The following is a 57,671-nucleotide window of genomic DNA, read 5'->3' as shown; positions in this document are numbered from 1 at the left end:
TCTTTGAAAAGTTGCTCTCTTAACTCAGGATTCATAATCCGAATCTTATTGAACTTTTCACGGAAAACATCCAATTCGTCAAGCGTCATATTCCGTGGTTTAAGGTGGTACTGCTGCTCACTTTGAACAGGATCCAACTCCACATCACCACGCCACAGATTGGTGGCATCAAAATGGCTCAAGAGAAGATTTTCTTCAAGGGCCTGATCAAAGACACGCGAACCCGGCATGGGAATCAAATTAAAGACATAATTCAGATCGGCATTGAGTTCAAGCAAGAGATCGTAGGTTTCCTGCAGCGTTTCAGGTGTGTCTTCGGGAAAACCCATAATCGACATCGTGCTGACGCGAATGCCATTGTCCTTGAGCACTTTTTTAGCATAGAAAATATTCTCGCGCGGAAGTTTCTTGCCAATAATCTTGGTGCGCATATAGTCACTGCCTGACTCAATCGGCAGACGGGCAAAGGTACAGCCCGCACGCGCCATGGCCACAGCAATGTCTTCGTCTACTCGGGCCAGGTACAAGCCGCAGGTGGGTTCAAATTGAATATCCATCTTGCGGGCAAGAATCTCATCACAGATTCCAATTAAATGCTCTTTGTTCAGATTGACAATATCGTCAATAAAACCAAAATAGTTCATACCAAATTCTTTGTAGAGATATTCCATTTCATCGACCACCTTCTTGGGGGAACGACGCCGGAACATTCTGCCCATGGTGGCATGGCAGGCACAGAAATTACAGGAAAAGGGGCAGGAACGGGAAGTTGGGATGGGGATTGAAACTTTGATCTCAAGATTTTTGGGGTTGTGCCAACCCGTATGATCCGCATAATAGTCTTCGAGATTGATTAAATCCCAAGCAGCCTGGGGAATCGAATCCAAATCGGAGATATAGTTCACACGCGGATTTTTGACCACCTGCCCATCCACACGGTAGGCCAAAGCCTGAATGCCTGAGAAGCGGGTCGTATCATCCGCAGCCAGAGCCTGGGCCATCGCCACGATTTGCTCTTCGGCTTCTCCAATCGCCACGGAATCAATGCTGGGGCAATTTTGAATAATTTCAGAGGGGAACAAGGAGGGGTGAGATCCCCCAGTGGTAATATGCACCTTGCTATTATAGGATTTGATATGGTCAGAGGCTTTCATAATAAAAGGGAAATGCTGGCTGACAAAACAATTAAAGCCCACCATGAGGGGGTCTGTCTCATGAATATACTTCTGCAGAACCTGAAAATCGGATTCGTCAATGCTCATGCCCTCTTGCACAGGATGAAGGTTTAAGTCCACAATAATCGGATTAAAACCAGCAGCACGTAAAGAACCGGCAAGATAAAGCGAGGCCAAGGGGATTGTACCCTTCGAATCCTGCATCCAGTCTAGTTTTTTACAGCTTACCAAAAGTATATTCATTTTCATTTCCCTTCTTAGCTAAAAGCGTCGAACATATCAGGATCATGTAAAACAGAAGTCAGGGGCGGGGCCCCTATAAGATGGAATTGTAGCATATTCTCGCCAAAAACAGACAAGCTAGTCTGAATTTAAATCAGATCTATTTATCTGATTTATCCAAAATTCCCCAGGAGGCCCTTTCGGGCCCGCCTGGAAGCAAAAAAGAACTAACGGGATTCAGCACGTCCCCTCAATAGAGCCTGCTGCTCCAAATGTAAAACATGGTTGGGATTGGGCAACATTTGCGGCAGTTCTGGCCCTAAAAAGTCGAAGGAAGTGCCGATCAGATTGGAAATATCGATCACCTTGGTAACATGGCGATAATTGGTCTCAATCTGAGATTCAATATAGCCGATATGATTGGGTGCCGAAATAATCACCGTCTGAATATCTTCCTGCGCAATAATATGGGGTGCATGAATCTGTTTGCCGAAGAAATTATCGTGCTGCTTGCTGCTGCAGATATCAATCGGGTAAATCTCTTGAGCCTTCAAAACATCCGAGGTTGAAAAGACATCAATGGCATGAATGGTCATGCCCCAAACCCCCACCTTGCCGTATCTATCAATAATTTTCTGAACATTTCGATCAATATTCTGTCGAATATCCGCATTAAGAGGGGGAAAAAACTGCTGTCCACATTGGTGGCAGGAAACAAAGGTAATCTTAAACAGGCGCACCTTTTCCCATTGATTTTCATGCCCACATTTACTGCAGGTGCCGTTCAGATCAATACAGCCACTTTCATCATCAATCTTCGACATTTCAAAGGATGAAAGAGGAAGAATCCCCTCTACCGCCGCTTCCATAATTTGCCGGGTAAAATCCTGAAACTCTTTATCTGTCATTTTCGAAATATTAATTTGCGGACAGCCATCGCGCAGATATTGCACCTTGTCCTTGATTAAGCCCGTATTACAGGCATAGTGATAGATCATCGCACCAGGATAGGGGGTGATCAAACGTACCGGCAGACAGTACTCAGGATGCTCTTTCCACCATTGAAAAGAGACATTGGCAGTTTCAAGCGTTTCTTCAATATCGCCAATGATCAGACCCGCAGAAATTGAAATGCCTGAATCATAAACCATCTTCAGACTTTCTTCCGCCTGCTCAATCGTAATGCCTTTTTTCATGCTTTTGAGAATACGGTTGTCGGCACTTTCAAGGCCAAAGCCCATAATCGCACAATTGCTTTCTTTCAGCAAAGCCAACATTTCTGGGTTGACCTGGTTCAGACGAAAAGCGCCTAACCAGCTGATATTATAATCCTTGATGCGCTCACAGAACTCTTTCAGACGTTCAAACTGAATCCCAAAAAGGTCATCAGACAGAGCCAAACTGTTGATCTTGTATTTTGAAACATAGTAATCCAATTCCTTGAAAAAATCATCCAAAGAACGGGTACGGTGTTTTCTACCTACGGTATGAAAACAGAAGGTACAGCCAAATGGGCAGGAACGGCAGGTGACCATCGAGAGGGTATTTGTACCATTAAAACCAAAGGTGCCCAGCGTAGCCGCCAGGTATTTTTCCATTTCGAAACCTTCATAATCGGGCCAGGGAATTGAATCCAAATCATCAATCACTTTGCGATCTTTGGTTCTGACAAATTTCGACTCGGCGAAAAGAGGCTTTAATTCAGTACTGCTGGGAAAAGAACCTGATTTATAAATCAAACCATCGACGCTGCCAAAGTCCCCCCAATTTTCGAGGGTGCGCCCCAATTCAACGCTGGTCAATTCCCCCTCTCCAATCACGCCAAAATCAGCGTATTCAAGGGCTTCCATCGCAGTTTCAGGATCACTGGTGATGATCCCGCCCCCAACCACCGTATAAATTTTGGGGTTGATATGCTTTGCACTCTCAATCACCGTACGAATCATACAGTATTCAGCGGAAAGCCCCCCTGTCAAAACCACATCAATCTGATCCGCTTCAATTTTTTCTTTCAGCAGATCATACACTTTGCCATCGCTTTGATTCAGATTCAATGTACTGACATTGAGTCCGGCTTTTTTCATGCTGGCAGAAACATAGGCAATGCCCAAGGGAAAACCATAACTGTCCTTTACACTTCTTACCAAACGCGGCATTACCAACAGATAATTCAAGGTTTTTGTAGAGGGTTTATCGGGGGTTTGAACAGTCATAGATCAACATCCTTCTCTGTTTTGGATTCATTGCGAATCTGCTTATTATAACATGTAAAAATGATTAATCTTTCGCCCATAATTTTAGATATATTCAAAAGAACAGCTCAAGACATAAGTCATTTCAATTTTTAAATTCAAATCCAAAAATAAAGCACCGTTTCAGCCAAATTAGGGGAATGATGGCGCAGTGCCACTTGGTATTCAGGCACCCAGGTCTTTATTTTTTCAGTAATCGCAAACAGATCCCCAATCCGATGGTAGGTGCTCAAAGCCAATTTGGGTTTGTATTTCAAAATCGTTTGCTTGGCACCATCCAAAAGCATCAGCTCCATTCCTTCGGTATCTGTTTTAATAAAACTGACAGGTGAAGCCGGCGGATGCTGTTCAAAATAGGAGTCCAAGCTGTAAATCTGCACATTGTCGAGGGTTTCAGAATCTAACATCTGGTGCGAGCTAAAAGTAGACGCAGCGGGTTTGATCTGATGAGAAGAAAAAGAGGCCCAACCATCGGCGTTCGAAAGACCCGCCTTGACCATCGAAATTTTATGGGGTTCAAGGGCCCATTCAGCGACCAATCGCTTCATTCGCGTTTCCAGAGCCTGAAACTGTTTCGGCCCTGGCTCAAACAAATACAAATGGCGGAACATGCCCGTATTGTGCCAGATATACTTTTCAGCGGTATCGCCGACAAAGGCGCCGGCATCCACAAAGGTATCGTCTGTATTGAGAAAATGGGGCAAACAGAAATACTGATTATAATCCATAATTTCCGCGCAATATTGCGTGGAATTACTGAGCATGGCCATCATCAGACCTGCCAGGGTGACCTGAGACCCCTGATCTTGAAAGACCTGATCGCGCAAGCGCGTATAACGCGCAAAATTATCCATGACATAAAAGGCATTAAAGGTCATAAAATGACGTTCTTGTTTTTCCAATTGCAGGCGCACTTCTTGAGGCAGGGTCTTGGTCGTGATCAGAATAAAAGCCGCTGAAGCAGCCTCCGGGTCCTGCAAGGCCACCACAGGCACTCCCTGGATCTCAGTGCCCTGCTTTTCAGGGGCATTGTCAATAAAACACTGCACTGGAATTTTGCGTGAAAGCAAATAATTGACAGCATCATGCCCCACGGAGCCTGCGCCAAAAAGCGCCAGACCCCCAGACGCTAAATTGGCTATCTGCTGATAATCCGTTTGCAGGGAGTCTACCCAGGCTTGAATTTCGGGCCAGTAAGAAGTTTCGTTTTTATTCATGTTTCAGCCTACTTCAAAAGTTCTCCAGCAATGGATTTGGAAAGAAAAATAGAATTTGCAGCCCAGAGCTGATCGCGCCCGGTATAGAGAAAAGGCGCAATATCCCAAAGTTCATAGCCTTCACCAACCTGAGACAAATACACCAATAAATCCGTAAACAGGGTTTGATTTTCATAACAGTCTGCAAATGTAGTCTCTAAATAAATCATCGAGACAGCTCCAGCTGAAAGCAAGCCCTGCGCGCCTTTAAGTACTGAGAGTTCAGCGCCCTGCACATCTATTTTAAGCAGGTCAATCCGGGAAATATGCTGGGTTTCACAGTAATGGTCCAAGGTTTCTGAGGGAACGGTAATTTCTTCATAATCATATTTATGCTCAACGCTCAGATTCTGCATGCGCTGGGTGGGTGATAAAAGCGAAGAGACTTCAGCCACCCGTGTCGCGAAGAAAGAAAGTTCACCGATACGCTCAGACAAAGCAACGGGGTTAAAATACAGATCTTTTTCAGCGGCGTATTGGGTGTGCAGGTATTGAAAAACAGAAGGGTTTGCTTCAAAACAATGAATCGAAGCATCAGGCCACGCGCCTCTGAATTTATCAATGCTTTGCCCGATATTGGCCCCCACGTCAAAGATCAGGGGATGAGAAAGATTGAGCCTCCCAATCAGACGCACCAAACGCTCGAAGCATTTCTCTTCAACCTCTGGCAAATTCAACGTTTTCACAAAATTTATTCCTTTGTCTTCAATCTATTTAAGCACACACGTCAAAATCCATCCGGGCATTTTCCCAAAAGCCCACTCAAACCTCAAGCACTTCCCCCGCAAAGGAATAGTCCTGTTTCAAAATCCGCTTCATCTGTTGCTGACTGAGGGAAAAAGGCAAAACAAGCAAAGTCTCTGCGGGTAAAGCAGCAATCCGCTCCGGCGGCTCGATTTCAAGGCCCCGAATACGCCTGCCCTGCTTGGCTGGGGAACTGTCAAACAAACGGCTGACAGCACTTAGGCCGGGACAACTGCCCAAAAGCAAGAGAGCATACTGCGAAAGCCCCCACAAAACGACAGGACGCCCCGCCGAAAGCTCAGGCTCTGGCACCTGAAGTATTTCAGCAGGCCAATTCAGATGTTTCACAATTTCAATCGTTTCCGATTCAAGCCTGTTCGGCTCAAGCGCTTGAGCAACCAAATAAGCGCATTGCGATTCAGCCTGAATTTCAGAAAAGGGCACGATTCCTTCTGTCTGAACTTGCAAACCAGCACGTTGGGCCAACAAGGCCAAGTGAAAGGGAGAAAAATGGGCAATATGTTCAAAATACAATTCATTCCAACGCATGGTTTCACGGCTCAGATAGGCTGTGGCATCAGGCACTTCCAGATAAAATCGGGCCTGAGTCGCCCATTGGGACAATTGCTGCAATTGCTCAAGGGGATGCAATAAATGCTCAAGCACATGCGACATGACCACCGCGCCAATGGCAGCCCCTGAATAGGCCTTTTGAATATCTTCAAGCGAGGCAAAAATTTGCAGTTCAGAGGTCTGCCCGACCTGGCGGCTGCTCAAAGAAGGCTCCAGCCCAATCGCATGATAGCCCTGTGCCTGGCAATAGCGGACAAAACCGCCTTGACCACAGCCGAAATCAAGAATCGCGCCCTGAGAAAGAGGTTCAAGCGCGGTTAAAATCCGTTGGTAACGGGCCTGATTGGCGTCACTGTAGCCCCCTGCACCGCCTTGAACGGCAAGCGCATAGTGCTCATTTTGCGCATAGTAATGGGCCAACTGACGCTCTGTCAGCTCCAAATCATCAAAAATCATGCCACAGTTTAAACAGCCGCTGGCACTTTTCCTAATCGGCAAATCCAAATCATCAAAAAGGGCATAATTCAAATGCCCCAAAAGCTGGGTTTGATGTTGTTCACAGACGGGACAAGCTCGGTAGGAAAGACGTGTTGCCAGCATAGGTTTTACTCAGGCATTTCCGGTGAAGAGACGGAGCGTCGGCGTAAATACCCCCCACGGCAGACACTGACGAGTATTTGCGCATCAATCGCCTGATCGATCTCAAAAGAAAGCGGCGCCTGATCCACGCCCCGTGCATCAGAAGCATTTAAAGCCTGCAAATAGGTCTGAATCGCGCTGTCAGGGCTATTCCCCTTATTCCAGGGACGATCTTGATAATAGCCCGAGGGCATCATTTCAATAATCGTATCAAAGACCACGCAATAGGAGCCAGGGCTGACAAAGGGCGCATAGAGTTCGAGCTCTTTGAGGACATGTTCATGGGTGTGGTTGGAATCCAGACAGACCATAATTTTTTGGGCGTTTCCGACCAAACCGCGTACCTGCTCAAGTGTTTCCGCATCAATACTGGAACCCTCGACCATCTGAATCCGACGCGCCAGAGGATGTTCTAAAATGCGTTTTTTATTGTGCTCTCGAATATCAATATCGATGCCAATGACCTTGCCCTTTTGCCCCAAGAGTTCAAGCATGGAGGCATAAAAAACCAAAGACCCGCCTCGGGCGACACCTGTTTCAATAATACAGTCGGGGCGTATCCGCCAAATCAGCTCCTGAAGAACCACCAAATCCTGGGGATACTGAATAATCGGCAAGCCCAACCAATCAAAATTATAGGAATAGGAAGCATCGATGCTCTCTACCAAAAACGTATCGGCTGCAGTCAAAAGCTTTTGATTCTGGGCATAATCTGCGATGCGCTGACGGCGTGCCGCAAGAAAATCAGGATGGTCATCCATGAAGGGGATCTCCGAGCTGTGATGTTTTACGAAATCAGTCTTCATCATATCAGATTCAGGATCTCGCACCAAACGAAGCCAATTCGGGCCTCGACACAAAGCGATCGCGCATTCTTTCCAGCACAGGATCTGCCCCCAGCAGGTTTAAATAATGCACAGGTGAGCCACGGGTTAAATAGACAAAAGATGGAGGCCAAACTTTTTCAGGCTCATCCTTTTCAGCCAAAAAATCCAAAGCCGCAGAACGCTCAGGCGAGTCTCCACAAGCGGTTAAATAGAGATGAAACGGGCTGCCCCTTTCAACGCCATTAAACTCAGGCAAGGCCAATTTTCGAGACTGTTTCGACAAGCCCAGCAAGGTTTCAAAAAGCTGATGAAACTGGCTCTGCGTTTTTTCAATCGGGCAATTTTCAAGCACAAAGCGATGCCCCGCCAAAGCCATGCGTTCGCGCTCGGCGGGATGCTCAGCCAAGAAACGCAGGGCCTCTGAAAACGCCTCAGGACTCTCCGCCAAAATGCCGGTTTCCATGTTCTGAATCAAAGCTTTTTCAGGTGGATGGGCCAAAACCAAGGGCACAGCCCCATAGGCCATGGCTTCGATCAAGACCTGTTCTCCTGTACCATAATGCTCGGGCACAAGCGGATAGGTCAAAACATGCAAACCTTGAAAAAAAGCATAGGGATCAGACAAAGGCCCCAAAATCTTAAATTGCTGCGCCAGCCCACTTTGCTCGGCTTTGGCCTGTAAAGCCTGATGTGCAGGCCCGCCTGCCACCAGACAGGGCAAAGCCAATTGGGCGCGGGCGCACATGCTCAGAAATTCAGGATGCATTTTAGCCGGTTCAACCGTACCAATATAACCGGCCTGAAAGGGACTGGTTTTATGACAAAATTTATCAGCTCCGGGGGGCACCCCAGAATTGCTGACAATCACGGCCAATTGAGAGGCCTGGGCAGGCGTCAAGGCTTTGACCACGGGGGCCTCAAACGAAGCCGGTGTCGCAAAGACAAAGCGATCGGGGAAATCAAAGAGTTCAGGGAAAAAGGCTTGGGGCGTATGAAAGCCATTGACGTGAGACCAAATCGCCAAACGACAGGCAGGCAGACCTTGAGACAATATCCGCATCCATTGCGGGTGGTTCCACCAGTGCAAAACCACAAGCTCGGCGGCTTCGATTCCCGCTGCAATTGCGGCATCATCAGCCGTTTCCAGCCAAGCCATATTCAATTGTTTAAAACAGGTTTTGCTGGCCTCATTGATGGTTTCAAAGGTAATAACCGAATGCGTATAACGCCCCGTCTCCATTTCGGCTTTAAAAAAAGCCCTGAGAACCGTCCCCACCCCTCCCCCGGTATGGGGCAGCAGATGCAAAACCCTGGGCAAGGAAGTTTTCAATAGCGTATCCGCTCACTCAATTTGGCGTAGGTTGCACAATAGCGGTGCATGCCCTGTTTTTTACAGCGCTCACAAAAAAGAACTTTTTCGCGCTCTTCAATAATTTCAGGCAGGGAATGTTCAAGGTAATTGTCGGTAATCGTATTGTTTTCCGCATTGTAAAACATCATGCAGGCTGACATCGAAAGGTCGGCATTGACCTGAATCACGCGCAAGGAATCACATTCCAGGTCGGCCTCCTGACGGGCATAGGCCAACCCCTCATCCAGATCAATCACCAGATGTTTCCGGGCCTCTTGAGCACTGGGGGGCAAAGGTGTCCCCTCACAATAGGCCAAAACATCGTCAAGCGAAATAATATAAGCGGGCACAGGGTGAAACTCAAAATCCAGGCGTTTGCACAAATCAGCAATAAACTGCTGCTGCTGCTCACCCAGGCTGTGCTTATAGCGGTGGTAATAGAGCTCTACTTTCATCTCAGGATGAATTTCACGGCGCAACCAGCCAATAGTCTCGACATTGGCAAGGAAATTTTTCCATTTGCCACCGGTATGTGTAATTTCATAATTGGCTTCAGTACCTGACGCAGACAAACGCAGGCATTCTGGTCGGGCTTCAATCAGTGCTTTAAAATCAGCCACATAATTGAGATTGCTCGAAAGCGAGCAAAGAATGCCGTTTTCACGCGCATGACAAATCATCTCAGGCAGCTGCTTATTAAGGGTGGGTTCTCCCCACTGATAAAGCTGAATATTGCCAACAAAAGGCTCTTCGCGTCTGATTTTGGCAATGACCTGTTTAAAGGTCTCCAAATCCATCATTTTATTGCTGGCCCGGCCCGGAGCACGATCTGCCCGCGGGCAGGAAATACAGCGCAGATTGCAGACATCGACAATTTCCACCACATAATCACGGGGTTTGAGCGTGCTGTAAAGAATAAAGTTTTTATTCTGCTCAAAACCAATGCCTTCAAGATAATCAGCCACTTCACGCTCAAAGAAAAAAGCGGCCACCAAGACCATCAATTCGGCTTTGGCTTCGGGGGGTTCGAGTACAGACAGGCCCTGAACGGGAATACCACTGAGAATTTTGCCCTGAATATCAGGGTTGCGGTCAATAAAGGCCACGGCATCCAAGCCATTTTCACGCAGGGCCCGCAGCAAACCACGCCCTTGACTGCCAGCGCCATAGATCATGATTTGCCGGCCTTCTTTTAAAGCCTGGTTTAAAAGCGCCAAAGGATTGCTCAAAGAGGCATGAGACATCGTTTAAGATACCGTTGCTACTTGAATTCTTTGTTCTGGCAGGTACACACTGGTAAATTGATGAATACCACGCCCAATACACTCTGCACACAGCTGTTTTTTCTTTTCAGAACCCACGATTTCTGCCAAGGGCGTTTCCAAGAACTGATTCACCACATAAGGGCGGAAATACACGCCACAGGCGCGCACACGGCCATCCCAATCAATCGGCAGGCATCTCTCTTCAGGGCAGGGCAAATGCTTACGCTCACGGGCTTTGGCAATGCCCTCATTGAGATCCATCATCAGAAGCGGCAGGGTACGGGTGGCCTGCGCCGAAATGGGGTTGCCATCGACAAAATCGCGGACCGTATCCATGGGATAAAGATACGCAGGGCTGGGGCGAAAAATCAGGTTGAGCTTCTCGCAAAGCGCTTCCATTTTTTTATAATCATCGTCAAGATTGTGCTTATAGAGATGGTAACTGAGCGTAATATGCATTTCTGGATGATGCTGATCGCGCAAGGCTGCCAGTGTATGTAAATTCGGGTAGAATTTATTCCATTTGCCACCGGTATGCGTAATTTCATAGCTGTCTTCCCAGCCAGAGCAGGAAACTTTGAACCAATCAGGTTTGGCTGCAATCACGTGCTCAAGGTTTTTGACATAGTTCAAATTTGAAGAGATTGCAGTTAAAACCTTGGCTTCACGCGTCATCGCAATAATTTCAGGCAATTCCTTGTTGAGCAGGGGCTCACCCCAGGTATAAAGCTGAACACTGCCCAAAAGGGGAATTTCACGCAAAAGTTTTTCAAGCACCAAACGGTAAGTTTCTGCGCTCATAAACCCTTTGGGCTGGGGTTCATTGTCATTGCCCCGAGGGCAGGAAATGCACTGCAAATTACACATGCCCGTCACTTCGACACTGGGGTCGAGGTCATTCAGGCTTTGCTTTGAAAGGATGAAATCACGATTTTTACTCAGGCCTGCCTGTTCGCAGAGCTGTGCAATTTCCAAATCATGGTGTCCCGAAGAAATAATAATCAGACCTTCTCCAGAACGCACAGAATCAAAAACAGAGTCGGGTTTACAAATCGGATACCCCAGAGCCTTTTGCCCCTGGAGCGAGGGAGAGCTGTCAAGAAAAGCCTCAACAGGAACGCCAATTCGCTCCAGCGAACGGCAGACCCCCTGCCCAACAATCATTGCTCCCCATAAATAAATCTTTTTTTGGGCACACAGTTCGCGAAGCTCCTGAATACTGAGCATAGGATTCAATCTTCTTTCTGTACAGGAATACTGGATTTTGCCGTAATCAATTTTTCATCGGCATAAACCGTATAGGCCCGATGAATGCCTTTTTCCATACACGATTGGCAATGCTGACTGTTCACCCTTGCAGGGGTAATCTGATCCAGAGAAATATCCATAAAATTGTCAAACAAAACAAGCGAAGGATCATACCACTCCATGCAATGTGCGACAGAGAGATTCCAATCAATCCAAAGATGGTCCATATAATAGCAAGGACGATCGCGCTCAGCACGGGCCATGCCCATAACTTCTTCCACATGCAGAAATTGGATATCGCGGGTTTTTTGCGCCGCTTTGGAGGTTTCTGAACCTTCAATCACCAAGGCAATATTGTCAAGTGGAGCCAGGGCGGCATGGCGATAGCGCAGGGTAAAGCCCAACTCATCACAGAGGGCCTGCATTTTGGGGAAGTCTTCACGGTTGTGTGAGTAAATATGGAAAAACAGCTCAACCAACATTTGAGAATTGTGCTTTTTACGGTACTCAGCCAATTTATAGCAATTGGCCAAGAAAACATCCCATTTACCACCCGTATGGGTTTTTTCATAGTTTTCGCCCCAACCTGAATTCGAAATACGGAACCAGGTGGGATCGGCTTGAATGACGTTTTCAAAATCTTTTTTCATGGCCAGATTGCTGGATACAGCAGAGAGCAGGCCTTTTTCACGTGTCGTGCGGATAATCTCGGGCAAATCGGGGTTGAGCAGGGGTTCACCCCAATTATACAGGGTGATAATACCGGTCCAGGGATCGTCTTCTATAATTTTATCGAGCAGTTTACTGTAGGTTTCAGTATTCATTAAACCTGTCGGACGATGGCGCGGCCAATTGCCGCGCGGGCAGGAAATACAGGTAAGATTACAGTAACCCGTCACTTCAACCTGGTAATTGAAACGGCGCAGCTCACGGTAAATCACGTAATCCTGTTCTTTTCTGAAGCCTTTGCTTTCACAAATTTGCGAAATTTCATCGGCAAAGAAACCTGAAGCAATAATCACAAAGGCATCTTCAGCCGACTCCGTTCCAAAAAACTGATCGGGACTCTCAATCACCAAACCAAAAGCAGAAGTGCCTTTCAAAGCCAAAGAACTGTCAATAAAGCTGGTGGCATTGATACCATAGCGGCTCAACGCCAAACGAACGGCATAACCATCATGACGCGCCCCCCAGATATAGACCTTACGACCGGCAATCAGGTCGATTAAATTTTGAGGCTTCAGCCATTTGGAGACAGGGGGGGTATTCAAGACCGTATTATTCACACCAAACTATTTCCACTTCTGTTAATTATCTGAATCGCAAAGACAACGTTTAATAAAAGATCATAACACGCTCAGAAAAAGTCGACAAGTTATTCCGAAATAAATCAGATAACTTTATCTGATTTTCAAAGTGCTTACCAATCCTTTCTTCAAGCCTCTTTTCGTGAGCCCTGAATGCTTCACTTTCGAGGCCCAAGTGAGCGACCAACCCCCCAAATTTGTGCTAGTATACCTCAGTATTTTAAGCGAAAAATTGACCCTACAGCATCCGAAGCAAGGTCTGCCCTTGTGAAAAGATTCAGGAACTAGAAAAGATGAAAGCTGTTATTTTAGCGGGCGGTCTTGGCACGCGCATCACCGAAGAGACGCATTTAAAACCCAAGCCCATGATCGAAATCGGTGGCAAGCCTATTTTATGGCATATTTTAAAGCTCTATTCCCATTACGGAATCAATGAGTTTATTATCTGCTGTGGCTATAAGGGCTATCTTATCAAAGAATATTTCGCCAACTATTTTTTACATATGTCAGATGTGACCTTTGATATGGTCAATAACCACATGGAAGTTCACCAAAAATATGTCGAGCCCTGGCGCGTAACCCTGGTAGATACTGGTATGGATACCAATACCGGCGGGCGTCTCAAACGCGTACAGGCTTTTCTCAAAGAAGAAGAAAGCTTTTGTTTTACCTATGGCGACGGCCTTTCAGATATCAATATCCAGGATCTTTATCAATTTCATCAACAGCATGGGAAGCAAGCCACTCTCACAGCAGTTCAGCCCCCTGGACGTTTTGGTGCGCTCAACCTCCATGAAAGCCAGGTCACCTGTTTTGTGGAAAAACCACAGGGGGATGGCACCTGGATCAATGGCGGCTTCTTTATTTTATCTCCCTCCGTACTGGATCTGATTGAAGGGGATCACAGCAGCTGGGAAAGCCAGGTTTTGGCTGAGCTGGCCCAAAGAGGCGAACTTGAAGCCTTCAAGCACCGTGGTTTCTGGAAACCCATGGATACCCTGCGCGATAAAATCATGCTCGAAGATCTCTGGACCTCGGGCCAAGCGCAATGGAAAGTTTGGGAGCATTAAACTGCGGTGTTTTATGATCCCCTCTTCTGGTCAGGTAAAAAAGTCTTTTTAACAGGCCAAACCGGCTTTAAAGGCGCTTGGCTATCCTTGTGGCTCAGTTTCTTGGGGGCAAAGATAACCGGCTTCGCACTCCCTCCTGCCACAAACCCCAATTTATTTGAACTCTTACAGCTTGAGCAGGATCTTCAGTCGATCAGCGGAGATATCCGCAATCCTTCAGAACTTCAGCAAGCCCTGCAAAACGCCCAACCTGAAATCGTGATTCACATGGCAGCCCAGGCCTTGGTTCGCCCCTCTTACCAATTCCCACAGGAAACCTTTGCCACCAATATCATGGGAACGGTACATCTCTTGGAGGCGATTCGCGCCACACCGGGCATTCGCGTGGTATTAAACATCACCACAGATAAATGCTACGAAAACACAGGCCAAACCCATGCTTTTCAAGAAAACCATCCCTTGGGGGGGCATGATCCCTACTCGGCCAGCAAAGCCTGCTCTGAATTGGTAACCGCCTCCTACCGCGATTCCTTTTTTCATGCGGATCGCTATACAGAACACGGTCTGGCGATTGCCAGCGCGCGGGCCGGAAACGTGATTGGCGGAGGCGACTGGTCTCCCGAGCGCCTGATTCCAGATATTCTCGCAGCCATGCGTCAAAAACAAGCCCTCGTCATCCGCCATCCTGAGGCCTGCCGGCCCTGGCAATTTGTGCTGGAGCCCCTACAGGGCTATTTGCGCCTGATTGAAAAACTCTGGCAGCAAGGCCCCCTGTTTAATGGGGCCTGGAATTTTGGGCCCGCCCCCGAAAAGACCCAAACCGTAGGTTGGATTGTGCAAGAACTGCAAAAATACCAACCTGAGGCCGAAGTGATTCTGGCAAAAGGCCCCCAACCCCATGAAGCCGCCTTTTTACAATTAGACAGCAGCAAAGCCCGTACGCAATTGGGCTGGACTCCCCAATTAGAAATCGAAGAAACCCTGGCCTGGATCATGGAATGGCATCAGGCCCATCAAGCAGGTGGGAATATGCGAGAATTGACAGAAAATCAAATTCAAAAATATCAAAAAAGGGTAAGCGCAAACTCATGAGCCTTGATTGCCGCTTTTGCAAGACCCCCTTGACCACAAGCTTCGTGGATCTGGGCATGTCGCCACTTTCCAATGCCTATCTAGCTCCCCAAGACCTTCAACGCATGGAAGCCTTCTTTCCCCTTCATGCCTATGTTTGCCCCCAATGTTTTTTGGTGCAGCTGGCGCAGTTTGAAAGCCCTGAAAATATTTTCAGCCATTACGCCTATTTTTCTTCCTATTCAGAAACCTGGCTCAATCACGCCCAACGCTATACTGAGATGATCTGTGAAAAACTGAAGTTGAATGAAACGAGTCTGGTGATTGAAATCGCCAGCAACGATGGCTATCTGCTGCAATATTTTAAAGCACGTCAGATCCCCATCCTGGGCATTGAACCCGCGCAAAATATCGCAGCCGTGGCCCGTGAAAAAGGCATTCCCACCTTGAATCGTTTTTTTGGAACCCAAACCGCCCAAGAACTGCAACAGGATTCTCCAGCCGATTTAATTGTGGGCAATAATGTCTTGGCCCATGTGCCTGATCTGAATGATTTTATCGCAGGCTTAAAACTGATTCTGAAACCAGCAGGGGTGATCACTCTTGAGTTCCCCCATTTGCTGCAATTGATGCAATTGAATCAGTTCGATACGATTTACCATGAGCATTTCTCTTATTTCTCACTTCTCACCGTTCAAAAAATCTTTGCAGCCCATCAACTCTCTATTTTTGAGGTTGAAACCTTGCCTACCCATGGGGGTTCCTTGCGCATTTACGTTCAGCATGCCCAGGCTTCAGAACGCCCCTACAGTGAGCAGATCGACAGGGTTTTAAGTCTTGAGAAGGCCTATGGGCTCGATCAACTCGCCACCTATACTGGTTTTGCCGAACAGGTGGTTCAGGTCAAATGCCAATTGCTCAACTTTCTGATTCAGGCCCGTCAGTCAGGCCAATCGGTGGTGGGCTATGGCGCGCCCGCCAAGGGCAATACCCTCTTGAACTACTGTGGTATCGGGCCGGAATTGATTGCCTATACGGTGGATCGCAATCCCAATAAGCAGGGGCATTATCTGCCAGGCACCCATCTGCCCATCTGTTCCCCCGAGCAAATTAGGGCCACACGCCCTGATTATCTGGTGATTTTGCCCTGGAATCTGAAAGAAGAAATCATGGCCCAGATGGCCTTTATCCGAGAATGGCAGGGAAAATTCGTAGTCCCCATTCCAAAGCTTGAAATTTATCCATGAAATTTATCACCACCTCCTTGTCTGGTGTATTTTTGATCGAACCCAGTTTGCTTCAAGATTCACGCGGTTTTTTTGGCCGAACTTGGTGTCAGAAAGAATTTTCTGAACAAAGGCTGAATACGGATTGGGTTCAGTCCAATCTCTCGTTTAACCAGCACAAAGGCACGCTGCGGGGCATGCACTACCAAAAAGAACCCCATCAAGAAATCAAACTCTTGTATTGCTTGCAAGGCAGTATCTACGATGTTCTGCTGGATTTAAGAGCCGATTCAGCAACCCAAGGACAATGGCAGGCCTTTGAGTTGAACGCAGAGAATCACCTGGGTTTGTATATTCCCGCTGGTTTTGCCCATGGTTTTCAAACCCTTTCTGAACACTGCCTGCTCAGTTATCAAATGAGCGCATTTTACCATCCCGAATCAGCTGCAGGTGTTCGTTGGAATGATCCTGCGTTTGGAATTCAATGGCCCTTGCCCCCGGTCATGCTTTCAGAGCGGGATCAAACCTGGCCACTCGCTTCTGAGGCTTGAGGCGGCACAAGCAAAAACTTTAAATCCTGAAAAGCAATCCAAATTTTAAGCCGTTCTTCCAAATAGGGTTCAAGAGAATCTTCTTCCAGCGCATGATCAAAAAACTGACCGATATCAAACATCACGGTCTGGGCCAGCATATTCAAGCCTTCAAGCAAGCGGCTCTGCTGAGGGCCTGAAAGCGCATAAAGCCTTAAATACTGCTTCAAAGCAACCAAGAGAAAGGGAATCAATTCCAAGGCAAATTGATTGAGCAAGCGCTGATCAAGCCTCACCAAAGGCTGGGACAACTTCGCAATTTCAAATCCCCTCAGCAAATTTTTCCACAGATCAAAACGAAAAGCCCAAGCGGGCCTGAAAAGATTCAGATGCATGGGTTTGAGCATTTCAGTACGGAAAATCGTGCCAAAGGGACAGCTAAAATTCAGAAAAAGCTTGGGCAGATCGGTTTCTAAATCGAATAAGCCGGCATTGGAGGGGTTAAATTGCAACCCCACACCAGCGGGTAAGCCCTTGCCTTCATAGCCACTGCAAACGGCAGCAAGCCAGGGTTTTTCAGTAAAACGGCTGATGGCCGAAGCTAAATAATCTGTAGGCCAAATTTCACCAGCGGCCAAGACCCCACAAAAACTGGCATCTGCCACATCAGGCAAAGGCTCAAGCCCATGTGAAGAGTGCCAAATCAGTCTCTTTTCATCTGGAAAAAGCGCGCGCAAAGGCTCTATCCGTTCAGAAACAAGATGCAATTGCCAATCGGTATAGCTCTGCTGCAGCAAAGCGGAGAGCGAAGCCTGTAGGTCGAGATTCAGATCCGCATCGACAAGCCAAAGCTTCACCCGCTGATTCGCGGGAGGCAGGCAATAAAAAAGCCGTGTTTCAAGGTCTCTATCCTCAGAAGAAAACACTTCATTTCCCAAGAGCACATGGCAGCCATAAACACGCAAGAGGCTTTGACAGGCTTCTCGCCCAGGTTCTGCCGTCGCAGCCTGAAGCAAACGCTGAAGTTTGGAAGACTCCAGTTGAAAAGCCTCTGGAATCAAAGGGCGCACCGCCTGTAAACTGCGCAGATAGGACAAAGCTCCAGCTTCTGTCAAATCAGGCAAAGGCTGTTCCTGCAGGCAAAGATCTAACCAGGTTTCTAACAGGGCCAAATCGGTTTTCAGAGAAAAGGCAGTCAACGACGCTCCAGAAAGAAGCATTGCCTCCAAAAAGTCTTCATTGAATTCAAAATTTTTAGCCTGCAGACTTTCTAAAGCTTCGATCACGGCATCATCAAGATGTATTTCAAATTCAGGGCCCTGCGGATCAGTGCTGATCTGTTCTGGAATCGCCAGAAAGTATTCAAAATCTTGAGCCTGTAACCCTTCAGCGGCCTCTTCACCTGCTAAAACCTGAAATTCAAAATTTAAATCAGGTTCAGAATAAGCCCCAAGCCGTCCCTTGGCCAAGCGATAGGTGCTGAGCAGAGTCTTCATCTCAGCCCCCTCTTCTGCAGGCGCGCCCCCCGGAAAAAACAACGTAATTTCAAGATCTGGATGGGTCTGCAAAACAGGAAAAAAACACTGGCTGGTGAAACATAAATTTTGACCGACCAGGATCAAGACCTTGGCATATTGACTGTGCTTAATAGAGATACCCCTCCTGCTTGCCCATGGCACTTTTCTCATCTAATAAAGGCAGGCTGTGCGGCTGGGTATATTGGGTTACTTTTTTACGCGCGGCAATACTTTTTGCCCAATACCCCTTGTTTTTTTCGACAATTTCAGCAATCGGCAAAGGTTGAGTGGAATTCATAAAACTCCAAAACTGGGGATAAAAACTGTAAAGAATCCGGGAGTGGAAATAAGCATCTACCAGCTTTTTAGGAAAAGAATCCTGACCAAACAAGGCATTGTATTCCTCTACCAGTTTATCAATCAGCCCCAAATAATAGTTCACGACAAAATCATAGTTGATCTGACTGGAAGTGACATTAATAAAATGCATGCCCGCAGAATAGCGCGAAAGTGCGACTTCAGTCGAAGCCACCAGCATGACATAGGTAAGATATTCCCACAGGGCGTATTTCCCCAAGGCTGAAGCAGAAAAAGGCTGTTCGAATTTAACCAATTCGCGCAGACAAGATTTGCGCACCACAAAGCCCACGGCAATCGGGCAATTCACCGTATTGCGCTGCAATTCCAAACGGGCATCGACAACGGTATCTTGAGAATAATGCGGGCCGTTCTGGGCCAGAATTTTATCCTCATGATCCACAGTGCAATAGCCACCACTGGCCAAACTGATCCAGGGATATTTTTGAAAAAGCTGCGCAGCTTTTTCCAAACTTTCAGGGTTAATCCAATCATCATCGCCAATAATCGTCACCCATTCTGCATCTACCGAATCACAGAACTCATCCTTAAGGGCTGGGTAGCCAGTAAAAATATTATTGACTTCTTTTTTTATGTACTTCACACGCGAATCACGCTTGACAATCTCAAGACAATAGGCTTCTGTTTCATCTGTTGAGCCATGATTGGCTAAATAAAGTTCCCAGTTCTGATAGGTTTGTGCCAGTACGCTCTCCACAGCCTTTTTTAATAAATTTACGCGATTATAGGTAATGATCAAGACACCTATTTTCTGGTTCTGCACAGGCTCTAAAATACGCAAATGCTTCGCATTTGACTTTTGAGCCAAGTGATAAAATTCTTTCAGCGCTTCAGGGTAAGCCTCAAGTGTCTGTGCAGAAAGTTCGCAGAAACGATTGTACAAACTCAATAAAACAGCCCAGCGTGCGTCTTCTGGCTCAGCCAAGGCCTTGCGAATCAGATTTTCCAATGCTGGCCTGTCATCTCGATCTGCGCCATAACGCCATATTTTCAGATCCAACCAGAAATTCAATTGCGGCAACCAGTGTTCCCAGTTCTCAAGCCAACTTTCAAGGCTTAACTGCAAAAGCGCTTTGACCCTTGATTGAAATTCAGAAAACAGGGAGGGATACAGAAGAGCTTGAAAAGACAAGCTTTGAACTGAGTCTGTTTCAGATTTTTGAATCGGAATCCGCAAGATCTGCTTCTCTTTCATCAGATTTTCAGCAGAAGCACCGAAACCTGAGAGATCCGTTTCCCCACACAAAATCAAACGTTGAAATTTTTCGATTTTTTTCAAAACAAGCAAGGATTCTTCTTTTTCCAGCAGAAAAAGATTGAGAGGATAACTCTGATTGGGGCTTTGATACAGACCACACTCAGCCAAAACCTTATAAAAATAAGCACGAAAGAGAAATTCATCCCGGTAATCAAAGCCCTCTGTTCGAGGCACCAAAACCAGCAAATTATTTTCGTGTGGGCTCAAAAATTCAAGCCCCTGCCAAAGACTGTGAAGATTTTCTTCTTTGCTAAAATCCAAAACCAGAAGACAGGACGAATCTGCCATACTTGCTCTCACTTCCTTGTCCTTTTCAGCTGATGAAAGCCCTTGCCTATCCACAACATTTCCAGAAAAAACCTTTCACGGCCCAGAAAGAATTTGATTTAATTTCTCGGTACAGCCCCAAAAAGCCATGGCCTCGTTTTCAGAATAGGGGTAATAGCCCAAATTAAGTGGAATACTTAATTGGTTTTGGGCTAAATAATTTTCTACCAATTTTCTCACCGAGAGCGGCTTTCCACTGCAACAATTGACAATGCCACTGAATTCAGGATGTATTGCAATTTTAACCAAATAGTCGGCAACCGTTTCAACGGGCAGATAATCTCGCAATTGCTCTCCCCCAGACATATTAAAAGCTGGTTGTTTCTGTTCAATCGCAAGCTTTAACTGAGAGAGAATAGAATTTTTACTTTGACCTTCGCCATATAAATAGAATAACCGCACCCATTTCAATTGAAAGGGGTATTTTTTAGCCAGAAAACTTAAAAATTTCTGAAGGCTGTCTTTGGCCTGTCCATAGGCGTTGGTGGGGGCTGTTGGCATCTCTTCAGACAACGCACCATTGCTCAGACCATACTCAAAACAGGTTCCCAAGACTGTGACATCCTTCAAACCGCCTTGTACCATTGCTTTAATCAGGAAATAGGAGGCGTAAAGATTCCGCTCAAAATGAAAAGGCTCCTGGTACTGGGGAAGACCTTCCCAAGCCAGATGAATGAGATGATCGGGGCGACCAAAATAAGCATAGGGGTTTTCGGGAACCTGGTTGAGATCGCAGGGCAGATATTCAACGGCTTCCAGCCAATCGAATGACAAATCCTGTTTTGACTTCGTACCTGAAGCAATCACCTGATGACCCGCCGCAATCAAGGCCGGTACCAGATGGCGGCCAATAAATCCTGTCGCCCCAGTGACCAGTATGCTCGCCATATTGAAAAATCCCCTCTGTAAACTCTAAGCAGTATATCCGATCTCGCCAGGCCCCAATTGCCAAATCCCCTCAGACAGCTCAGCGATAGGGCATCTGCATATTGATCAAGACTTCGGAATCTTGCGCACAGAAGGTCTCGATCGCAGCCTTCACATCATGCCAAAGATGCCAGGTTTTAAGCTGGCGTTCGGCTTGCCGATTGAGCGCCTCATGCGAATCGGCCGAGAGAATTTTCTGCTTAAACTGTTCCAGCATTTCCAATTGACGAAAATGAACATAATATTCTGCCAGCGGCAGCGGAAAAGGATGCTCAAACAGTTCTGAATAGTCACGCAAAAGCCCCTGCAATAAGTGGAAAAGGTCATAGGTATTGTCACGCTGGGCTGACATGGTATCTTCGGCATAGAACATCTTCATGACCACTTCGGGCAAATAGCCCATTTCATAACGGGCCATTAAGCGGGCGCTGATCAGATAATCCCAAAGCGCATAGCCTTTGCCCTCTGGGCAAAACCAGGTATCTTCAGCGGCAATTTCAGCCAGGCATTGCTTGCGATAGACCCAGGTCGGCCCCAGTGGGCAAATCATGCCATGGCGTTGCAGTTCTCTTTGCGCTTCGGCAATTTGGGCCTGCCCATAATAGGGCCCATGCTGAAGGGCACCCGTACCATCGGGCCGTGAAATCTGCAAGCCGCCGCCTGCGGCACAAATCCAAGGATGGGCCTTAAAAAAAGCTTGGGTTGTGGCCACCAAATCGGGCTGCATAAATTGGTCATCGGCATAGTTGACCACCAGCTCGGTCTGCGCATGGGCCAATAAAATCTGCATGGTGCCCGCAAAACCTTGGTTCTGTGCATTGTGAATCACCTGAATACGGGAATCCGTTTGCGCCAATTGGTCGAGATAAGTGGGCGTTTCGTCTTTTGATGCGTCATTGCCAATCAAAAGCAGCCAATCAGCAGAGGTTTGGGCCTGCACAGTCGCCACCGCTTTTTTTAATAATTCCAAACGGCTATAGGTTGGCAAAACCACTGTCACCCGAAAATCCTGCAAGGGCGGCAATAAGGTCAAAAGCCGGTTACCTGGCACAAGCTCAGCATAAAGTGCCTGCACCCAGTCTGGGGCCTTTTCAAGCGGTAGATTCTGCATTCTGCGCCGATAAAGCAGCAGAGCAATCTGAGCGACCCAATCCTGGGGGTCATGAGCAGCTCGCAAAATCAAAGCGTCTAACAACTCACGGGACTCGGCCAAAAGTCCATCCTGCCAAAGTGCAAGCGCGTTGATGTCACAGAGCTTCGTTCCAAACCCCTGTGAAACTTCTGCTTCCGCCTCTGCTAAGCTCAGCGCTGACCAAGTCTGAAGCAGACGCCGGTGTTCAGCCAGAAAAAAACCTGCATCAGGTACTTTTTGAGTTTCACTCAAGCGGCAGAGAGCTTCCAATTCAGCTTCGGCCAAAGCAACCCCTGCCGCCTCCAAACCCACCATCAACTGACTCATGGGTTCAGAAAAATACAGATCCAGCAATTCGCTGTTTTGAGCATCGACACTCAAAGACTGGGGCAAAAGCAGGATCGTCATATCAGGTGAAAAAGCCTGAGCCAGCGTGTCTGGCAGAGGGCAAAGTTCAAATTCTCCTGTAAACTCCGAAAGATAGCGCAAGCGCTCCAGCTCAATCTGAAGGCGTTTACAAGCTGAGGGACCGGCATTCAAGGCATAAACAGCCAGTTTTTCAAACCCCTGGGCTGCCGCAAACTGAAAGGCTGCCAAACCCAACTGTGGAGAAGTATTCAGCTCAAGTACCAGTGCCTGTTTTGGCATGCTTTCCACCTTCTAAAACTCCAGTTCAGGGGGTGTCCCCCATATAAATCAAACAGCGACCTGCTGAACGCCCTTCACGCATATCGGCGATCGCCTCATTGATCTGCTCAAGTGAATAGTGCTGGCTGATCAACGCTTTGAGTTTCAGCTTGCCTTGCTTACACAGCTCAAGATAACGGGGAATCTCAAGATGAGGCTCCGCATCCCCGCCATGAGACCCCGTCAAAACCTTGCCAAAATGGAGTTTGAGTGAAAAAACAGAGATATTGTTTCCGGCCTTGGGTACACCGACCAAAATGGTACGCCCTTGATTTTTGCTCAGGTTATAGGCCATTTCAATCAAGCCAGGCATCCCCGTATTGTCAATCACGACATCTGCGCCAGCAGGGCCCACAATGGCCCGTAACTGCTCAGCCAAAGCATCGGGGCTAAGTTCACGGCTGTTGATCGTGTGCGTGGCCCCCAGTTGGCGGGCCAGTTCCAAGCGATGGTCATACAGGTCAACCGCCACAATCGGATAGGCCGTCATCATCTCTGCACCCTGGATCATATTCAGCCCTACACCCCCGGCCCCCAAAATCACCACCGACTCGCCAATCTTGAGTTGGGCATTGTTTTGCAAAACTCCCAAAGCGGTGGTAACGGCACAGCCAAAAAGCGGAGCCAATTCCAAATCAAAATCAGCGGGTATTGGGGTACAGCGGTTCTCGGCAACAATCGCATGGCGGTTAAAGGTCGTTACCCAGCCAGCGTTTAAGGGTTTGCCGCGCCATTGATAAACAGCTGGCTGGGCTTCAATTCCCAAACCCTTGCGCCAATGCAGAACCACGGTTTCGCCTGGTTTGACATGGCGCACCCCCGGCCCAATTTCAAGCACCTTGCCCACACCTTCATGCCCCAGCAAATGGGGAAGGTATTTGTCTTCACCTTTTACGGCATCAATTTCACCGATTTGCGAACCACAAATACCGCTGTAAAAGAGTTCAACCAGGACCTGGCCGGCTTCTAGTGTTTCTGGCAAATGAATCTCATCGACAATCAAAGGCTTGCGGCTTTCAGCCAGAATAGCCGCTTGGGTCAGTTTTACAGACAGGCTCATGTGGCCCTCCTACTCAAAATAGATAAAGGAATGATCCCCCTGGTAGCCGGTTTTTTCAAACCACCAATCCCATTCTTCAGGCGTAAAAAAGGATTCACAGGTCAATTGCCAATAGAGCAGATTCACCTTTTCGGCTTCATTGCGATAGGATTCCACGACCAGATATTTGGGGCCCTTGCTCACCCGCTGCATTTCCCGCAGGGCCTTGTCCAGTTCAAAACAATAGAGATTGTGCAGGGTATTGAGCGAAAAGACAAAATCAAAGGATTGATCGGCAAAGGGCAATTCGGTGGCACTGGCCTTCTGCAGGAAAGGGCGCACCTCTTCTTTGGCGTTTTCAAGCGCATAATCTGAGATATCAATCCCAACCACTTCCAGCCCCGGCACCACCTGGGTCAATTCATAGAGCAAAAAGGCCTTGCCACAGCCAATATCCAACACACGCTGACCCGCTTTGAGCTGATAATGTTCAGCAATCGCTTCAGCGACAGCTTTCCAGCGCCCATCATAGCGATAGCCGCCATAGCCATATTTGCGATCCCCATCCCAATAGTCAAAATCAAAACGACGGGCCACACGGGTGGCTTCGGCTTTGGGAAACTCATTGACCCGGCCAATATAATCCCGTTGGGTACGTTTGTGCAAGGTAGAAAGAAAATCAAGATAAGCCATGGGGAACTCCTTCATTGGAATCAGAATCAAGGGTGTTTAACCAGGCCTGCAAATCACGCCAGGAGCACAAGCGCTGAAGGCTTGAATCACCATAAAGATTGGCAGGGTCAAATAAAATCGGAACTGTGGTAGCCGGAAAACCTGGGTCTTGCAAAAACTCAGGCAGGTCATCAATAAAATAGTCACAGTTAAGGGCGGCAATGCGCGCAAACTTGGCCTCTTTGGTCAGCTCCAGAAAAACAGAAGTTTCTGGCAGCAAAGACGCTTCTAGCGCCCAAAAGCCATGAAAGCGCAACCAACTGCGGGCAGCCTCATGCAGGTCATATTGGGGGCCACGAAAGGGGTGAAGGGTTTTATGACTGACAATCGAGAGCTTGATTCCCAAGGCCTGAGCGGCTCGAAAAAAATCTTTGACGCCCTCAAAAGGCGTGGCCTCAGTGATTCGAGCGCCATAGACCTCGCCCTGCATGGCAATCCAGCTTTCTTCATGGCCCACCGCCCGCAGAGCATCGCGCACAGCTCCCTTGCTGACAGGCGTCTCCAGGGGAATCAGTTTTTGTTCTTCACAGGCCAGGGTATGAAAAAGGGCATCGTAGCAGACGATCGTATTGTCAAAATCTACCCCTATTTTCATCTGGCCTCTTGCCAAGCCTTGTGAACGCGTTCAAACAGAGCTTCAGAGGTCAAGCCCCAGCGTTGGTGATAGTGCTCCTGCTCGCCTGCTTCGTGCAAAAATTCATCGGGGGTGCCCAAACGCAAAAGCCTGGCTGCCGGACGTTCAGGCTGATCCACAAGCCATTCAGCCACAGCCGAGCCCAAGCCGCCGATCAGGCTGTGCTCTTCAAGTGTCACCACCAGACGGTAGCGTTGAAAAACCTCAGCCAAGCGTTCATGGTCAAGCGGTTTGAGGGTATGAAAACTGTCTACCTGGGTAGAAATTCCCTGTGCCTCCAAATGCTCGGCAATTTCTAAAGCCGATGAAGCAATCGCACCTGTGACGAGAATGCAGAGGTCTTCTCCTGCCTTCAAAGGCAAGGCCTTGCCGATCACGAATTCAGGCTCATAGGCGTGCAAAATCGGCTCGCCTTTTTTACCCAAGCGCAGATAAACAGGATCGGTTTGGGCCAAAGCAGCGCGTAAAGCCAGACGCAACTCCACCGCATCGGCGGGGCAAATTACCTGCATATAGGGCAAAACACGCAACATGGCGATATCTTCACAGGCATGGTGCGTGGCGCCCAAACTGGCATAGGCCAGACCCGAACCGACCCCCGCCACAATCACAGGCAAGCGGTGATAGCAGACATCCACGCGAATCTGCTCCAGGCAGCGGGTGGTCACAAAGGGGGTAATCGTATAGGTAATTGGGCGCAGACCCATGGTCGCAAGCCCTGCAGCCATGCCTGTCATATTGGCTTCTGCCACACCACAGTTATAAAAACGGGTGGGGCAGGCTGCTTTGTATTTATCAAACAAGCGGTTGCCAATATCACCCGAAAGCAAAACCACCTGCTCATTCTGCTGGGCCAATTGTGTCAATTCATCGGCAAATGCGTTTCTCACAGCGAAACCCCCAGTTCTTGCAGCGCACGTTCCAACTCTTCAGGTTTGGGTATGCGGTAGTGCCAATTATTATCATCTTCCATAAAGGAAACCCCTTTGCCCTTGACCGTATGCGCAATCAGCGCCACAGGCCGGTCAAATTTACCTGATCGAAAATCACGCATGAGCTGGGTCAGGGTCCCAATATCGTGACCATCCACTTCAAAGGCCTGCCAGCCAAAGGCTTCAAATTTGGCCTTGAGCGGATCCAGCGCCAAAACTTCGCGGCTGCGGCCCGTGGCCTGCCATTTATTAAAATCCACCATGACCATCAGATTGCTTAAATTCTGGGCAGGAGCCAACATCGCGGCTTCCCAGACTGAGCCCTCATTGCACTCACCATCACTCATCAAGACAAAGACATGGGTCGGCAAGCCCTGGATTTTAGCCCCCAGGGCCATGCCTACCCCCATGGGCAAGCCATGGCCCAAAGAACCCGTAGCAGCTTCTAAACCCGCCACGGCATGGGGCGTCGGCTGCTCTGAAAGAGGGCTGCCAGGCTCACAATAGTGCTCCAGCAACGCTTCAGGAATAATCCCACGAAAGGCCAAGCTTACATACAAAGCGGGAGCGGCGTGGCCTTTGCTGAAAATAAAACGGTCTCTGTCAGGACGCATCTCGCGAATGGGATCGGGGTCAATCACGTTCCAATAGGCCGTGGTAAGCAGATCTACACAGGAAAGCGCAGATGCGAGATGGGGAGTTTTGGCCCGACAGGAAAGGGCGATAATTTGCGCGCGAATCCTGCGCGCAAGCTGTTCTGCATCTGAAATCTCAAGGGGATTTAACATGTGCATATCCTTACTCAGCGTGATAAAAGCCTCTTTCGTATTGTCCCCGATTCAGAGGGCATCGGCAACTGAATCGATTGCAAAACAGCCTGACAAGCGGGATAATGAGAGCAATTTTGAATTGGAGAGGTTGACCATGCCACGCTCTATTCCCTATGTTGATCTGGCGCGTCAGCATGCCCCCCTGAAAAATGCGCTGCTTGAAGCCGTATCCCACTGCCTGGATGAAGCTCAGTTTATTTTGGGGCCCGCCGTTGAACGCTTTGAAAAAGCCTTTGCCCCCCTCTGCCAGACAGAATTCGCAATCGGCCTGAATTCAGGCACTGACGCCCTGATTCTGGCCCTGAAAGCGCTCAAGATTGGAGCCGGTGATGAGGTGATTGTGCCTCCCAATTCCTTTATTGCCTCGGCCACCGCCGTGATTCTGGCCGGAGCCACCCCCATCTTTGCCGATGTGGGAGAAGATTATAATCTCGATCCCGCTTGCGTGGAGCGCGCTCTCAGTCCCCGCACCCGTGCCATCATGCCCGTACATTTAACTGGCCGCCCAGCCAAAATGGATGCCCTGCTGGCCATCGCCAAGGCTCACCAGTTAGAGATCATCGAAGACAGTGCCCAAGCCATTCTGGCTGAATACCAGGGGCAAAAAGTGGGGTCTTTCGGACGCATGGGCTGTTTTAGCCTGCACCCGCTGAAAACCCTGAATGCCTGTGGCGATGGGGGAGCGATCAGCACCTCTGACCCTGAACTCAATGCGGCCCTGCGTATTTCACGCAATCTGGGCCTGCGCACCCGTGATGACTGTGTGGAATGGAGTGGCAACTCCCGTCTCGACAGCCTGCAGGCCGCCATGCTGGAGGTCAAGCTCCGGTATCTGCAGACCTGGACAGAACAACGACGTACCAATGCCCAACTCTACCGCCAATTGCTGGCCGATCTGCCTGAAATTCAACTGCCCAGCGACAGCCCAGATATTTACCAGGTTTATCACACCTTTGTAATTCAGGCCCAAAAGCGGGATCAGCTCAAGCATTTCTTACAGGAAAAGGGAATTGGCACCTCAATTCACTATCCGATTCCGATTCATCTGCACAAGGCAGCAAAAGACCTGGGCCATCAAAGCGGCGATTTTCCCGTTGCCGAAAAACAGGCCCAGCAGATTTTGAGTCTGCCGATCTACCCCGAACTCGATTCTGAAGATCAAATCTATATCGCAGAACAAATCCAAGCCTTTTACGAAAAAGAGAGAGTATAAAGCCAATGAAAGTCCCCTTTTCCTATCTTGACCGTCAGTTTTCAGACCTCGACGCCTATTTCTCTGATCTCAAAGCATTCGTCAAAACCGGGGATTTTACCTTGGGAAAACCCCTGAGCGAATTTGAAAACAGCTTTGCCAAACTCTGTCAGGCCCCACACGCGATTGGCGTGGGCAGTGGAACCGACGCCCTGATTCTGCCCATGCAGCTTTTGGGCATTGGGCCAGGAGACGAAGTGATTACCACCACCATGACCTTTCACGCGACTGTCGGCGCCATTGCCATGACCGGTGCCACCCCCGTCTTTGTAGACTCTGAAGATGGTTACGTGATTGATGCCAGCAAAATCGAAGCGGCGATTACCCCCCGCACCAAGGCCCTCTTGCCTGTACATTACACCGGCAATATGGCAGACATGCCCACAATTATGGAAATCGCCAAACGCCACCATTTGCACGTGGTCGAAGACTCCTGCCAATCGATTGCCGCCACCCTGAACGGAAAACCCGCTGGCCATTGGGGGGCTGCCGCCGCCTTCAGCGTACATCCTTTAAAAAATCTCAATGTCTGGGGCGATGGCGGCCTGGTGGTGACCCATGATGCAGAAATGGATCGTAAAATGCGTCTGTTTCGCAACCATGGCATGGTCAACCGCGATGAGATTGCCATGTTTGGCCACAATTCCCGCCTCGACACCCTGCAGGCCGTGATTGGCAACCGCCTGATTCAGGAAGTGGATTGGATTACCGAAAAACGTGTGGCCAATGCCACCTTCTATGATCAGGCCCTGGCAGAATTGAGTGATTTCATTGAAATTCCCAAACGCCGCCCCGAAGTGCGCCACGTCTTTCACCTGTATATTGTGCGCGCCCAGAAACGGGATGAACTGCTGCGCTTTTTGAATGAGCGCGGAGTAGAGGCCAAAATTCACTACCCCATTCCTGTACACCTGCAGGAAGCAGCCAGGCATTTGGGCTATAAACAGGGTGATTTCCCTGTCGCTGAAGCACATTCCAATGCTGTGATTACCCTGCCAGCCCACCAGCACCTCAGCCAAGACGAACTGGCATATACGGTCGAACAGGTCAAAGCCTTTTACCAACGCTAAACAGCCAGGGCCCGTTTGCTCGCTTTAAACGGGCCCCTTTAATTTTTGCAAAACCCGCTCAGCTTTCAAAAGCTGGAACTGGCGCTGCTCAGCGGTCACCTTTTGAGAGAAAGCCCGGTGATCGCCTTTGTGGGGGCAAAAATGATTCAAGGCAATGCAGGCCCATTTGAGCAGATGTACGGGTTCAATCAGCGCAAAACGCTGCCGGTGCCAGTCTGGACAGTTGCTGCGCGCGGCCAGCGCCGTGGCAAAAGTTTGCCGGGTTTCAGCCGGGGCGGGCACTTCAAACTGGGCATAAAAATCACAGAGCAACTGGGCTGGGTCATCCCAACCTGCGTATTCAAAATCTAAAAAGACAGGCCCTCTGGGTGTGCGCAGGGCATTGTGAAAACCAAAATCTGAAGGCGAAAGACAAGCTTCTTCGGGCAAAAGTGCACGGTTGAAGTGAGGATGGATTCGCAACTCAGTTTCAAGCGAAGCTATCACGGCTTGGGCCTGGGGGAAAAGAGCCGTTTGAAACCAGTGCCGGGCCAGCTCATGCTCTGCAGATTCAGAAGCCACAATCGTGTGCAAACGCTCTAAGCGTTTCTGCAAATGCAGAAGATGGTCGCTTAAACAAAAACAGCGTTCAGCAGCCGAGGGCAAGCTTAAGGCTTCAGGTGAAGCAGACTGAATGCCGAGAATAAAATCAAGGGCCGCCTGGGCATCGGCCAGCGTCACCTGCCCCGCTTGATAGGCATGGCCCTCAATCCATTCAAAAATCGCCAGCCCCACCTCCCGATCCTGGGCATAGGGCTTGGGGCTGTGACCGGGGTATTGCTGCTCAAGATACGCGCTGAAAGCAAATTCTTGCGCCAGTTTGGGAAAGCCGCCCTCAGCAGCCGGAAAATACTGTTTCAACAAATAAGGCCCGGCCTGGGTTTCCAGCCGGAACACACGGTTGTTCCAACCACCCGGCAGGGCCAAAGTTTCATAATTTTGCCAGGGCAAATCAGCTGCTTTGAGCAGGTTTTCAATCTGCCGGGCAAAACGCTCCATCTTATTTAGACAGGGCCAGTTCCTGAAACTGTTTCATGACGCGAATATTATAATAATGATCGGCCTCCATCGAATCAGGCAAGAGGTCAGCCTGAAAGGCTTTGACCAAATCACGCACAGCGTCTTGAATCGTATGCGTTGGCGCAAATCCTTGCTCTTTGGCAATTTTCTCTGAAGAAATATGGTAAGAGCGATGGTCATTGGTCGGTTCTACAATAATTTCAACATGGGGCCCCACCTCTGCTTTGACCATTTCAGCAATCTGCATCACGGTATGGTTTTCATAGCCCACATTGTAAATCTTGTTGCGAATGCGATCCGCAGGCCATTCCAGGGCTTGCACATAGAGATCGGTCATGTCTTCGATATGAATATTCGGGCGCTTTTGATTGCCGCCAAAGACCTTGATCTTGCCATTTTTCACGGCGTGATGGGTCAGAATATTCACCGTCAGATCGAGACGTTGACGGGGCGAATAGCCACAGACCGTGGCCGGGCGAATAATCAGAGGGGTCATCGCCTGTCCTTCACAACGGGCCAGCAGCACTTCTTCACACATGGCCTTGAATTTTGAATAATCTGTCAGCGGTTCCAAGGGCAGGTCTTCGGTGACATTGGGTTCCTCTTTAATCCCGTAAACACTTGAAGAAGAAGCATAGATAAAGCGCTGGGTGCCCGCAGCCAAAGCAGCATCTACCAAGGGCGTAAAGGCATCGAAATTGATCGATTGTCCCAGGGCAGGATCCAGCTCAAAACTGGGATCATTGGAAATACAGGCCAGATGAATCACGGTATCGGCCCCTTTGACAGCTGCTTGAACCGCAGCCGGATCCCGCAAATCTCCCTCTACCAATTTCAAGTGGGGATGGTTTTGATGGGCACCAAAAACATTTTTGCCAAAGACAAAAATATCCAAAACGGTTACCTGGTAACCTTTGTCGAGAAGTTTGGGCACGAGCACAGCCCCCACATAGCCAGCTCCGCCCGTAATCATAATCGTTTGCATGGTCTCTCTTCTTTCCAACTCAGTTTACGTTCATTTATAGCATATCCACTTCTGCTCTGAAGGCGATTGGGCATTCAAAGCAAGCCATCACGCACCAATTGCTCAAGCTGATCCACCAGTGTTTCAGCCGTGGGGCGATACACGATCTGCAGATCTTTTTTGCTGCGACGGTTATCAAAGGGCAAAGGAAAACCCACATTCTTGTTGACAAACTCACGGGTTAAGCCCTGTGCGGGGCCAATCAGTTTCACCAACCATTTGGGCGCGGGCATCAAGGGAAAAGGATATTTGCGGCCAAATTTTTGCTTCAGAATTTGCGCGATCTGCCAAAGATCCAAGGACTCATTGACCAGGATATGGCGGCCATTGCTGCCCAAAAGTGCTGCCTGCAGATGGGCACGGGCCACGTCCCGCACGTCTACCAGCCCAAAGACCAAATGGGGAACGCCTGTCAGGTAGGTGCCATTCGCCATTTTGAGCATAAAATCAATACTGGTTGAGTCTTTGCGATTTGTCAGCGAAGGCCCCAGAATAAAGCCGGGATTGATCACGCTCAATTGCCAGCGGTTTTGGGCCTTGTGCATTTTCCAGGCTTCTTTTTCAGCCAGGGTCTTGGAAAGTGAATAGGGCTGGTGTTTTAAGCTCGAAGTCTGGTTCCAATCTTCTTCAGTAAAGCGGCCAAAGGCTGTTTGACGCAGATCGGTGGCATCGCCATAGATCGAAACCACAGAAGAAGTCAGCACCACGCGTTGCACCTGCTCCTGCTGGTTGACAGTTTCCAAAACCGAGCGGGTGCCCAAGAGCGCAGGTTCGACCAATTCTTTCTGCGGATCGCCAATCCCGCTGGTCACAAAGGGAGAAGCTGTGTGCATGACCGTTTCACAGCCCTGCATGGCTTCGGCAAAAGAGCCTGGGCTGAGCAGGTCAGCAGCAAAGACCTTGAGTGTTCCCGGATGTTGGCCTGCCAAATCAAGTAAATGTTGGTATTTGTCTGTCTGCGCAGGGTTGCGCACGGTGGTATGCACCGTCGCACCGGCTTCTAAAAGCTGAGCAATAATCCAGGAAGCCAAATAGCCGCTTCCTCCTGTCACCAAAACGGGAGCCTTAAATTCTGACATTGTATTTTTCCTTTTCAATGGGTTGGAGCAAGTGCCTGCAAAGCCCGGTAGACGTTGATTCGCCCATGCCCGTAAAGATTATCAAAACCCTGTGAACCTAAATCATCGGCTGTCGCTTCGATTTGCGCCTTGATTCCCGCTGCGTCCAATTGGGGAAACTGACTGCTCACCAGCGCAGCCAGCCCTGCCACAGCAGGCGTCGCCATCGACGTTCCCGACATGGGGCCATAGCTTAAGCCTGGAATCGCAGAGGCATAGGTCGGCAAGCTCGAAACAATCTGAATACCCGGAGCCGTCACAGAATGCCAAGGCCCGACCTGAGAGAAAAAAGCGAGTTGATCGGCCTGATCGGTGGCCCCCACAGCCAGAACCCCCGGCAAAGCCGCTGGATAGGACTTGATCGGACGCTCACGTTGGTGCCCATCATTGCCCATACCCGCCACCAAAAGCACATTCCTTTGTTGGGCATAGACCACAGCATCTTCTAAAACCTGGGTCAGGGTACGGCTGCCCAAGCTCATGCTGAGAATGCGGGCCCCCTGATCCGTGGCCCAAACAATGCCTTCAGCCACATCGGCAAAAGAGGTAAAACCGCCGGTACTAAAGACCTGCACAGGCAGCAGACGCACTTGAGGCGCAAAACCCGCCCCACCTTCTGCATTGTTGAGCAGCGCACCCGCTACCCCTGCGCAATGGGTGCCGTGTCCGTGTTTATCATGCACTTCGGGAAGATGATCGACAGTATTATAACCGGGCAAAAGTTTTGCCGCGAGATCGGGGTGGTGGGTATCTACTCCCGTGTCCAAAACAGCGAGCACCAGCTCAGTCTTGCCCTTTTGTATTTCCCAACCCTTCAGGCTTTGGGTTAAGGCATGGGCATACTGTTGTGTAAAAAGTGGGTCATTGGGAAAAGTTGAGCGTATCGCTTGGGTCTGAGGCAGGGGGGCAAATTGATCGGTGGGCAGAGCAAATAAGCCGTTGGGCTCCAGGCTTTCTACCGCAGGATCAGCCTGTAAAGCGGTGATTTGAGCTTGAAGCGAAATCTGCTCCTCGCTTTGAAGCTTGACCAAAGCATAGGGAAAAGTGGGGGAACCTAAAGAACGCGCAGTCTTCACAGCCGAGGATAAATTGCGCAGATTCAGGGAGCGGCCTGGGCGCAAACGCACGAGATACTCTCCGGGCACCGCCGCCAAACCCTTTTTTCCGGCAGCATCCAATTGCGCTGAACGCGAAAGAGGGCTGCGATAGCTTGCTAAAGTAAGCGGTGGGCTGCCCGTGGAAAAAGATGAAAACTGGCAGGCAGATAATATCCCGCAGAAAAAAAGGCCCACCCAACGCTGAGACATTGCCCTACCCCCTTAAAAAACGCACTGAGTTATTATACCGTGTTCAGAACAGACTCAGGCAGAGCTCTTCAGCACTTGTGTTCAGCTGGACAGGGGAAATAGTTTCCAAATGGGAGGCTCTCTTTACAGGCCTGCCACACATCTGAAAAAAGCAGCGGCCCCAGATTAAAAGCTTTTTAACAAAGAGGGCAAACCTTTAAACAGGGTAGCGGCAGAAACACTGCCACCTTCACCCCTGCCCCCTCCAACAGCGGCCTTCAGCCCCTTGGCAAACTCAGGATTGCCTTTGCACTCAAATTGAAGACGCGCAACGTCCGACTCACTGCAATTGGCATTTTCTCCACCTGCTGTCGCGCATTTTCCAAAAGCCAACCCTCTTTCATAGCAGTTGAGAGCAGGTTTCGGTGCTGTAGCGATCTGAACAGAGGGGGGGGCTTTGGGCAAGCGTGCATTGACAAACTGAAAACGTTTGGCCACATCCCTGTAATGGGGGGCCTCTTTTAAAATCGCTTCAAAGGCCTGTTTGGCCTGAAGCAAACGCCCCTGCCCCTGTTCATTCACGCCCAGTTTATAACTGGCCTCAAGCCATTGTTTTTTCTGCTCAAATTCTTTGCTTTTCTGCCGAACGGTCAGGTAGCGGGTGACTGCCTGCAGACGCGCAGCGGCATCCTTATAACGGGGATTCATTTCAAGCACACGCTGGTAGTTGAGTTTGGCCTGCTCAAATTGGCCCTTGGCCTGATAGTCATAGGCTGCCGCATAGGCATTTTTTAGTTTTTCGTCAGCAAGCGCCTGTTGTTTTTTTTCATAGGCCTGTTTCGACTCGGGAAAATAGCGATCAAGCTCTTTGTAATGGGGTAAAGCCGCCTGTACTTCAACCAGGGCAAAATAGGCAAGGGTATAATCTTTTTCCCGCAGGGCCTTGACCCCGATAGCATAGAGCGCATCCAGGGTTGCATTTTCTTTGGCGGTCATTAAAGCCCCAATGGTTTGGTCATACACCTGGGCCTTGTTTTCTTTGTAGCCATTCAGCTCATCGACCAAATTGGCCTGGTTTTTGAGAAGATTGTCCTGTTGCCAATTGAGTTTCTTTAGCTTGGCCTGTAAAGATTTGTTTTCTGTTGTGAGCGCAGAAGTTTGCAGATAGGCCCCAACACCTACTCCAGTTCCCGTCAGCAGGGCTCCGGCCAAAAATGCGATCAGATATTTTTTCAATGGTTTTACTCCTGGGCTTCCCCCCTCATTTTGACACGGTTCAGCTCAAGCCTTCAAGTTCTGCAAACCTGAATCAAAGCTGCGGTTGGGGCAGAGCAAAATCCAAGCAGGAAAACAAGTTCTGAATTGAAATAAAACCAGAAAGTGCTTTAAAACTAATCATTTAAGCCTTTGCCATTGAAAATTTTCTGCGTGTATCTTTCAATCCCTGTCAGGTATTTACGCTTTGAGAGCGAAGAAAAGTCAAGGTTTTCGACGATTACAGCACCCTGCCAGGAGATTCAGACTATGTGGGTTCTAAACAATTGGCTGCCAAAATGACCCAAAGGATCAGGGAGCGGCCCGGCAGCAAATTGGTAGCAGGCTTGTCCTTGGGGGGAGTCGTAGCGGCTTCGGCCCGGGTTCAGAACCCAACGGTCTTTGACCGGGCCCTGCTGATGCCCCCCCTCTTTGAGATCGTCGAAGAGAAGCGGCCTTACCTGCCCATGAGTTCGGCCTGAAGCGTTGTTATCTTCCTTAAAGGGTTCGACTTATCGCGCAGGCGAATAAACAAGAATGCCCTTCTCACCGAAATGGCTCATGGCCAAGACCTCGCCATTGGCATCGATCAAAGCAGCAGGCCCCCCCAGCGAAGAGCGCACCAGGGGCAGACGATTTTCAACGGCCAGCAAAACGGCAATGCCCACAAATTGCTGATAACCCAATTCACTTTGGGTCATGCCGTAGTCAATCGCTGAAACCGTTAAAACTTCTCCCCCGGCCGCGACGCCCTCATGGGCCAAACGCCGGTCAAAAGCTTCTAAACAAAGCAGGGGAACCAGTTTTTTTTCTGGCACAGCCAGCAAGGGCTGCATTTTACCGGGCACAAAATACTGGGCATGAGGCGCACCAACCCCCAGTACAGGCCGCTCCCAACCAGGAAAAAGGAGTTGTTTAGAGCGCATTCCCCAAACCTGACCCTGTGCATTCATTACCAAAACCGAATTCTGGGGCCCCAACTGGCCCAAGGTTTTATACCCCACCACATGCCAGGTCTTTTGCGAGGGCAGAGGGGGAGGCAGCAAAATCTTTTGGTTCAACCCCTCATTTAAACGGGGCCTGCGCGAAAAGGCCACTTCCGGCCAAACCAGAATATCCAGCTCTGACGGGGCACTGTTGGGCAAGTCAAAATAGCTCTGCAAATGCACGGCCCCCATGCCTGCCAAGCGGTCTTTGTGTTGGGGCAAAGGGGGCAAACAGAACAAGAGCAAGCCCCCCAGCAGGGGCAAAATCCCCCATTTATAGTGCTTCAGATAAAGTGCTTCACCCAAGGCCGCTGAAAGGCCAAGACAAAGTAAAAGCGCAGGAACCCAGCCGAAAAACCCCACAGCCCGCAAAACGGGCTGAATTTGCCATTGAGAATAAAGCAAAAGATGCTGACAGAGATTAAAACTCCAAAAGACAGCCTCTTCTCCCAACCACCAGGCCAGGGGAAGCCAGACAAAGAGAGGAATCCGCTTGAGCTTGCGGGGGCCACAGATCCAAAGCAGAATCAAAAAATTGCCAGGAAGCACCTCTGCAAAAAGGGTGCTACTGCTCCAAAGCAAAGCCACCTGCCAAAGCGGCCAAAGTCCACTGCTCCAGCGCACCACAGACTCCAAATACCAGGGATGCCCCAGCCAGTGGCTGATACAGCTCCCAATGATCACCCCACTGATCAGCCATGCCTTGTGAACCTCAAATTTCAGGCCAAAGGCCAAAAGCGCAACGCCCATCCAGGCAAGCCCAGCCCATTCAGGCCGCAAAAAAGCCAAACCCATGGGCAAGCCTGAGAAACTAATAGCCAGCAAAGCAAAAACACCTTGAGAGGGAGATTTTACAGTTGTTTGATTCAAAATATTAAAATTGATTTTTATTATTTTTTTGCTTATATTATAATAATGCTTTATTATAAATAACGCTTTTAGAAATGACAATCAGACACTATCATTGGACGTCATCAATGCCCTTTCCCCCATTTACAAGCACAGATAAAAGACTACACAAAATGCCTAAAAAACCATTTAAATCTGTATTTTCACTGATTTATCGCCCCCTCTGCACAGGCCTTCTCAGCGGCTCACTCTTGGGCCTGGGTGCCTGTGGGCCAAACATTCCGGGAACGCCGTCAGGCTCAACAACGCCAAGAGCCTCACTGTCCTCCGTGCCCAGCCAGGTCACAGCCCCTCCCCAATCAGCAGCAGAAAAAACCAGCTTTGCGCTTTACATGATTGGGGGTGATCTTGAAGATGACCTCGCCCCCCGAAATGGCATCGCCGATGAAAAAGAAACGGGCAAAGCCAGCCCCCTGGGTGCAGGCAGTGAAGATTTAAAAGAAATTCTTCAGGCCTATCAAAGCCTGAGTGAAAATGAAAAACAATATATTGACCTTTGGGTGGGTTTTGGTGGGGCTCGCAAGCAGGGCTGGAAAGGCATCAAATACGCCGACCTGCCCTGTCTGGCCCAAGACGCCAAAGATGGCTATTTTGGCAACGACAGCTGTTATGCAGAAAGCCATCCCAGCGCCAATTTGGCAGCCCCAGAAACCCTTGAAGCCTTTTTAAAATTCGTAAAAACCAAATCTGAGGGACAAGGCCGTAAAATTGTTGAGCTTTGGGATCATGGCCTGGCCTATTTGGGCATGGGCAATGACACCCATTTTGGCGAAGATCTGATCTCTTTAGATGAAATGAAACAGGCCTTTCAAGCCGCAGAGCTTCAGGTCGATCTCCTGGGCTTTGACGCATGTTTAATGGGTTCATTAGAGGTGGCCGCCGTGGCCCAACCCCATGCCAAATACATGGTGGCCTCAGAAGAGCTGGAACCCGGTCATGGTTGGAATTATACCTATCTGGTTCAGTATTTGGCACGTCAGCCCAAGGCCAGTACCCTGGATATCGGCAAACAGATGGTGAACAGTTTTATTGACAGTCCCGCACATAAAAAAACAGCCAATAAAACACTCTCTGTCTTGGATTTAAGTCAACTCTCTCCTGTCATCAACAGTCTTCCAGATATTGCCCAGCTGGTCACCCCTCAAAACTTTGCCCCCCTGCTTCAGGCCGTAGAAGGCAGCAGCCGCGTCGGGGTTCAGGCCAAAGACAAACTGGCAATCGGCATTGATTTAGGCGATTTTGCAAAAAAGGTGAAGCAATACAATGCCCAGGCTTCCACTCAAAACCTACAAACCCAATTGCAAAAACTGGTGGTTTACAGCCGCCATGATGGCTCCAAGCCCGGAACCCAAGGACTTGCCGTATACTCCCTGGCAAAAAAACTCAAACCCGCTTATAACACAAATGTTGCCACCGTCAAACCCTGGGCAGATTTCGCTGATCAATTTTTCAAAGTGGGAAGCCAAGACAGCAAAGCCCCCGTTATTCAGGCCAGTCAAGCTTTTCAAACCCAACAGGCAAAGCAAAAATATGAAGACAGTTGCACACTCAGAGGCGAAGAAGGCCATTGCTATACCATTGCAGATAATTTAGGTCTGGCTTCTGTCCAACAGATCTTTTCGCTGGTTCAGAAAGAGGGCCTGGTGGTAGACATCGGCTCAGATCGTTTAGACCCCGAAAAAGATGGCAAAACCTATTTCGCACCCAACTGGAACGGGGAATGGTTTCGTCTCTGCAATGGTCCCTGCCAAAATAAAAGCGATGGAGTAACCCCTTCAGCGTTTTACGAAGGAGAAACAGAAGAAGGCAAGCGCCTCTATATTTCCCCCGCCTTGTTAAATGGTCAAGATATTGATCTCTATCTGGAAATAGATAAAAATCACCAGATCGTGAGCCAGTGGGCCGTTCCTTTGATTAAAGGCCCCAACGGAGATTTGGTTCCCACCCGCCTGCAATTGGAAATTAAAAAGGGCGATACCCTGACCTTCCTCTATTCGGCCTATAACGAAAAAACCGAAGCAGAATTCTGGCAGGAAAGTGAACCCCTTCAGCTCAGTCAGGAACCCGTTTGGGACTATACAGAAATCCCCGAAACCCTGCGCTATTTTGTAGAGGCCAAAGATTACCAGGGAAATTTTACAGAAACCCCCCTCTACGAAGTCGATGCCCTCAACTAATGTTTTTTCAGATTCATGATTAAAAGGAGAATATTCACCCATGAAAAAACCAAGCATGTTTTTGCTATTCAGTCTTTTGTTTTTAAGCTGTACCAGCACACCTGTCAAAACGGAACTGGCTGCAAACCAGCCCAGCACCGCCCCCGAACTGGAGAAAGGCCTTTCCTTAAACCTGCCCAATGACAAAACCCTGCCTGCTCAGGCCAGCGACAAACGCAATAAAACGGTAATTCAAGCCAAAGCTATTACTGGAAAAATCAAAGCGCCTTTTAAAGACAAAGATTTGCCGATTGAAATTTCAGACTATAGCTTTAATGTGGGCACAGACACCAATAAAAATGGTGCTGAGGACGAACATGGAAAAGGCATGGTTGATATCAGCGGACATGGCAAGCATGCAATCGAAATCAACCAGGAAGATTTTCCTGTCATGGATAATCAAGACGATGTGATGGTGGTCGTCGATAAAACCACAGGCAATACCCGCACCTACAGTGCGGATCAAGACCAGTTCAATTATAAAATCAGCGATGGCAGCAATACCTTAACCATCAATACCAATGCCGATGGCACCTGGATGGTCAATGGAGAAGGGGCCAGCACCCCAGCAGAAGTGGTCAAGTTGGCGCTGAAATCCCCTGTTTTATCAGGGGCCTCTATTCATGGTCTGGCCTCTTTGTATATGTTGATGAAAAATACCAATCAAATTCCAGTGGAACTTAACAAAGCTACTTTAAGCGCCGTGGATTGTGGAGGCAATGGGGGCACCCAACTTCAAGCGCCTATTGGAAACCCTTTGCCCTTGGTCCAGGCCGGGCTCGAAGCCTTAATCCAACAAGCCACTGCTGCAAACTAAGCGTTTCTAAAAGCGGGAAACAGGCACAGGAACCAGGATCTCGCTTTTATTTTCCTGAAAACTGGGAAAAGGCATGCGAACCAAAGCAGGTTGAACCCTTCTGAGGCGTTTTTTAAGTGCTTCAGACGGGAGTTGGTCTACTTGGGCCTGGAGTTCAGCAAGACGCTCAGCATTCAAGCGCCAACGCACGAGGGGATAAGAGGGATCCGTGCGAATGGCCATGATTTTCTCTTCAAGCGAGCGCTCCTGCGCTAAAAAAGCGGGTTCAAAGATAAAGCCTGGCTGGTAAATGGGAAAGGGCGCAGCAACAACTCGGGAAAAAAGCCCTTGGTCAGTAAAAGCCTGAAAAATATCGCTGGAAGCCCCATAACAGCTGTTCATCACGATCAATTCCGGCTGATAGGTTCTCACCGCCTGGGCAATGATTTTTTTTTCAAAACCGGCATAATAAGGAGGCAGACCATGCCCTGCCACAATCACAATCCGCGCCCGGTCATGACTATTTTGAAAATTTTCTAAGGGTACCCACAGGCAACAGGATTTGGGGAGATCTGGCAGAATCGGATCTCTTGAGGTATAGAGCACCACCATCTCATGCTTTCGTACGGGGGCTTCAGCGGGAATTAAAAACAAAGCAACGCCACACAAAAATGCCTTCAGCAGCGTGCTAAAACGAAGATTTTGCTTAATAAATTCCGCATTAAAAGCCATCCAATCCAAGTCTTTGTCCTTTCAATCTAGAAATTCGAATGATATACCAAATCATCTATATATTAAAAGCCTCTGCATCTTTTTCAAAGAGCGTTAGTTTCATAATAATCACTTGGGTTATATATTCTGAATGACAGGCACTGCTGAGCAGAACGAAAAAGCGGGTGGATTCGCAACATCGCAAAGCCTCTATTTTCGTGGGTCTATCAGCGCCTCGGGAATCGCCACCAAGGTATAGTAGCTGGTTCCCGATTTAAAGGGATGGGGCATTTTGCGTGAATAGGTGCCATATTTGTGTTCCCCCGTGGTTTCCCCTTCGTGATTGGGGGTGCGCACCCAGCCCGTTTCATTGACATTGACCTGGGCCTTGTCACCGTGGGCAGCATAGTTGAGAAAACGCCCAGCATTGACACTGCGCTTGCCATTGACAGCAGGCCGATCCAAGGGCGGATCAACCGTAAAGCGGTTCTGGGGGTCTGAAATCGTGTCACTGGGCTTGTTATTGGCTTCCCAGTCCTTGAACTGCTGATCGGGCAATTCAAAGCTGATCTGCCCTGTCAGCAACTCACGGGCAACCTTCAATTGTGCGTCAAAACGGCCCTCTGCATTGGTCTGAATCTGGCTCAAAGCGTTGGCCAAATCTGCGCCACCCGTCGCACGGGCCGCTGCCAAGGCGGCATCACGGCGGGCATGATGCTTGGCGAGATCTTCATCACTGGCACCTTTGGGATCAGGCCACTGGGTCAGCAGGCGATTTAAACTGTCAGGCCCCCCCACACGCATTTGGCCATAGGCCGTCTGAGGAATCGGGCCCGACGGGGTCACACTGACATTGCCAACCACACCATCATAGGTGGAATAGGTTCCTGCAGGGGCTTTTTTGATCTCTTCCTGGCTGGGCACATGCCCCAAGTGCTGGTACTGAGACGTCCCCTGAACGAGCAGACGTCCAAGTTGCCGGTTCAAGACAGCAGCTCCCAAGGGAAACAGGATGGGACGCTTGCCCTCTGGCGTACCGGGCTTGCCCCCCTGTTTCCAACTGCCCTGGCCGCCATCCACTTCAAGCAACATGGTCAAGGCCAGCTTACTAGCCATTTCTGGTGTGTTGAGATTGAATTTCTGGATCAGGGCTTGTCGAACCTTGGGAATGCTCATCTGGGCCAGCAGTTTTTCCTGAAAAACACTGTCGTAAATTTGGCTGCCTTTGACCTTGCCCCCACGGAAAGAAGGGCTGAGTTCCTGAAAAGCAGCTTCGAGGGTGGCATCCACTTCGGTTTCACTCAGGGTTCCCAGGGCCCGCACAGGCTGAACAGCGGCAGCACCCGCTTTGGTCGGCTGACCAAATTGCACCGCCACAGGCTCTGAAGCAGCAGCGGGATCCCCACTGCCCAAGGGTTGGAGCGCAGCCCAAACATCCTGGGGTTTTTCAGCTGGCGCGCTCGGAAAGCGTTCTTCAACAGAAGCTTGTTCAAGGACGGGAGCAGGGAGGTTATCACTCGCCAAAGGTTTCGCAGGAGGGGTCAATCGGGGTGAGGGAACAGAGGGTGGAAGCATTGGGGGCTTGGTCAGCCAGTCATTCATGGGGATATCTCCGGTCTTATTCAAGGTTTCTAGCTTGTTCTCAAGCATTTGGCATGCTCAAGCTTTCATCATGCAGCCTATATACCCACCGCCGAAAACTTTCAAACAGAAATTCTGAGGCATGTCTTTCAAGTTCACCCGATTCACAGTTGCGCTCCCCTCTTAACTGAATTCAGTCAAACCCAGGCACACGAGAGATTGATTTTAGAGAGACAAAACTTGGTCAAATCCGTTTGCGAACCAGCGCCAAAGCCCTGGAGTCAGGAAGTTCCACATCCGCCCAAGTCAGAACCTGGCCGGGTTCTATCCGCTGCTGAATCACCGCATCCTGGATCAGTCCCAGAGGCAAGTGTTCTGGATCATCCCGCCAGCGAACAGCCTCTCCGCGCAATTCAAAGCTGCCCAGGGCATTTTCAATCAAATCGCCCGGAAGCAGAAGTTTTTTGGCCACAGCCCGTACGCTGATAGCTGGATGGGGGCCGTTATTCAGCAAGGGCCCGCCCCCCTGAATCACCCGCCTGACCGTTTTGAGCATTTCATACTGGCAGAGGTGATAAGGCCGGTAAAGAGTATACCAGGGGCCAGGGCCCAGCTTCAGGTATTGCAGAGCGGGTTGATCTTCTGCTTGATGCGTAGCAGTAATAAAGACGCCTGGAGGCAAGGAGGGTGCCATCAGATAATCCGAAATTGCCTGACCGAATTCACTTGCCCGTTCGGCCAAGAGTCTCCCCCCAATATTCAGATCACTGGCAGCCGGCCCAGCCAGGCCAGTCTCTAAAATCTCTGCCCCCAGGCCATTGGCGACCAACGCCTGTTCAAACTGAAGTTTGGTGCCATCGGTAAAAGCCGTGGTCTGGCGCAGACGAATCCCCTGTCTGGACGACCAGTACAGCATGTCTTCAGGCGTTGGCGTATGATTCAAAAATTGCTTGATATTGCCGTAGACCCAGGGTTCAAAACCCATGCTCAGCACCTCTTCGCGTAGGGCAGCCAAACTGCCCGGCTGATCACCTTCTGCCTCTGTCAGAAGTCCCTGGCTGACAAGGGCTGAACCCACGGTGACATGCCATTCACAATGCATGGTTACTACCGATTTCCCCGCCTGGAGGGCCGTTTCAATCACCTCAGTGGCATGGCGAATATCCCCACTGCATTCCACAACCAGATCACAGCGCGCCAGAAAGTCGTCAAGCCTTTCGCTTGGCACAGCCACCGTCTGAAAACAGGGGGGAATTTCAGCAGGATTGCGACGGGTCAGTACCGCTGTCAGAGGCCATTGGGGGGCTATCCGCTGCAAGAGTCGGCCAAAACCGTTGGCAACAAAACCGCTGCCCACGATTCCAATCCGACAATTCAATGGATCTAAAAAGGGTTTGGAAGTGTTCATGCCCTTATTGTTTCATATTCGAGCGGGTATTGGTAAGTCGTCGAAAACTTCTTTTAAAAGGCAACCCTTTTCAAAGCAAGCGACGGCTGAGAGGCACAAGCTGGAGAAGGCTTGGCTATGAATCAGAATCAAACAGTCTTGGAAGGCGACTCTCTGAGTATGCTACACTGCATCCCATTCTATCCGCGGCAAGGGTATCCACATGGTGAAATCAGACGCATTGAAATCCCTGGATCTCTATACCCAGGGAATGGCGGCCTTTAAGGCACATCAACACGGACAGGCTGTTGCCCTGGTGCGTCAAGCCCTGGATTATACATTGCCCCCTCCGCAACGCACGATGATCACCCATATGCTGGGAATCCTGCTCTGTTATATCAGCGAATATGCAGAAGCGCGTCAATGCTTTGAAGCCTGTTTGGCCCAAGAACCCAATCACTTGCAGGCCATGTTTTACCTAGGGAGCCTTGAACGCCTGGCCGGGAACCTGGAGCAAGCCCGTACCCTCTACACCCAAATCTTACTCTATCAAGGCACAGAAAGCGCCTATCTCTATGCCTTGGCCAATACCCTGCATGAACAGGGACATCTTGATGAGGCCGAGGCTTATTATCGCCAGGTTCTCGCACATGCTCCAGAAAACTCTCACGCCCATTTTTTCCTTTCAGTCCTGCTGAAAAAGGCGGAGCAGAACGAGCAGGCTCAGTACCACTATTTAAAAGCCTGTGAGCTGAATCTCTGTTTTTTAACTTATAGCTCTGACAAACGCGCTTACCTGCCTGTAGTAGAAGGGCGTCTGGAACAGATTGCCACCCTGGGTTCAGAGGGGTTTACCCTCTTCGAAGAACTCTTGATTGGACTCTATCATGTGCCCACTTTTCCATTGACCGAGCATGCCTCTCTGATTCATACCTGGGGAGAAGCACTGCGCCCGCCCCTGGATCCTGGCCCCCGTCCCCCCCGCAAGAAGCTGCGTATAGGCTATTTTTCTTATAAATTTTGCAATTTCACCTCAACTCCCACGCTAAAAGCCTTTCTGCGCCAACACGATCACGAGGCGTTTGAAATCTGTCTGCTGGCCGAAGTCGAGCAGGAGGATAGCGACACAGCCGAATTTCGGCAAATGGCCGACCGCTTCGCAAATATTCACGGCCAGTCTGACGAAGCTGTCTGCGACCTGATTCGCTCGTGGGAGATAGATATTCTGGTCGATTTGGGGGGCCATGCCCTGAAATCCCGATTGCCAATCTTGGCTTACCGACCGGCCCCAATCCAGGTTTCGACCCCTCTTGCCTTTGCCAGTTCAAGCGGCATCGCCGACTATTATCTGGTAGATGCACCGCTTTTACTCGGAGAAGGGGCCGCCATGTTCAATGAAACCCTGATTCCGATGAAAACCGCCCTGGTCTGGGAACCGTCTCTTGCTCAGCGGCCAGAACCTATCAAGCGCTTAGGAGAGCCCCTCGTCTTTGGTTTCTGCAACCAAGCTCAAAAGATCTCTCTGCCCTTAGCACAAGCCTGGGCAGCAATTCTAAAGGCCGTACCTGATCTTACCTTGAGACTGAAATGTCCGGCATTTAACGATCCCAGCACACATTTTTATTTCAAACTCCTGCTGGAAAAGGCCGGGGTGCCTTTAAACCAAGTCAAGGAGGAAGGTTTTTCAGTCTATGAGAAGCATTTGGAATTCTTCAATGGTATTGATCTGTTGCTGGATGCATTTCCTTTTCAGGGTGGGGTAACGACCTGCGACTCTCTCTGGATGGGGGTTCCAGTCCTGTCTGTGGTCACCCCAGGTCGGGTTGGAAACTGTTTTCTGGTACAAGCAGGCCAGCAAGAACTACTCTGCGCAGATCTTGAAGACTATGTCGCCAAGGCCATCGAACTGGCCCAAAACCCAGAGCAGCTTCGCTTACGCCGTTCCCAGGTAAGGCTAGATTTTGAGGCTTCTCCCCTCTGCCAGCCAGCAGCATTTACCCGCGAACTGGAGCAAATCTACCGCGATCTTTGGGCCGGAAAGTATCCCCCCAAATGAACCCCTTCAACGAAGCCGTAAAACGGGTCCAATGCTGGGACATCGCTGCCCAGCATTTATACGAACAGCGGGGAGCCCCACCGGACTGCCTGCTGCAAAACCCTTTGGAACTTGCTGATTTCTGCCAGTGGATCGCGGAGCATCGTATTCGCTCATTTCTGGAAATTGGCATCTGGACCGGACGTTTGACCTGTTTTTTGCAGGATTTGTTTCAATTTGAGATGATTGCGGTTTGTGATGCCCGAATGGCAGAAACAGAAGCGGGCCTAAAAATTCAAGTTCCCCCTCAAACCCAATGTTTCTGGGGAAGTTCCCATTCAATTGAATACATGGCCTGGCGCAACGAACTCGGCCCTGTGGATCTGGTCTTGATCGATGCAGAACACAGCTATGAAGGGGTCAAGCAAGATTTTTTGATCAATGCCCGCTACCCCCAGAAATACCTGGCCTTTCACGATATTGCCGGAGATAATCCCTGGACAGCCGGAAGCAAAAGGCTCTGGCAGGAATTGCCAGGAAAGAAAACAGAAATCATTCATCCACGTGCCTATGCACATCAGGGAATTCCAATGATGGGAATTGGAATTTGGGCCGGAGTTTAATGTGTTCAAGGCAAGGGTATCTTACCAATCGCCCCCAACAGAGGAGGAATCACTGTCCCAACTGCCTCCTGAAGAAGAGGAACTACTGTCCCAACTGCTCCCCGAAGATGAGGAACTACTGTCCCAACTGCTCCCCGAAGAAGAGGAACTACTGTCCCAACTGCTCCCCGAAGAAGAGGAATCACTGAACCAACTGCCCCCTGAAGATGAGGAATCACTAGACGAACGACTGGAATAAGACGAGTACCTAGCTAAGGCAGATTCAGCATCCACAACAAGCTGTTTTGACCAGCTCTCTTCAACATTATTCAGCAATATTAGCAATTCAGCATAGTCCTGGGATGTCTCCAAATCCACCTCAGCCATCTGCGTGTAGTTTGTTTCCCGATACCCCTTGGCTTTTGCCTTATCCAAAAATTTGAGATGACGCTCGCCATGGCTTTGAAATTTTTCTAGAAATTCAAGACGCAAAGCCTCTTGGGCCTGACAATCTTTCTCTACTTTAACAAGCTTCGCCTGGCTTTCCAGCAGCACTTTTTCAGATTCTTCAAGGTAACGCCAAGCCTTGATAACCTTTTTTTGCTTCCATTGCGCCAATGCTTGTCCCAGGGTTGTCTCTGCTGCTTGGAGCTGCGCTTTGGCTTGGGTAATCTGATCGCTTAAATCAAAATCGAGATGGTAAGCTTGTATTTTTTTAAAGGTCAAGGTCAGTTCTTTGGCTTGTACTTTGATCATCTTCATTTGTTCTTGCAATTGCGTCACAAAATGCTCAAAGCCAACTAAAATTTCTTCAATTTTAGTAGATAAAGCCTTTGAAGTTTCAAAATGCATCAAAATGAACTGGGCCTGAGGCCATAAGACATTTAAGCCCTGTTTTTGGGTCTCAGAAATTAACAATGCCTGATAAGCTGTTTGTGCTTTTTCAAAAAACAGGGCTGGGTTTTGATCGTCTTCCAAAACCAGATCCGCAAAAGGTTGCGGTGGCTGGGCAGCATACTCCGCCAATCGGGGAAGAATCTCATAGTAGCCTTGTAGTTCAGTCAAGCAGGTCTGATGCACTTCTTTCAATGCCTCAATTTGATCGGCATAGGCCACAGGATCTTGCCAACGCAAGTGCTCCAAAGACTCATATAAGCGTTTACGATTTTGCGCTGTCTCCAAGAGAGGATGCTTGACCAAAGCAACCCGTTCTTCTCCCCAGGCCAAAATTTCCTCAGCCAATGACTCAGGAAAGAGCGCTTCTGGTGCCTGCCAACGCAAATCAGCTGCTGCTTTGAGTTGGTTCCAGCCCTGGAGCGCAAGCTCATAATCGGCCTGCAAATTCTGTTCAAAAACCTGGGGGTCAAGCGAAATCATCACGGTAGCAAAGCCAAAGAGCTTCTCCTGATTGCTTTTTTGCGTATCAAATTCAAAGGGTTGACTTAAGCCTTCTAAAGCCTGTTTAAGCGGCTGCTGATTAAGTATATGCGCCTCTGAAGCCAAGGCCTGACAAGCTTGTAGTTGGTCACCCATAGCCGTCAATTGCAATAAGATAGAGTCCACTTGTTGAGTGACTGTTTCAAAGAGTTCACGGGTTTTACCCTGCATGTCCTTCAGCCCTAAAATCGCATCACGTTGTGCAGACTCAAAAAACAAAGCCTTTTGATAAGCATTGTCCAACTTTGTTTTCCAATCTGCCTCAACCTGTTCAAAATGGGCCTTGAGTTTATGCCATTTTTCAACAAACAGCTTGCGCTTAAATTCTAAAACAGAAAATAAAGTGATCAGTGCAATCAAAAGCCCAAGCGCGGCAAAGCCCAGAACAGTCGTGAGTATTTCTGCCTTATCTCTGGCTCTCGTATCAGATTCTGCCATTAAATTTTTTAGTGCAAAAGTTGCATCGGCGACTTTCACCCACCTATTTTCGATTAAATCTGGCTGATAAGCTTCTAATGGGGCTTTTCCCGCCAGTAAAGCTTGGACACTTTCCAATTCTTGCTGAAAGGGCAATCGCTGTTCTGGCGTTGTATAGTGCATATTAAACAGTTTTTCTTGCCAAGAACTCAAGCTAACAGGCGCTTCAGCATTTTTTAAAACTTCAATCAGATCAGGAACTTTGCTTTGCACGCGTTCGAGTCCGTAAGCCTGCCGAATTTGATTGGCATAGATCTGATCGGTTTGTTTCAGCCTCATAAAGTGACGATCTAAAGCTTGAAGATCTTGAGAGTTTTGGGTTTCAAAAACTTCTAGAGCACGTTCTGCTTCGGTCACCTTTTCGCGCAAAAGCTTAAAATCCTCTGCACTCAATAAAAATTGCCAATTTAAAAGCAGTTTCAATCGGTCAAGCAGTTTATGGCTCGCCTGTTTTTGTGAGGCTAACTGGCGCTTGAGTTGTTCTGTTTTTCTGGTTTGAACGGCTTCAGGCGTATAATTTTGAGACAAATAGGCATCCACTTGTTTCATCATTTCAATCATGCCTGTTTTGGGAAGTTTTGGCGTTCCTTTGATGAATTTTTCAAAGATTTGGGTATAGGGAAGAAGAGCCGCCTTTTCAAATCCCAATTCGTTTTTAAATTGCGCCCCTGCAAGAAATCGGTATTTGCGGGGATGATAGCTGAGAATAAAAATTTGGCTTGTTTTTGCATCATAGAGCGAAGCAGAAGTCGTGCTCCAACGTTCAGCCAGTCCTTCAATCAGATCGATGGCTTCTTTGTCTGTCCCGCTTCCTGCGAGTTCGTTGACCAATACGACAAAATAGCGATATTTGAGTTTTTTGAGTTCAGTCTCAATTTCAGCCATGCCCGCCTTGCCAATCATGGGCGGGTCAAAATCCGGGGGCCAGGCATAGACAGATTTTCCCTTTTGCAAAAGAGGAAAACTTGCGTTCTCAGCCACTGCAGGCAAACAGAACACAAGCGTAAGCAACCAAATCCAAAGATATTTTTTTAACATTCCAGTGCTCTTCTCACTCATCATACCCCGTTTAGTATACTCTGTTGCTTGCATCAAAGATTCTTGAGCTGTAGATCATGCGTTTAGCAAATACAAGGAACTTCAGTTCAGATCACCCTGATTATTTTTACGATTGAAATAAGTACTAATGGTTAATAATATCGTAAATTTTATAAATCAGTTAATAAATAACTTTTTTATGAGCATATTTTTTCAGGCGCTTTCTTCTGGGGAATCCTATCCTGCAGTGTATCCAGAGCCAATCATTTTGTCGTGTTTTTCTAATTGCTTAATGGTCAGGCCAAGAACATCCACTTAGCCAAGATTTAGCTCGTAGGTCGTAAATTTACTCCCCAAGATCATAGATTCATAAACATTTGTAGACATTTTACGCAAGAACTTATACTCTGGACGGGTATGCAAAAGGTGGATATATATTTTGTCATGACCAAACTCTTGAGCCCATTGCATTAGCTCACCAAAGACCTTTTTGCCGATCCCCCAGTAATGCTCATCAAGCACAATTGCAATCTCGTACTGTGTATCAACCGATTGTATGGCACACCAACCAGCTAAAACGCCATTGACGCTCAAGGCCCGAACTCTGCAACCCTCAATTTGATCGACTTCTATTTTAGCTTTCATCCACTGCGCTACACTCTCTGTGTCAAATTTTTCATGCGCAATCAAATGCTCCCGAGTACTTTTCTTATTTAGCAATGGAACAAATTCATTGGGATCAATCTTGTCAAATCTTAAATACTCAATAAGACTCATTCTTCACCTTTTTCTTTGATATCTTTGTATAAAAAAACAGATCTGGATATATTCTAAATTTATCTAAAATAAAGTATTTTTTTGACGAACTTGAATGTGAAAAGTTCCCTCGTGTACTGCGCCCGAGATTAAGACAAAAGGTATACGCAAGTCCGCTTTTGCCGAGCAGGTGCACAGTGAGGCCATGCTCCTTGGTTACAATCGCAATGGAGTGTTCCGGCTCATACGAAGAGATATACTGTTTGATACCCACTTTAAGAGCAGCCTTGATGGCTGGCTTGTATTGCTCGACTCTCGAACCCATGGTGTCAGTCCTGCCCCACGGGTTGTTCCGAAGATTCTTGCTATGCAAAAAATAAAATCCAGGCATGAATAAGACAAAAATTCAGATTGATTGGAGTATTTTGTGATTGAAATAAGTATTTACAGTTTATAATATCGTGAATTTCAGAAATCAGTTAATAATTTCCCCCTTTTTAGTTGCCAATTTTTCTCGCCATTTTTGTATTTCCTCAGGTGTTTGTCTCACCCAATCTGTATATTCGCCAATGATTTTCAAAGGGGATTGAGAGCGATATGAGCGTGTCGGGTTGCCTGGGAATTTTTTATCTGTAACATTCGGATCATTCTCAAATACCCCAGTGGGTTCGACAATATAAACGCGTTCGCGCCCATCTCCCTGTGCCAATTCAGCAGCCAGGCCAGCCCCATTTGCTAGGGCTGTAAAATAAATATGATTCATTTTAATCTCTGGATTGTAATTCGAATTTCCGCCGGGTTTCAATAAATCGCCTATCTGCAAATCTGCTTTCGTTCCATGATAAAAAGGGCCCTTGTCAGAAGGTTTGTATCTGAAAGAAAGGGCCAATTCATTGTATTTTTTTGCATTGTCGGTGTCGTTTAATTGTTCATAGCATTCGGCAAGATTTGAATACAGGTTGGGGAATGCACTTTTCACAGAGTCATTGTCTATCTCCAACGCAAACTGCAAAACAATTTCTAACCATTTTAATCTGTCGCTCACTGTTTTTTGATATCGGGCAAGATAATGGGCTGAAAGAAATTTCTCAAAACTGCTTTCTGCTTCAGTCCAAGCCTGAAAAAACAGTTTACAGGCTTCATCAGGCCTGCCGTTTTCTTCCATTCCCAACCCTTGAAGGCATCGTTTCACAACAGGGTTATTCGGACTAAACTCGCTCATTTGATTGTCTCCTGATTATTTATTTCTCAGCGGTGAGAGAAGTTAACCTGCCTTACAAGAAAGCGATACTTGAGTTCACTCTCAGTTTCGGCCATATCCGTCTTGCCAATTATGGGATCGATCTTTCATATATTCTTCGATTAGATTCCTATTGTGCATTTGAGACACTTAATTAGATCTCAGTGCTTCAGGTATTTTATAAAGAGTAGAGACCATTCCATTACTTGAAATTTTTCTGATTGCATAATTCCCAGTATCAGCGACAAAAATATTTTTTTGTAAATCAATACTTATTCCATTTGGAGAATTGAATTTTGCTTGGCTTTTCTCTCCATCCTGATAGCCCATTGAAGATCCTGCATAGTTCTCCCTTCCTTGATAAAAATACTTGAGCACACCTTCAAAAGAAACAAAACTTGAGCCGGTGAAATTCGTATTTTTCACTTTAATAAGAATATTTTCTTCTGGAATAGTTGTCATTATTTGATCATTTTCGTCAATCAAAAGGTGAGAAAAAGAGCTAATATCTTGATTTTTAAATATTTTATCACTGTTGTAATAGCGTAGAATAATTGAAAGTAAATCTTTAATTTTTTTAAATTTGACGTTCTTTTCAGAATCATATGATTTCAAGTGCCAATAAAAACTCTCAAGATCCCCCAAAGCGGTCGTAAAATATATCTCATGATTAGGGTGAAAAAACAAATTAGCAATACCTAATTGGTTAAATTTTCTATTTGAATACAAACGCTTTGAGTCTTCAGAAAATGGAATATTAGACGGTGTGTATAAATCAGGCATCGGAATCTCTATATCCATTGGATTTTGAAATAATTTAGATGATTTTTTCATTTTTGTATCAATAGTAAACACACTTTTTTGATACGGAGCAGTTACTAATAATTGATCCCCGGAATCAATTTCGAGATCATCTCCCAGCAAACATGATAAGTCTTGAGAATATTCTAATTTCTTTGGCGTGGAATTTTTCTCATTCAGATTTATATAATAAATCTCTTGAGGAAAAGCGATTGTGTAGCCGTTCTTAAACTCAAATTTACGACGTCCAATAAAAAATATTTTTCCTAGTCCACTCGAAACCACAAGGTCATAGGGCGCGGGTATGTTTGTATCTAATTTAGAATGTCCACAGAAAACAGGATTTTTGGTAATGATTCCTTTTTCTGATAACAATTCCAAATCTGTTGGCAAAGGATCCTGCCGAGTAGAAACAGAGATCGGCACACAACCATTGGCAGGACAAAGTTGTACTCCTGGACCACAACCGGAAAAGAAGAACACACCTAAAATCAATAACAATTTATTTTGCATTGTTTGACCTTTAGTTTATCTGTAATTTCCTTCTCCGAAGTCAGTGGCATCCTATTCAGTTTTTATCTCCCCATTCAGAAAGTTTATTCCCAATGACCATTGGTTTATTATGGCCAAGTATTGTATCAAAGTCAATTATAGAAACCTGGGCAAAAGAATAGCACTAAAACCCATACCTAAAAATATAATCAACAGATTAAACAGAAAGGATAATAATAAAAATAAGGCTTTCTTCTTGCTCTCCTTAACATAGAAATAATCAAAAACAATAGACATTATCAGGCAAAGAATGAACAAACCTAAAAAAGAGGGCAAATGCAATACAGATTTCACAACAATCTGCAAAGGAAAAGCGAATAACCAAATACAAGCGCTTGCTTTTAATGCCGTCACTTTTCCCCTGCCAGACTTTAAATAGACTTTATCTAAAAAACTGAAGGAAGCGGCCTGAGTAAGCATAAATACAGGGAGCAAAAAAAACAACCATTTGTCCAACTGAAGTTAGATGAAGATTCATTTTATTTCCAAATACCTCTTCGCCGGCCAGAATAAGCAGCCCATGATTATAGCGTAATAAACTGCCCTTTGAATAGCCAGATATTTGATCAGGACAAAAGCAAGAAAAGCAATCTGTAAACCTGCTGAAGCCAAGTTGGGAGTTCAACTATGTCCTCTGAGCAAGCCTTCAAAGGATGCCATTTCAACAGTTTTCATCTGGCCATAGGGTTTAACTTGATGTACCCATAAAGGGTAGAGCTCATCAATGACCAGAATGGTTCGCTGGTCAGGTTGAACTTTTGTCAAAAGCCAATTCAGAAGTATATCTGCTAGGTCTTGAGAAAACCAGGAATAACGGTTCAGAAAATCGTATTCGGGTATAATTTCCATTGGGCGTTCTCCAAAGGTTTTGTCACTTTACAGAGTACGCCCTCTTCTTTGGAACTTCAAAATCTCCGAAACTACAGGTTTGCTGATCCCTGCACAAAATCAAAATTTTGACCCCCACTAAAAATGGGGATCCTATTTCCAACTTTTTCATTATTACTTCTGCTTAGGACTAAAATGGCGAAGGCCCAGCAAAAACATTATTTCCTGCACTTATCTTTGCAATATCAATTACCTGTGCAGTTGATGCACGGCCTTGATCTGGCCTTGCAGGTCGATCCCAGAGACTCATACATTTACCATTGCCAACAGAGATTGCCACATGTGCCGGATAAGGGCCTTTAGGGCCATGTTGTTCAATGAGTTGATCATGGTACCGCTTTTCTTCAGTAGCATTTCTAAGCATGTCGAATAATGCTTGTTTTTTAGGTTTCGATAACACTATCCCCAGATCGGTAATATCGTCTGGCCCCGTTAAATCAGCGCATTTAGCAGCCACAACCGTTTTTTGTCGATCACTCGCTTCAAGATAACCTTTTTCCATGAGTAGCTTATAAAGCTCAGGCGCAATTTTATTTGCCCTTAAAGCCCCAACTTCTCCCATTGTTACAGGTGTTTGTGGTACGTAAAAGACCAAATGTCCAGGAGGAATTGCTTGAAAATCACTGGCTTGAACGGCTGTGCAAGCTTGAGAAAAAAAGCCGAGATCTTTCCATATGTCCTTGGGATCTTTTTGGATAACAGTAGATGTTTCTGCATTTACATATGAGCCAAGATTGGACACGGTTTGGGGACGAAGTGCTCCATTCAACATGCCACATGTCAAAACACTTTCCCAGCAATTCATAGAATAACTATTCATATTTTTGTGTGCTGTTAAGCTTTGAATCGTCGCATCTGGAGAGGGCGCACCTTGATAGTTGAGTAGGGTTGTGAAAAATTCATTGGCACCTGGCCCACGCCACTCAAAGCTCCCCTCCATTAAAAGAGCTGTTGCTGCCAATCTTTCTGGAGGAGACGTCAATTCTAATTGCTTCAATAGTATTTGCAACTGTTCAGGATTTTTGAGAATTGCCTGTCTTTCCTCTAATGGCATTTGAGGAATGGCTTTCAGCGCTTTAGCGAAAACTGGATTTAGCTGGCTACTCGAAGAGCTAATTGAACCCAATTGAGAGGAGGAGGATACATCTTGTTGTGATTGATCGACTCTCTCGCTGAGAAACACTTGGCCAATGGCCAATTCTGTTTCTAAAATTTCGAGTAGAGAACCTTTAAGAGGTGAATCACCAAATCTCTCTTCAATGAACTGAATGTGATTCTTTTCAATTTGTCCTAAACGCTCTTGCAGCTCAGATGGATTTAGACATTGAAACAATGCCTCTTGCACATTACCTTTAATAGCTTGCCTTGCTTCTCCTAATACAGGGGGTTCTTCTTGAGAAACCATATCTCCCATCAATTTTTGCATTCCCTGAATAGATGGGAGATTGCCATGCTCTCCGCTTTCTGCTTCGCTATCATCTCCCACTTGGGATAACACAGAGGATTTGAGTGGAAAAGCATCGGGATTACTCGCTATTTCTTCTAATTGTTTACCCAGAGCCTCAAGGTTCAAGGGCTTAGAAACAACTCCCTGCCTGGGTGTATTTGGGGGAGCAATAAATCCAGAACGATTGACAGGGCTGGTTTGCATGATATTCTTCCTCAGCAGGTAAAAGGCTATCTTGATAAAGATATAGCACAAATAGTGAAGTTTGAAAATCACCCAGTGGGTGATATCCAACAAGAGTTATTCTGATTTAAAATATCTGTAAAGATTTATAAGAAATACTATCTGGGATTAAAAGAAAGATTTTAACCTTGTTCTAAATTTTTCTTTTCTCTTGTCCATCTATACTCTATGATAATAATCAAAGAAGTTTTGAGGGTGCTATTATGTTCAATTTTAAAGAACTAAGTAAAGCCCATCATTCGCTGTCACAGCGTGATAAAAATCGAGTCGACAAGAGTAAATCAGCCTATGCATCAGGCCTTAGTTATCTCCAACAATATACCCAAAGGCCTTCCCGTGAATTAATCAAAAAAGCCATCGCCCAATTTAAAACAGCGATTCAATTATCCCGTGCCTATCTGGCACCTTATATCGCTTTAAGTAATTTGTATTATGGAATGAACTTACTGGGTCCTGCTTTGAGATATTTTCAAGCAGCTCGGGAACTCGATCCCAGTTCAGAATATGTACTCAAACTTCAACAATTACTGACCAGCAAAGAGAAAATATCCAGCTTAGAGTCACCTGAAGTGTCTGTAGATTGGAATTCAACAAAAGGAGTAGTCTTGGATTATGACCAGCTCTATGATGATACCGAGGAGCTGATACAGCGTGAGGTTCAATTTACGATGACCATGCAACTTCTGCTACGTCCGACTCCTGACCCTGAGCAAATCCAAACCTTGCAACAAAGCCAACAACTTGTGCAAAATAAATACACCTATATCCTTCATCAACTAGAGGTTATCGATGCCGAAATAGACACTGAAGAACTCCGAAAACAATTAAAGCCAGTTGAATTGCGTTTGAAGCAGATAAACCGTTTACTTGAACAATGCCTTATTATGAGAAATCTGACTGAACAGCTCATGACGCTGATAGCCCGTGTACAACACGAATTGGCAGCAGTTCAACCTCAAGAAGCCGAATTAGAGTTATTCTTAGATCAGTGTGATGCCCTGGCTGATCAGATAAATGCTCTGGAGCAACAAAAAATAGCTATTCAAGAATTAGAAATTCTGTATAGCCAATTGGTCACAAAAATTAATGAGTTACAAGAATGGTTTGATCATGTATAAACAGCATTTTTAAAAAAAATAACAAACAATACATATTATTGACTTTTTATTTTCTTTATAAAAAGAATGATGACATTTTATGACAAATAAGTTTATCTTTCAAGAGAAAATTTTAAATATTTATCACCCAAAGAGTGATCCCCTTATGAATTGTTATTAATTAAAGGGTATGTATCACACCCGAATAGAAAGCTTTCTTTTTCAAGCTTTCTAGCTCTTTACATCCAGCTTTTTTGCAGATTTTTCTGAGATGCGTTTTGACAGTATTGGTACTAACTTTCAATTCATCAGCAATTTTAGCTTGTTTAAATCCTCTACAAAACAAGGCAAAGACATCTTGCTCCCGTTCCGTTAAAGGCGAAACCCACACAAATGGTTCACTGGGTAGAAAGGATTTTTGATGCATATTATAATACACAGCCGGATCCCAACAAAGTTCGCCTTTTAATAGTTTTGCCAACGTATTTTCCAAAGCTTCCAGCGGGCTCCCCTTCACAACATAGCCTAAAAGCAGCTTATTCGCAGTGTCCTTCCATTCCAACCAATTGTCATATCCGCTAAAAATAAGTATTTTTGGCTGTTTTTCCAGAGATTGAGAAAACTGAGCTACAGCCATGCCGTTCATATCGGGTAAGCTTAGATCCAAAATAACCAAATCCGGTTGATACGCATGAATTTGCTTCATTGCTTTAGTCCCTGATGTAGCCCTGCCATGGATATGAAACTGATATGGCAAATAACAACTACAGGTTAGCCAAGCTTCTAAGTAATCCAAGGTAGGCGAATCATCATCCACCAATACAACTGTGATGAGAGGAAACATCCAGGTACAATCCTAGTATTCAGACATTATCTTAAATTAAAGCATAGTTTTCAATAAAAACAAAAGCACAGCATCTTCTTAAGATTTTGATTAAAGAAAATAAGCCTTTATTGTATCCACATTCAGGGGTAGAGAATTCCAAATTGGATTTATGGATACCAACAGTCTTTCTCATGCGCTGGCATCTGGAAGTTAAAGGAAGTACCGGCAAAGCGTTGATTTTGTTCGCTTCCAGGCAACTTTTTCTGTAAACTTTGATTGAGGTTCGATTGGGTCATTCTGGTAAATATGGGGTCTCTAAGCGACACTACGCGACGAGGAGAGCTGCATGACATGCAAACTTTGTGAATGAACTACAGGAAATTCCAAATTGGGAGAAATTGTCAAATCAAGAGCGGATGCGTTTGCGCAAAGCC

General features: G+C 47.5%; 49 protein-coding genes and 1 pseudogene (1 of these 50 running past the window's edge). 12 read left to right on the top strand and 38 right to left on the bottom strand.

Annotated elements, in window-relative coordinates; translation table 11 throughout:
• The 10 genes from COW20_23300 to COW20_23255 form a co-directional block, all read right to left on the bottom strand.
• Positions 1–1,424, bottom strand: the 5' portion of a protein-coding gene (locus tag COW20_23300; GenBank protein PIW44572.1) for a hypothetical protein. It extends 73 nt beyond the left edge of the window; the window shows 1,424 of its 1,497 coding nt (coding positions 1–1,424); the start codon lies at positions 1,422–1,424; its stop codon lies beyond the left edge, outside the window.
• Between the two features lie 200 nt (positions 1,425–1,624).
• Positions 1,625–3,610: a hypothetical protein gene (locus COW20_23295; GenBank protein ID PIW44571.1), complete on the bottom strand. Its 1,986-nt coding sequence runs from the start codon at positions 3,608–3,610 to the stop codon at positions 1,625–1,627.
• Positions 3,611–3,747: 137 nt separating this feature from the next.
• Positions 3,748–4,866, bottom strand: a complete 1,119-nt coding sequence (locus COW20_23290) for a hypothetical protein (GenBank protein ID PIW44570.1) — start codon at positions 4,864–4,866, stop codon at positions 3,748–3,750.
• Positions 4,867–4,874: 8 nt separating this feature from the next.
• Entirely contained in the window at positions 4,875–5,615 is a 741-nt protein-coding gene (locus COW20_23285; GenBank protein PIW44569.1) for a hypothetical protein, read from the bottom strand.
• Between the two features lie 52 nt (positions 5,616–5,667).
• Positions 5,668–6,822, bottom strand: coding sequence for a hypothetical protein (locus tag COW20_23280; protein PIW44568.1), 1,155 nt, complete (start codon positions 6,820–6,822; stop codon positions 5,668–5,670).
• 5 nt (positions 6,823–6,827) lie between these two features.
• Positions 6,828–7,622, bottom strand: coding sequence for a cephalosporin hydroxylase (locus COW20_23275; GenBank protein PIW44700.1), 795 nt, complete (start codon positions 7,620–7,622; stop codon positions 6,828–6,830).
• A gap of 55 nt (positions 7,623–7,677) precedes the next feature.
• Positions 7,678–9,018: a hypothetical protein gene (locus COW20_23270; GenBank protein ID PIW44567.1), complete on the bottom strand. Its 1,341-nt coding sequence runs from the start codon at positions 9,016–9,018 to the stop codon at positions 7,678–7,680.
• Positions 9,015–10,283, bottom strand: coding sequence for a hypothetical protein (locus COW20_23265; protein ID PIW44566.1), 1,269 nt, complete (start codon positions 10,281–10,283; stop codon positions 9,015–9,017). Before COW20_23265 ends, COW20_23270 begins: the two co-directional genes overlap by 4 nt.
• A 3-nt stretch (positions 10,284–10,286) precedes the next feature.
• Positions 10,287–11,531, bottom strand: a complete 1,245-nt coding sequence (locus COW20_23260; GenBank protein PIW44565.1) for a hypothetical protein — start codon at positions 11,529–11,531, stop codon at positions 10,287–10,289.
• Between the two features lie 5 nt (positions 11,532–11,536).
• A complete protein-coding gene (locus COW20_23255; GenBank protein PIW44564.1) occupies positions 11,537–12,838 on the bottom strand; it encodes a hypothetical protein in 1,302 nt (433 codons plus the stop codon).
• Between the two features lie 314 nt (positions 12,839–13,152).
• Between COW20_23255 and rfbF the strand changes: the two genes are divergently transcribed.
• The 4 genes from rfbF to rfbC are packed head-to-tail and all read left to right on the top strand — an operon-like array spanning position 13,153 to position 16,777.
• Positions 13,153–13,929 carry a glucose-1-phosphate cytidylyltransferase gene (gene rfbF, locus COW20_23250; GenBank protein ID PIW44563.1) on the top strand — a complete coding sequence of 259 codons (777 nt, stop codon included), beginning with the start codon at positions 13,153–13,155 and terminating at the stop codon, positions 13,927–13,929.
• A gap of 6 nt (positions 13,930–13,935) precedes the next feature.
• Positions 13,936–15,021, top strand: coding sequence for a CDP-glucose 4,6-dehydratase (gene rfbG, locus COW20_23245; protein ID PIW44562.1), 1,086 nt, complete (start codon positions 13,936–13,938; stop codon positions 15,019–15,021).
• Positions 15,018–16,247, top strand: coding sequence for an SAM-dependent methyltransferase (locus tag COW20_23240; protein PIW44561.1), 1,230 nt, complete (start codon positions 15,018–15,020; stop codon positions 16,245–16,247). The genes rfbG and COW20_23240 overlap by 4 nt, the downstream gene beginning before the upstream one ends.
• Complete coding sequence (gene rfbC / locus COW20_23235) at positions 16,244–16,777, top strand: dTDP-4-dehydrorhamnose 3,5-epimerase (GenBank protein ID PIW44560.1); 534 nt, start codon at positions 16,244–16,246, stop codon at positions 16,775–16,777. The genes COW20_23240 and rfbC overlap by 4 nt, the downstream gene beginning before the upstream one ends.
• Here rfbC and COW20_23230 read toward each other — a convergent pair.
• From COW20_23230 to COW20_23190, 9 genes are all read right to left on the bottom strand, one after another.
• A complete protein-coding gene (locus COW20_23230; GenBank protein ID PIW44559.1) occupies positions 16,747–18,378 on the bottom strand; it encodes a hypothetical protein in 1,632 nt (543 codons plus the stop codon). The two genes, rfbC and COW20_23230, sit on opposite strands and share 31 nt — an antisense overlap.
• Before the next feature lie 22 nt (positions 18,379–18,400).
• Complete coding sequence (locus COW20_23225) at positions 18,401–20,197, bottom strand: hypothetical protein (protein ID PIW44558.1); 1,797 nt, start codon at positions 20,195–20,197, stop codon at positions 18,401–18,403.
• A gap of 75 nt (positions 20,198–20,272) precedes the next feature.
• Entirely contained in the window at positions 20,273–21,124 is an 852-nt protein-coding gene (locus tag COW20_23220) for an epimerase (GenBank protein PIW44557.1), read from the bottom strand.
• A 79-nt stretch (positions 21,125–21,203) separates the two neighbouring features.
• A complete protein-coding gene (locus COW20_23215; protein ID PIW44556.1) occupies positions 21,204–22,952 on the bottom strand; it encodes a hypothetical protein in 1,749 nt (582 codons plus the stop codon).
• Between the two features lie 16 nt (positions 22,953–22,968).
• Positions 22,969–24,042: a dehydrogenase gene (locus COW20_23210; protein PIW44555.1), complete on the bottom strand. Its 1,074-nt coding sequence runs from the start codon at positions 24,040–24,042 to the stop codon at positions 22,969–22,971.
• 9 nt (positions 24,043–24,051) lie between these two features.
• The gene (locus tag COW20_23205; GenBank protein PIW44554.1) at positions 24,052–24,714 is read right to left on the bottom strand and encodes an SAM-dependent methyltransferase; all 663 of its coding nucleotides are present in this window, start codon (positions 24,712–24,714) and stop codon (positions 24,052–24,054) included.
• The gene (locus COW20_23200; GenBank protein PIW44553.1) at positions 24,701–25,348 is read right to left on the bottom strand and encodes a hypothetical protein; all 648 of its coding nucleotides are present in this window, start codon (positions 25,346–25,348) and stop codon (positions 24,701–24,703) included. The genes COW20_23205 and COW20_23200 overlap by 14 nt, the downstream gene beginning before the upstream one ends.
• Positions 25,345–26,277: a transketolase gene (locus COW20_23195; protein PIW44552.1), complete on the bottom strand. Its 933-nt coding sequence runs from the start codon at positions 26,275–26,277 to the stop codon at positions 25,345–25,347. Before COW20_23195 ends, COW20_23200 begins: the two co-directional genes overlap by 4 nt.
• On the bottom strand, positions 26,274–27,113 hold the full coding sequence (locus COW20_23190) for a transketolase (protein ID PIW44551.1): 840 nt from the start codon (positions 27,111–27,113) through the stop codon (positions 26,274–26,276). Before COW20_23190 ends, COW20_23195 begins: the two co-directional genes overlap by 4 nt.
• Before the next feature lie 130 nt (positions 27,114–27,243).
• Between COW20_23190 and COW20_23185 the strand changes: the two genes are divergently transcribed.
• Positions 27,244–28,362: a DegT/DnrJ/EryC1/StrS family aminotransferase gene (locus tag COW20_23185; GenBank protein PIW44550.1), complete on the top strand. Its 1,119-nt coding sequence runs from the start codon at positions 27,244–27,246 to the stop codon at positions 28,360–28,362.
• A 5-nt stretch (positions 28,363–28,367) separates the two neighbouring features.
• The gene (locus tag COW20_23180) at positions 28,368–29,471 is read left to right on the top strand and encodes a DegT/DnrJ/EryC1/StrS family aminotransferase (protein ID PIW44549.1); all 1,104 of its coding nucleotides are present in this window, start codon (positions 28,368–28,370) and stop codon (positions 29,469–29,471) included.
• A gap of 24 nt (positions 29,472–29,495) precedes the next feature.
• Here COW20_23180 and COW20_23175 read toward each other — a convergent pair whose 3' ends face one another.
• The 5 genes from COW20_23175 to COW20_23155 all read right to left on the bottom strand — a co-directional run bounded on the left by COW20_23175 (position 29,496) and on the right by COW20_23155 (position 35,194).
• The gene (locus tag COW20_23175) at positions 29,496–30,509 is read right to left on the bottom strand and encodes a hypothetical protein (GenBank protein PIW44548.1); all 1,014 of its coding nucleotides are present in this window, start codon (positions 30,507–30,509) and stop codon (positions 29,496–29,498) included.
• Position 30,510: 1 nt separating this feature from the next.
• The gene (locus tag COW20_23170) at positions 30,511–31,515 is read right to left on the bottom strand and encodes a UDP-glucose 4-epimerase (GenBank protein PIW44547.1); all 1,005 of its coding nucleotides are present in this window, start codon (positions 31,513–31,515) and stop codon (positions 30,511–30,513) included.
• Positions 31,516–31,589: 74 nt separating this feature from the next.
• Entirely contained in the window at positions 31,590–32,633 is a 1,044-nt protein-coding gene (locus COW20_23165) for a diaminohydroxyphosphoribosylaminopyrimidine deaminase (GenBank protein PIW44546.1), read from the bottom strand.
• Positions 32,634–32,647: 14 nt separating this feature from the next.
• Positions 32,648–33,979 (bottom strand): hypothetical protein, encoded by a 1,332-nt coding sequence (locus tag COW20_23160; protein ID PIW44545.1) that lies wholly within the window; start codon positions 33,977–33,979, stop codon positions 32,648–32,650.
• Positions 33,980–34,144: 165 nt separating this feature from the next.
• Positions 34,145–35,194 carry a hypothetical protein gene (locus tag COW20_23155; GenBank protein ID PIW44544.1) on the bottom strand — a complete coding sequence of 350 codons (1,050 nt, stop codon included), beginning with the start codon at positions 35,192–35,194 and terminating at the stop codon, positions 34,145–34,147.
• 290 nt (positions 35,195–35,484) lie between these two features.
• Between COW20_23155 and COW20_23150 the strand changes: the two genes are divergently transcribed.
• Positions 35,485–35,694: a hypothetical protein gene (locus tag COW20_23150; GenBank protein ID PIW44543.1), complete on the top strand. Its 210-nt coding sequence runs from the start codon at positions 35,485–35,487 to the stop codon at positions 35,692–35,694.
• 30 nt (positions 35,695–35,724) lie between these two features.
• Here COW20_23150 and COW20_23145 read toward each other — a convergent pair whose 3' ends face one another.
• Positions 35,725–37,068, bottom strand: a complete 1,344-nt coding sequence (locus tag COW20_23145; protein PIW44542.1) for a hypothetical protein — start codon at positions 37,066–37,068, stop codon at positions 35,725–35,727.
• 74 nt (positions 37,069–37,142) lie between these two features.
• Here COW20_23145 and COW20_23140 point away from each other — a divergent pair, with 74 nt between their 5' ends.
• Positions 37,143–39,284 (top strand): hypothetical protein, encoded by a 2,142-nt coding sequence (locus COW20_23140; protein PIW44541.1) that lies wholly within the window; start codon positions 37,143–37,145, stop codon positions 39,282–39,284.
• Positions 39,285–39,324: 40 nt separating this feature from the next.
• Positions 39,325–40,140: a hypothetical protein gene (locus COW20_23135; protein PIW44540.1), complete on the top strand. Its 816-nt coding sequence runs from the start codon at positions 39,325–39,327 to the stop codon at positions 40,138–40,140.
• 6 nt (positions 40,141–40,146) lie between these two features.
• Here COW20_23135 and COW20_23130 read toward each other — a convergent pair whose 3' ends face one another.
• The 3 genes from COW20_23130 to COW20_23120 form a co-directional block, all read right to left on the bottom strand.
• Positions 40,147–40,851, bottom strand: a complete 705-nt coding sequence (locus COW20_23130; protein PIW44539.1) for a hypothetical protein — start codon at positions 40,849–40,851, stop codon at positions 40,147–40,149.
• 189 nt (positions 40,852–41,040) lie between these two features.
• Complete coding sequence (locus tag COW20_23125) at positions 41,041–42,480, bottom strand: hypothetical protein (GenBank protein PIW44538.1); 1,440 nt, start codon at positions 42,478–42,480, stop codon at positions 41,041–41,043.
• A gap of 175 nt (positions 42,481–42,655) precedes the next feature.
• Positions 42,656–43,789: an NAD(P)-dependent oxidoreductase gene (locus COW20_23120; GenBank protein PIW44699.1), complete on the bottom strand. Its 1,134-nt coding sequence runs from the start codon at positions 43,787–43,789 to the stop codon at positions 42,656–42,658.
• A gap of 232 nt (positions 43,790–44,021) precedes the next feature.
• Here COW20_23120 and COW20_23115 point away from each other — a divergent pair, with 232 nt between their 5' ends.
• Together COW20_23115 and COW20_23110 are read left to right on the top strand one after the other, a co-directional pair.
• Positions 44,022–45,854 (top strand): hypothetical protein, encoded by a 1,833-nt coding sequence (locus COW20_23115; protein PIW44537.1) that lies wholly within the window; start codon positions 44,022–44,024, stop codon positions 45,852–45,854.
• A complete protein-coding gene (locus COW20_23110; protein PIW44536.1) occupies positions 45,851–46,456 on the top strand; it encodes a hypothetical protein in 606 nt (201 codons plus the stop codon). The genes COW20_23115 and COW20_23110 overlap by 4 nt, the downstream gene beginning before the upstream one ends.
• A 42-nt stretch (positions 46,457–46,498) precedes the next feature.
• Here COW20_23110 and COW20_23105 read toward each other — a convergent pair.
• From COW20_23105 to COW20_23065, 9 genes and pseudogenes are all read right to left on the bottom strand, one after another.
• Positions 46,499–46,699 (bottom strand): annotated as a pseudogene (locus COW20_23105) (hypothetical protein).
• Between the two features lie 3,003 nt (positions 46,700–49,702).
• The gene (locus tag COW20_23100) at positions 49,703–50,164 is read right to left on the bottom strand and encodes a GNAT family N-acetyltransferase (GenBank protein ID PIW44535.1); all 462 of its coding nucleotides are present in this window, start codon (positions 50,162–50,164) and stop codon (positions 49,703–49,705) included.
• Positions 50,151–50,534 carry a hypothetical protein gene (locus tag COW20_23095; protein ID PIW44534.1) on the bottom strand — a complete coding sequence of 128 codons (384 nt, stop codon included), beginning with the start codon at positions 50,532–50,534 and terminating at the stop codon, positions 50,151–50,153. Before COW20_23095 ends, COW20_23100 begins: the two co-directional genes overlap by 14 nt.
• Before the next feature lie 84 nt (positions 50,535–50,618).
• Positions 50,619–51,308 (bottom strand): rRNA adenine methyltransferase, encoded by a 690-nt coding sequence (locus COW20_23090; protein ID PIW44533.1) that lies wholly within the window; start codon positions 51,306–51,308, stop codon positions 50,619–50,621.
• Between the two features lie 225 nt (positions 51,309–51,533).
• Positions 51,534–52,697, bottom strand: coding sequence for a hypothetical protein (locus tag COW20_23085; GenBank protein ID PIW44532.1), 1,164 nt, complete (start codon positions 52,695–52,697; stop codon positions 51,534–51,536).
• Between the two features lie 135 nt (positions 52,698–52,832).
• Complete coding sequence (locus tag COW20_23080; protein PIW44531.1) at positions 52,833–53,090, bottom strand: hypothetical protein; 258 nt, start codon at positions 53,088–53,090, stop codon at positions 52,833–52,835.
• 28 nt (positions 53,091–53,118) lie between these two features.
• Positions 53,119–53,361, bottom strand: coding sequence for a hypothetical protein (locus COW20_23075; GenBank protein PIW44530.1), 243 nt, complete (start codon positions 53,359–53,361; stop codon positions 53,119–53,121).
• Complete coding sequence (locus tag COW20_23070; protein ID PIW44529.1) at positions 53,358–53,585, bottom strand: hypothetical protein; 228 nt, start codon at positions 53,583–53,585, stop codon at positions 53,358–53,360. The genes COW20_23075 and COW20_23070 overlap by 4 nt, the downstream gene beginning before the upstream one ends.
• 169 nt (positions 53,586–53,754) lie before the next feature.
• Positions 53,755–55,365, bottom strand: coding sequence for a hypothetical protein (locus COW20_23065; GenBank protein PIW44528.1), 1,611 nt, complete (start codon positions 55,363–55,365; stop codon positions 53,755–53,757).
• Between the two features lie 152 nt (positions 55,366–55,517).
• Between COW20_23065 and COW20_23060 the strand changes: the two genes are divergently transcribed.
• Positions 55,518–56,432 carry a hypothetical protein gene (locus COW20_23060; GenBank protein ID PIW44527.1) on the top strand — a complete coding sequence of 305 codons (915 nt, stop codon included), beginning with the start codon at positions 55,518–55,520 and terminating at the stop codon, positions 56,430–56,432.
• A gap of 160 nt (positions 56,433–56,592) precedes the next feature.
• On the opposite strand, the gene COW20_23055 is transcribed toward COW20_23060, so the two are convergent.
• Positions 56,593–57,255, bottom strand: a complete 663-nt coding sequence (locus COW20_23055; protein PIW44526.1) for a hypothetical protein — start codon at positions 57,253–57,255, stop codon at positions 56,593–56,595.
• Positions 57,256–57,671: the final 416 nt, after the last annotated feature.

The sequence above is a fragment of the bacterium (Candidatus Blackallbacteria) CG13_big_fil_rev_8_21_14_2_50_49_14 genome, assembly GCA_002783405.1.
Classification (GTDB): Bacteria; Cyanobacteriota; Sericytochromatia; order UBA7694; family UBA7694.
Note: the sequence above shows the minus strand (reverse complement) of the source record. Positions and strands in the feature narration are given on the sequence as shown.

What these genes read in the sequence shown, in the direction of transcription:
- COW20_23295 (PIW44571.1), bottom strand. Translation starts at nt 3,610, where the DNA reads ATGACTGTTCAAACCCCCGATAAACCCTCTACAAAAACCTTGAATTAT.
- COW20_23290 (PIW44570.1), bottom strand. Translation starts at nt 4,866, where the DNA reads ATGAATAAAAACGAAACTTCTTACTGGCCCGAAATTCAAGCCTGGGTA.
- COW20_23280 (PIW44568.1), bottom strand. Translation starts at nt 6,822, where the DNA reads ATGCTGGCAACACGTCTTTCCTACCGAGCTTGTCCCGTCTGTGAACAA.
- COW20_23275 (PIW44700.1), bottom strand. Translation starts at nt 7,622, where the DNA reads ATGGATGACCATCCTGATTTTCTTGCGGCACGCCGTCAGCGCATCGCA.
- COW20_23265 (PIW44566.1), bottom strand. Translation starts at nt 10,283, where the DNA reads ATGTCTCATGCCTCTTTGAGCAATCCTTTGGCGCTTTTAAACCAGGCT.
- COW20_23260 (PIW44565.1), bottom strand. Translation starts at nt 11,531, where the DNA reads ATGCTCAGTATTCAGGAGCTTCGCGAACTGTGTGCCCAAAAAAAGATT.
- rfbF (PIW44563.1), top strand. Translation starts at nt 13,153, where the DNA reads ATGAAAGCTGTTATTTTAGCGGGCGGTCTTGGCACGCGCATCACCGAA.
- COW20_23240 (PIW44561.1), top strand. Translation starts at nt 15,018, where the DNA reads ATGAGCCTTGATTGCCGCTTTTGCAAGACCCCCTTGACCACAAGCTTC.
- rfbC (PIW44560.1), top strand. Translation starts at nt 16,244, where the DNA reads ATGAAATTTATCACCACCTCCTTGTCTGGTGTATTTTTGATCGAACCC.
- COW20_23225 (PIW44558.1), bottom strand. Translation starts at nt 20,197, where the DNA reads ATGGCAGATTCGTCCTGTCTTCTGGTTTTGGATTTTAGCAAAGAAGAA.
- COW20_23220 (PIW44557.1), bottom strand. Translation starts at nt 21,124, where the DNA reads ATGGCGAGCATACTGGTCACTGGGGCGACAGGATTTATTGGCCGCCAT.
- COW20_23210 (PIW44555.1), bottom strand. Translation starts at nt 24,042, where the DNA reads ATGAGCCTGTCTGTAAAACTGACCCAAGCGGCTATTCTGGCTGAAAGC.
- COW20_23205 (PIW44554.1), bottom strand. Translation starts at nt 24,714, where the DNA reads ATGGCTTATCTTGATTTTCTTTCTACCTTGCACAAACGTACCCAACGG.
- COW20_23200 (PIW44553.1), bottom strand. Translation starts at nt 25,348, where the DNA reads ATGAAAATAGGGGTAGATTTTGACAATACGATCGTCTGCTACGATGCC.
- COW20_23190 (PIW44551.1), bottom strand. Translation starts at nt 27,113, where the DNA reads ATGCACATGTTAAATCCCCTTGAGATTTCAGATGCAGAACAGCTTGCG.
- COW20_23185 (PIW44550.1), top strand. Translation starts at nt 27,244, where the DNA reads ATGCCACGCTCTATTCCCTATGTTGATCTGGCGCGTCAGCATGCCCCC.
- COW20_23180 (PIW44549.1), top strand. Translation starts at nt 28,368, where the DNA reads ATGAAAGTCCCCTTTTCCTATCTTGACCGTCAGTTTTCAGACCTCGAC.
- COW20_23175 (PIW44548.1), bottom strand. Translation starts at nt 30,509, where the DNA reads ATGGAGCGTTTTGCCCGGCAGATTGAAAACCTGCTCAAAGCAGCTGAT.
- COW20_23170 (PIW44547.1), bottom strand. Translation starts at nt 31,515, where the DNA reads ATGCAAACGATTATGATTACGGGCGGAGCTGGCTATGTGGGGGCTGTG.
- COW20_23165 (PIW44546.1), bottom strand. Translation starts at nt 32,633, where the DNA reads ATGTCAGAATTTAAGGCTCCCGTTTTGGTGACAGGAGGAAGCGGCTAT.
- COW20_23160 (PIW44545.1), bottom strand. Translation starts at nt 33,979, where the DNA reads ATGTCTCAGCGTTGGGTGGGCCTTTTTTTCTGCGGGATATTATCTGCC.
- COW20_23140 (PIW44541.1), top strand. Translation starts at nt 37,143, where the DNA reads ATGACAATCAGACACTATCATTGGACGTCATCAATGCCCTTTCCCCCA.
- COW20_23135 (PIW44540.1), top strand. Translation starts at nt 39,325, where the DNA reads ATGAAAAAACCAAGCATGTTTTTGCTATTCAGTCTTTTGTTTTTAAGC.
- COW20_23130 (PIW44539.1), bottom strand. Translation starts at nt 40,851, where the DNA reads ATGGCTTTTAATGCGGAATTTATTAAGCAAAATCTTCGTTTTAGCACG.
- COW20_23125 (PIW44538.1), bottom strand. Translation starts at nt 42,480, where the DNA reads ATGCTTGAGAACAAGCTAGAAACCTTGAATAAGACCGGAGATATCCCC.
- COW20_23115 (PIW44537.1), top strand. Translation starts at nt 44,022, where the DNA reads ATGGTGAAATCAGACGCATTGAAATCCCTGGATCTCTATACCCAGGGA.
- COW20_23110 (PIW44536.1), top strand. Translation starts at nt 45,851, where the DNA reads ATGAACCCCTTCAACGAAGCCGTAAAACGGGTCCAATGCTGGGACATC.
- COW20_23100 (PIW44535.1), bottom strand. Translation starts at nt 50,164, where the DNA reads ATGAGTCTTATTGAGTATTTAAGATTTGACAAGATTGATCCCAATGAA.
- COW20_23095 (PIW44534.1), bottom strand. Translation starts at nt 50,534, where the DNA reads ATGCCTGGATTTTATTTTTTGCATAGCAAGAATCTTCGGAACAACCCG.
- COW20_23090 (PIW44533.1), bottom strand. Translation starts at nt 51,308, where the DNA reads ATGGAAGAAAACGGCAGGCCTGATGAAGCCTGTAAACTGTTTTTTCAG.
- COW20_23085 (PIW44532.1), bottom strand. Translation starts at nt 52,697, where the DNA reads ATGCAAAATAAATTGTTATTGATTTTAGGTGTGTTCTTCTTTTCCGGT.
- COW20_23070 (PIW44529.1), bottom strand. Translation starts at nt 53,585, where the DNA reads ATGGAAATTATACCCGAATACGATTTTCTGAACCGTTATTCCTGGTTT.
- COW20_23060 (PIW44527.1), top strand. Translation starts at nt 55,518, where the DNA reads ATGTTCAATTTTAAAGAACTAAGTAAAGCCCATCATTCGCTGTCACAG.
- COW20_23055 (PIW44526.1), bottom strand. Translation starts at nt 57,255, where the DNA reads ATGTTTCCTCTCATCACAGTTGTATTGGTGGATGATGATTCGCCTACC.